The sequence below is a fragment of the Azospirillum sp. TSH100 genome (assembly GCF_004923295.1).
GTDB lineage: Bacteria > Pseudomonadota > Alphaproteobacteria > Azospirillales > Azospirillaceae > Azospirillum.
The window spans coordinates 82501-140171 of sequence record NZ_CP039635.1; the positions used below are offsets into that span (position 1 = coordinate 82501).

The 57671-nt window shown below is 67.5% G+C and carries 45 protein-coding genes (2 of these 45 only partly in view); 22 read left to right on the plus strand and 23 right to left on the minus strand.

Annotation, left to right across the window (positions count from 1 at the left end; all coding sequences use genetic code 11):
• A protein-coding gene (locus E6C72_RS13110; protein WP_109864937.1) for a monovalent cation:proton antiporter-2 (CPA2) family protein crosses the window boundary here: on the plus strand, positions 1–1617 show its 3' portion. Its footprint begins 81 nt before the window's first position; the window shows 1617 of its 1698 coding nt (coding positions 82–1698); its start codon lies off the left edge, out of view; the stop codon is at positions 1615–1617.
• Positions 1618–1623: 6 nt separating this feature from the next.
• Here the strand turns inward: E6C72_RS13110 and E6C72_RS13115 are convergent, their stop codons facing one another.
• From E6C72_RS13115 to E6C72_RS13130, 4 genes are read right to left on the minus strand one after another with little or no spacing between them, the layout of a single operon-like run.
• Entirely contained in the window at positions 1624–2661 is a 1038-nt protein-coding gene (locus E6C72_RS13115; protein WP_109864936.1) for a sulfate/molybdate ABC transporter ATP-binding protein, read from the minus strand.
• Positions 2662–2692: 31 nt separating this feature from the next.
• Positions 2693–3580 carry a sulfate ABC transporter permease subunit CysW gene (gene cysW / locus E6C72_RS13120; RefSeq protein WP_109864935.1) on the minus strand — a complete coding sequence of 296 codons (888 nt, stop codon included), beginning with the start codon at positions 3578–3580 and terminating at the stop codon, positions 2693–2695.
• Positions 3570–4472 (minus strand): sulfate ABC transporter permease subunit CysT, encoded by a 903-nt coding sequence (gene cysT, locus E6C72_RS13125; RefSeq protein ID WP_109864934.1) that lies wholly within the window; start codon positions 4470–4472, stop codon positions 3570–3572. Before cysT ends, cysW begins: the two co-directional genes overlap by 11 nt.
• A gap of 3 nt (positions 4473–4475) precedes the next feature.
• Positions 4476–5483, minus strand: a complete 1008-nt coding sequence (locus tag E6C72_RS13130; protein WP_109864933.1) for a sulfate ABC transporter substrate-binding protein — start codon at positions 5481–5483, stop codon at positions 4476–4478.
• 324 nt (positions 5484–5807) lie between these two features.
• Between E6C72_RS13130 and E6C72_RS31770 the strand changes: the two genes are divergently transcribed.
• The 4 genes from E6C72_RS31770 to E6C72_RS13145 all read left to right on the plus strand — a co-directional run bounded on the left by E6C72_RS31770 (position 5808) and on the right by E6C72_RS13145 (position 10639).
• A complete protein-coding gene (locus tag E6C72_RS31770; RefSeq protein ID WP_158280239.1) occupies positions 5808–5948 on the plus strand; it encodes a hypothetical protein in 141 nt (46 codons plus the stop codon).
• Positions 5949–5963: 15 nt separating this feature from the next.
• Positions 5964–7718: a hypothetical protein gene (locus tag E6C72_RS13135; RefSeq protein ID WP_109864932.1), complete on the plus strand. Its 1755-nt coding sequence runs from the start codon at positions 5964–5966 to the stop codon at positions 7716–7718.
• A gap of 122 nt (positions 7719–7840) precedes the next feature.
• The gene (locus E6C72_RS13140) at positions 7841–9400 is read left to right on the plus strand and encodes a glycosyltransferase (RefSeq protein WP_109864931.1); all 1560 of its coding nucleotides are present in this window, start codon (positions 7841–7843) and stop codon (positions 9398–9400) included.
• Positions 9401–9403: 3 nt separating this feature from the next.
• Entirely contained in the window at positions 9404–10639 is a 1236-nt protein-coding gene (locus tag E6C72_RS13145) for a hypothetical protein (protein WP_109864930.1), read from the plus strand.
• 6 nt (positions 10640–10645) lie between these two features.
• Here the strand turns inward: E6C72_RS13145 and E6C72_RS13150 are convergent, their stop codons facing one another.
• The 11 genes from E6C72_RS13150 to E6C72_RS13200 form a co-directional block, all read right to left on the minus strand.
• The gene (locus E6C72_RS13150; RefSeq protein ID WP_109864929.1) at positions 10646–14059 is read right to left on the minus strand and encodes a DEAD/DEAH box helicase; all 3414 of its coding nucleotides are present in this window, start codon (positions 14057–14059) and stop codon (positions 10646–10648) included.
• Positions 14060–14184: 125 nt separating this feature from the next.
• Positions 14185–14979, minus strand: a complete 795-nt coding sequence (locus E6C72_RS13155) for a hypothetical protein (protein ID WP_109864928.1) — start codon at positions 14977–14979, stop codon at positions 14185–14187.
• A 39-nt stretch (positions 14980–15018) separates the two neighbouring features.
• Positions 15019–16206, minus strand: coding sequence for a polysaccharide pyruvyl transferase family protein (locus E6C72_RS13160; RefSeq protein ID WP_109864927.1), 1188 nt, complete (start codon positions 16204–16206; stop codon positions 15019–15021).
• Between the two features lie 197 nt (positions 16207–16403).
• Positions 16404–17717: a glycosyltransferase family 4 protein gene (locus E6C72_RS13165; RefSeq protein ID WP_109864926.1), complete on the minus strand. Its 1314-nt coding sequence runs from the start codon at positions 17715–17717 to the stop codon at positions 16404–16406.
• Between the two features lie 49 nt (positions 17718–17766).
• Positions 17767–19953 (minus strand): hypothetical protein, encoded by a 2187-nt coding sequence (locus tag E6C72_RS13170; RefSeq protein ID WP_109864925.1) that lies wholly within the window; start codon positions 19951–19953, stop codon positions 17767–17769.
• Positions 19950–21338 (minus strand): glycosyltransferase family 4 protein, encoded by a 1389-nt coding sequence (locus E6C72_RS13175; protein ID WP_109864924.1) that lies wholly within the window; start codon positions 21336–21338, stop codon positions 19950–19952. Before E6C72_RS13175 ends, E6C72_RS13170 begins: the two co-directional genes overlap by 4 nt.
• On the minus strand, positions 21335–22162 hold the full coding sequence (locus tag E6C72_RS13180) for a class I SAM-dependent methyltransferase (protein ID WP_109864923.1): 828 nt from the start codon (positions 22160–22162) through the stop codon (positions 21335–21337). The genes E6C72_RS13175 and E6C72_RS13180 overlap by 4 nt, the downstream gene beginning before the upstream one ends.
• Complete coding sequence (locus E6C72_RS13185; RefSeq protein ID WP_109864922.1) at positions 22159–24438, minus strand: glycosyltransferase; 2280 nt, start codon at positions 24436–24438, stop codon at positions 22159–22161. The genes E6C72_RS13180 and E6C72_RS13185 overlap by 4 nt, the downstream gene beginning before the upstream one ends.
• Before the next feature lie 152 nt (positions 24439–24590).
• Positions 24591–25409, minus strand: coding sequence for a calcium-binding protein (locus E6C72_RS13190; protein WP_109864921.1), 819 nt, complete (start codon positions 25407–25409; stop codon positions 24591–24593).
• Between the two features lie 663 nt (positions 25410–26072).
• The gene (locus tag E6C72_RS13195) at positions 26073–27428 is read right to left on the minus strand and encodes an HlyD family type I secretion periplasmic adaptor subunit (RefSeq protein ID WP_109864920.1); all 1356 of its coding nucleotides are present in this window, start codon (positions 27426–27428) and stop codon (positions 26073–26075) included.
• Positions 27425–29149, minus strand: coding sequence for a type I secretion system permease/ATPase (locus E6C72_RS13200; protein WP_109864919.1), 1725 nt, complete (start codon positions 29147–29149; stop codon positions 27425–27427). Before E6C72_RS13200 ends, E6C72_RS13195 begins: the two co-directional genes overlap by 4 nt.
• A 537-nt stretch (positions 29150–29686) precedes the next feature.
• Between E6C72_RS13200 and galE the strand changes: the two genes are divergently transcribed.
• The 3 genes from galE to E6C72_RS13215 are packed head-to-tail and all read left to right on the plus strand — an operon-like array spanning position 29687 to position 32553.
• A complete protein-coding gene (gene galE, locus E6C72_RS13205; RefSeq protein ID WP_109864918.1) occupies positions 29687–30700 on the plus strand; it encodes a UDP-glucose 4-epimerase GalE in 1014 nt (337 codons plus the stop codon).
• A gap of 16 nt (positions 30701–30716) precedes the next feature.
• Complete coding sequence (locus tag E6C72_RS13210; protein ID WP_247876106.1) at positions 30717–31313, plus strand: winged helix DNA-binding protein; 597 nt, start codon at positions 30717–30719, stop codon at positions 31311–31313.
• A 13-nt stretch (positions 31314–31326) separates the two neighbouring features.
• Positions 31327–32553, plus strand: a complete 1227-nt coding sequence (locus E6C72_RS13215; RefSeq protein WP_109864917.1) for a DUF2336 domain-containing protein — start codon at positions 31327–31329, stop codon at positions 32551–32553.
• 5 nt (positions 32554–32558) lie between these two features.
• On the opposite strand, the gene E6C72_RS13220 is transcribed toward E6C72_RS13215, so the two are convergent.
• Entirely contained in the window at positions 32559–33890 is a 1332-nt protein-coding gene (locus E6C72_RS13220; RefSeq protein WP_109864916.1) for a nitrate regulatory protein, read from the minus strand.
• A 236-nt stretch (positions 33891–34126) separates the two neighbouring features.
• On the opposite strand from E6C72_RS13220, the gene E6C72_RS13225 reads away from it, so the two are divergent.
• Together E6C72_RS13225 and E6C72_RS13230 are read left to right on the plus strand one after the other, a co-directional pair.
• The gene (locus E6C72_RS13225) at positions 34127–34333 is read left to right on the plus strand and encodes a hypothetical protein (RefSeq protein ID WP_109864915.1); all 207 of its coding nucleotides are present in this window, start codon (positions 34127–34129) and stop codon (positions 34331–34333) included.
• 112 nt (positions 34334–34445) lie between these two features.
• Positions 34446–35660: an alpha-hydroxy acid oxidase gene (locus E6C72_RS13230; RefSeq protein WP_282183311.1), complete on the plus strand. Its 1215-nt coding sequence runs from the start codon at positions 34446–34448 to the stop codon at positions 35658–35660.
• 69 nt (positions 35661–35729) lie between these two features.
• Here the strand turns inward: E6C72_RS13230 and E6C72_RS13235 are convergent, their stop codons facing one another.
• Complete coding sequence (locus E6C72_RS13235) at positions 35730–36425, minus strand: hypothetical protein (protein WP_136700757.1); 696 nt, start codon at positions 36423–36425, stop codon at positions 35730–35732.
• 203 nt (positions 36426–36628) lie between these two features.
• Here E6C72_RS13235 and E6C72_RS13240 point away from each other — a divergent pair, with 203 nt between their 5' ends.
• On the plus strand, positions 36629–37417 hold the full coding sequence (locus tag E6C72_RS13240) for a nucleotidyltransferase (protein ID WP_109086850.1): 789 nt from the start codon (positions 36629–36631) through the stop codon (positions 37415–37417).
• Complete coding sequence (locus tag E6C72_RS13245; RefSeq protein WP_109086849.1) at positions 37410–38129, plus strand: metallophosphoesterase; 720 nt, start codon at positions 37410–37412, stop codon at positions 38127–38129. The genes E6C72_RS13240 and E6C72_RS13245 overlap by 8 nt, the downstream gene beginning before the upstream one ends.
• Positions 38130–38249: 120 nt before the next feature.
• Here E6C72_RS13245 and E6C72_RS13255 read toward each other — a convergent pair whose 3' ends face one another.
• The 3 genes from E6C72_RS13255 to E6C72_RS13265 form a co-directional block, all read right to left on the minus strand.
• A complete protein-coding gene (locus E6C72_RS13255) occupies positions 38250–39314 on the minus strand; it encodes an ABC transporter ATP-binding protein (RefSeq protein WP_109086847.1) in 1065 nt (354 codons plus the stop codon).
• A complete protein-coding gene (locus E6C72_RS13260; protein ID WP_109086846.1) occupies positions 39307–40974 on the minus strand; it encodes an iron ABC transporter permease in 1668 nt (555 codons plus the stop codon). The genes E6C72_RS13255 and E6C72_RS13260 overlap by 8 nt, the downstream gene beginning before the upstream one ends.
• Positions 40975–41239: 265 nt before the next feature.
• A complete protein-coding gene (locus tag E6C72_RS13265) occupies positions 41240–42343 on the minus strand; it encodes an ABC transporter substrate-binding protein (protein WP_109086845.1) in 1104 nt (367 codons plus the stop codon).
• Between the two features lie 182 nt (positions 42344–42525).
• Here E6C72_RS13265 and E6C72_RS13270 point away from each other — a divergent pair, with 182 nt between their 5' ends.
• The 3 genes from E6C72_RS13270 to E6C72_RS31775 all read left to right on the plus strand — a co-directional run bounded on the left by E6C72_RS13270 (position 42526) and on the right by E6C72_RS31775 (position 45153).
• Positions 42526–43191 (plus strand): response regulator transcription factor, encoded by a 666-nt coding sequence (locus E6C72_RS13270; protein ID WP_109086844.1) that lies wholly within the window; start codon positions 42526–42528, stop codon positions 43189–43191.
• Positions 43191–44678, plus strand: a complete 1488-nt coding sequence (locus E6C72_RS13275) for a sensor histidine kinase (protein ID WP_109086843.1) — start codon at positions 43191–43193, stop codon at positions 44676–44678. The genes E6C72_RS13270 and E6C72_RS13275 overlap by 1 nt, the downstream gene beginning before the upstream one ends.
• A gap of 328 nt (positions 44679–45006) precedes the next feature.
• Positions 45007–45153 carry a hypothetical protein gene (locus E6C72_RS31775; RefSeq protein ID WP_169055202.1) on the plus strand — a complete coding sequence of 49 codons (147 nt, stop codon included), beginning with the start codon at positions 45007–45009 and terminating at the stop codon, positions 45151–45153.
• Between the two features lie 194 nt (positions 45154–45347).
• Here E6C72_RS31775 and E6C72_RS13280 read toward each other — a convergent pair whose 3' ends face one another.
• The 3 genes from E6C72_RS13280 to E6C72_RS13290 are packed head-to-tail and all read right to left on the minus strand — an operon-like array spanning position 45348 to position 49167.
• The gene (locus tag E6C72_RS13280; protein ID WP_199228794.1) at positions 45348–47618 is read right to left on the minus strand and encodes a xanthine dehydrogenase family protein molybdopterin-binding subunit; all 2271 of its coding nucleotides are present in this window, start codon (positions 47616–47618) and stop codon (positions 45348–45350) included.
• A complete protein-coding gene (locus tag E6C72_RS13285) occupies positions 47615–48625 on the minus strand; it encodes a xanthine dehydrogenase family protein subunit M (RefSeq protein ID WP_109086842.1) in 1011 nt (336 codons plus the stop codon). Before E6C72_RS13285 ends, E6C72_RS13280 begins: the two co-directional genes overlap by 4 nt.
• Positions 48622–49167: a (2Fe-2S)-binding protein gene (locus E6C72_RS13290; RefSeq protein ID WP_109086841.1), complete on the minus strand. Its 546-nt coding sequence runs from the start codon at positions 49165–49167 to the stop codon at positions 48622–48624. The genes E6C72_RS13285 and E6C72_RS13290 overlap by 4 nt, the downstream gene beginning before the upstream one ends.
• Positions 49168–49320: 153 nt before the next feature.
• On the opposite strand from E6C72_RS13290, the gene E6C72_RS13295 reads away from it, so the two are divergent.
• The 7 genes from E6C72_RS13295 to E6C72_RS13330 form a co-directional block, all read left to right on the plus strand.
• Positions 49321–49815, plus strand: coding sequence for a GFA family protein (locus tag E6C72_RS13295; protein ID WP_109086840.1), 495 nt, complete (start codon positions 49321–49323; stop codon positions 49813–49815).
• 15 nt (positions 49816–49830) lie between these two features.
• Positions 49831–50556: an extensin family protein gene (locus tag E6C72_RS13300; protein WP_109086839.1), complete on the plus strand. Its 726-nt coding sequence runs from the start codon at positions 49831–49833 to the stop codon at positions 50554–50556.
• A gap of 111 nt (positions 50557–50667) precedes the next feature.
• On the plus strand, positions 50668–51159 hold the full coding sequence (locus tag E6C72_RS13305) for a BLUF domain-containing protein (protein ID WP_109086838.1): 492 nt from the start codon (positions 50668–50670) through the stop codon (positions 51157–51159).
• 139 nt (positions 51160–51298) lie between these two features.
• On the plus strand, positions 51299–52750 hold the full coding sequence (locus E6C72_RS13310; RefSeq protein WP_109086837.1) for a mechanosensitive ion channel family protein: 1452 nt from the start codon (positions 51299–51301) through the stop codon (positions 52748–52750).
• A 132-nt stretch (positions 52751–52882) separates the two neighbouring features.
• The gene (locus E6C72_RS13315) at positions 52883–54658 is read left to right on the plus strand and encodes an N-acetylglutaminylglutamine amidotransferase (RefSeq protein WP_109086836.1); all 1776 of its coding nucleotides are present in this window, start codon (positions 52883–52885) and stop codon (positions 54656–54658) included.
• A gap of 76 nt (positions 54659–54734) precedes the next feature.
• On the plus strand, positions 54735–56543 hold the full coding sequence (gene ngg, locus E6C72_RS13320; RefSeq protein ID WP_247875826.1) for an N-acetylglutaminylglutamine synthetase: 1809 nt from the start codon (positions 54735–54737) through the stop codon (positions 56541–56543).
• Between the two features lie 246 nt (positions 56544–56789).
• A protein-coding gene (locus tag E6C72_RS13330; protein WP_199228793.1) for an osmoprotectant NAGGN system M42 family peptidase crosses the window boundary here: on the plus strand, positions 56790–57671 show its 5' portion. The gene runs 177 nt beyond the window's last position; only the first 882 of its 1059 coding nucleotides appear in the window; it begins with the start codon at positions 56790–56792; its stop codon lies off the right edge, out of view.

The window sequence follows — 57671 nt, forward strand, 5'->3', positions numbered from 1 at the left end:
CGCATCCCGGCAGTGCTGGGATATCTCGTTGCGGGGGCGATGCTTGGTCCGCACACGCCGGGGCCGGTGGTTGATCTGGCGGTGCCGCAGGTCCTGTCGGAGTTCGGCGTCGTCTTTCTGCTGTTCGCCATCGGGCTGGAACTGCCGGTCTCGCGCCTGCGCGCGATGAGGCATTACATCTTCGGGCTGGGGCTGATGCAGGTCGGGCTGACCAGTGCGGCCATCGGCCTCGCCGCATGGTGGCTCGGCCTGTCGCCGGAAGCGGCGCTGATCGTCGGCGGCATGCTGGCCTTCTCCTCCACCGCCACGGTGCTGAAGCTGCTGGTCGAGCGCGGGGAGACGGTCGCACGTTTCGGCCGGATTTCCGTCGCGGTTCTGATCTTCCAGGATCTGGCGGTGGTACCGTTGCTGACCCTGCTGCCGCTGCTGGCCGATCCCGACGCCAGCATTCCGCTGGCGCTGACGCTCGCCGCGGTGAAGGCGGTGGCGGCGATCCTGGGCATCATGCTGCTCGGCCGCTTCGTCGTGCGGCCGGCTTACCGCTTCATCGCGTCCGCCGGCAATCCCGAGCTGTTCACCGCCACCAACCTGTTCGTCGTCCTGGCTGTCGGCTGGCTGACGGCCGAGGCTGGCATGTCGATGGCGCTGGGTGCCTTTCTGGCCGGCATGCTACTGGCCGATACCGCCTATCGCCATCAGGTAGAGGCCGACATCGAGCCTTTCCGCGGCCTGCTGCTCGGCCTGTTCTTCATGACGGTCGGTATGTCGCTCGACCTGCCAGCAATGGCGGCGGAAGCCCGGACCATCGCGGCACTGACAGCTGCGCTTCTGGTCGGCAAAAGCCTGTTGCTGTTCCTGCTCTGCCGGCTGTCAGGATTGGGGTTTGCGACCTCGCTACGCATCGGACTGCTGCTGTCTCAGGGCGGCGAGTTCGCCTTCGTCCTGATCGGCAAGGCGGTCGGGCTGTCGGTGCTGGACGGCCACACCGGCCTGCTGCTGTCCTCGTCGGTGGCGCTCAGCATGGCGGTGACGCCGGCCATCGGCGCGCTCGCGCAACGTACTGCGCAACTGATCGAAGCGCGGATGGGCGCCGAGGCCTTCGGCATCGAGACAAGCGATTTGAAGAGCCATGTGCTGATCTGCGGCTATGGCCGTGTCGGCAAGGCAGTCGCCAAGCTGCTGACCGAGCACAACATCGCCTATGTGGCCCTGGATTTGGAGCCACGGCGCATCGCCGCGGCCCGCCATGACGGGCTTCCGGTCTATTACGGCGACGCCAGCCAGGGCACGGTGCTGCGTGCCGCCGGGATCGAACGGGCGCGGGCCGCCGTCATCACGCTGAACCGGCCGGACGCCGCCCACAGGGCCGTCGAGGCGATCCATGCGACGGCGCCGACGCTGCCGATCATCGCCCGAGCCCATGATCTGGGGCAAAGCGCCGCCCTGGCGAGTGCCGGCGCCAGCGCCATAGTGCCGGAAACCATGGAGGCCAGCCTGCAACTGGCCGGCCTTGTCCTGCGCAGCGCCGGGGTCGAGGCCGCGGCGGTGGACCTCAGCCTGAAGGCCCACCGCGACGGCAACTACCGGACGCTCGCTGACCAGCAATCGTCAAACTGACGAGGATCAGCGGGCGAACACCCGCGCCCGGTCGATGTGAATGGCGCAGCGGTCACCGGCGGCGATGCCGAGCGTGGCGAGGCGTTCGCGATCCATCTCGGCCTCCAGGGTCAGGCCGGCGAGGTCGATGTCGATCCGAGCGTCCGGCCCGACGACATGGATGCCGGAGATGCGTGCCGGACCGGCCGAGGCCGGGGTCACGCCGAGGTCGTGCGGCCTGACATAGGCGACCGCCGGCCCCTGCACGCCGCCCTGGGTCGGGATCGCCAGGGCGCCGTCGCCGACGCGGGCGATGCCCCCCTCCACCGTGCAGTCGAAACGGTTCACCTGACCTAGGAATTCATAGACGAAGGCGGAGGCCGGATGGTCGTAGACCTCAGCCGGGGTGCCGATCTGCTCGATCCGCCCCTGGTTCATCACCACGACGCGGTCGGCCAGTTCCAGCGCCTCCTCCTGGTCGTGGGTGACGAAGACCGAGGTGATGTGGATGTCGTCATGCAGCTTGCGCAGCCAGCGCCGCAGCTCCTTGCGGACCTTGGCGTCGAGCGCGCCGAAGGGCTCGTCTAGCAGAAGCACCTTCGGCTCGATCGCCAGGGCGCGGGCCAGCGCCACGCGCTGCCTCTGGCCGCCCGACAACTGCGCCGGATAGCGGCCGGCGAAGGGCGAGAGCTGCACCAGTTCGAGCAGCTCGGTCACCCGCCGCTTGATCTCAGCGGCGCCGGGACGCTCGCCGCGCGGCCGAACCTTCAGGCCGAAGGCGACGTTGTCGAACACCGTCATGTGGCGGAACAGGGCGTAATGCTGGAAGACGAAGCCGACCTGCCGGTCGCGCGGCTTCAGCCCCAGCGCCTCCTCCCCATTCAACAGCAGGCCGCCGCCATCGGGGCTTTCCAGCCCGGCCATAATTCGCAGCAGCGTGGTCTTGCCCGAGCCGGAGGGGCCGAGCAGGGCCAGAAGCTCCCCCGACTTCACCTCCAGATCGACGGAATCGAGGGCGGTGAAATCGTTGAAGCGCTTGGTGATGCCTGAAACCTGGATCGCCATTGGTCCCGTTTTCCTCTCCAGAGCCCGGCGATCAGTGCCGGGACGCCGCCAGCTCGTCCCCGAAGCGCCACTCCAGCGCGGTCTTCACGACCAGCGTGACCAGGGCCAGCATGGCCAGGAGCGAGGCGACCGCGAAGGCGGCGACGAAATTGTATTCGTTGTAGAGAATCTCGACATGCAGCGGCATCGTGTTGGTCTCGCCCCGGATATGGCCGGAGACGACCGACACGGCGCCGAACTCGCCCATCGCGCGGGCATTGCACAGCAGCACGCCGTAGAGCAGGCCCCATTTGATGTTGGGAATGGTGACCCGCCAGAAGGTCTGCCAGCCGGACGCGCCCAGCACCAACGCCGCCTCCTCCTCGTCGGAGCCCTGTTCCTGCATCAGCGGGATCAGCTCGCGCGCCACGAAGGGAAAGGTGACGAAGATGGTGGCGAGCACCAGACCCGGCACCGCGAAGATGATCTGCACGCCCATGTCGCGCAGGTATGTGCCGAACAATCCGTTCATGCCGAACAGCAGCACGTAGATCAGGCCGGAGATCACCGGCGACACCGAGAACGGCAGGTCGATCAGCGTGATGAGCAGGTTCTTGCCGCGGAAATCGAACTTGGCGACGCACCAGGAGGCGGCGACGCCGAACAGCAGGTTGGCCGGCACCGAAATGGCGGCGACGATCAGCGTCAGCTCGATCGCGGCCACCGCGTCGGGTTCGGTCAGCGCCGCCCAATAGGCGCCGAAGCCGCGGCGCAGCGCCTCGGCGAACACCGCCACCAGGGGGAGAAGCAGGAACAGCGCCAGGAACAGCAGGGCTCCACCGATCAGGAGGATGCGCACCCAGGCCGGTTCGGTCAGGGCCGACCGGGTCGGCGCAACCGCGACGGAGGCCGAGGCGGTCAAGCTGGTATCAGCGGGCATGGCGCGACCTCATCCACTGCTGAAGGAGGTTGAGGATGAGGAGCATGACGAAGGACACCGCCAGCATGGCCGTGCCGACCGCGGCAGCGCCGGCATAGTCGTACTGTTCCAGCTTGATGACGATCAGCAGCGGCAGGATCTCCGTCAGGCCGGGCATGTTGCCGGCGATGAAGATGACAGAGCCGTATTCGCCGACGCCGCGGGCGAAGGACAGGGCAAAGCCGGTGACCAAGGCCGGCAGGATCGCCGGCAGGATGACGCTGCCGAAGGTCTGGAGACGCGAGGCGCCCAGCGATGCAGCGGCCTCCTCCTCCTCGCGCGGCAGATCCTGAAGAATCGGCTGCACGGTGCGGACGACGAAGGGGAGGCCGATGAAGGTCAGCGCGATGGCGATGCCGAGCGGCGTGAAGGCGACCTTTATGCCGAACAGCTCGCCCAGCGGCTTGCCGAGCCAGCCGTTGGGTGCATAGAGCGCGCTGAGCGCGATGCCGGCCACCGCGGTGGGCAGGGCGAAGGGCAGATCGACCAGCGCATCGACCAGCCGCTTGCCGGGAAAGTCGTAGCGGACCAGCACCCAAGCGACCAGGAAGCCGAACAGCGCGTTGGTCAGCGCGGCGGCGAAGGACAGCCCGAAGCTGACCTCGAAGGCGGCGAGCACCCGGGGCGTCGTCACCGCCGACCAGAAACCGCTCCAGCCGAGGCCGCTGGACCTGACGATCAGGGCCGCCAGCGGGATCAGCACGATGCAGCCGAGATAGCTGAGCGTGAAGCCCAGCGTCAGCCCGAAGCCGGGGAGGACGCTGGGCTTCCGGAAGAGGGGAACGGAGGCGCGGACCGTCACCGCGCCCCCCTTTCCTGCCAGAGCGCTGTCGCTGTCGGCAGCGGCGACCATGGGTCAACGCCCCTTCTGGAAGATCTGGTCGAAGACACCACCGTCCGAGAAGTGCTTCTCCTGTGCGGCACGCCAGCCCCCGAATTGGTCGATGGTGACCAGCTTAACATCGGCGAAGCGTCCCGCATACTGGCTCGCCAGTTCCGGATTGCGCGGGCGGTAGAAGTTCTTGGCGGCGATCTCCTGTCCTTCGCGGGTGTAGAGGAACTGGAGATAAGCCTCCGCCACCTTGCGGGTTCCCTTGCGGTCGACGACCTTGTCGACGACGGCGACCGGCGGTTCGGCCAGGATCGACAGGCTGGGCGTCACGATCTCGAACTTGTCGGCGCCGAATTCCTGCAGCGACAGGTAGGCCTCGTTCTCCCAGGCCAGCAGGACGTCGCCGATCCCGCGCTGGGTGAAGGTCACGGTGGCGCCGCGGGCGCCGCTGTCGAGAACCGGGACGTTCTTCAACAGCTGCGACACGAATTCCTTGGCCTTGGTCTCGTCGCCGCCGTTGGCCTGCTGGGCATAGGCCCAGGCGGCCAGATAGTTCCAGCGGGCGCCGCCCGAGGTCTTCGGGTTCGGGGTGATGACCTCAACGCCCGGCTTCACCAGATCGTTCCAGTCCTTGATCCCCTTCGGATTGCCCTTCTTCACCAGAAACACGATGGTGGAGGTGTAGGGCGAGCTGTTGTTCGGCAGGCGGCCCTGCCAGTCCTTCGGCAGTAGGCCGGCATCGGCAATGGCGTCGATGTCATAGCCCAGCGCCAGGGTCACGATGTCGGCATCCAGCCCGTCGATCACCGATCGCGCCTGCTTGCCGGAGCCGCCGTGCGACTGGCGCACAGTCAGGGCACGGCCGGTTTCGGATTCCCACTTCTTGGCAAACGCCTTGTTGAACTCAACATAGAATTCCCGGGTGGGGTCGTAGGACACGTTCAACAGCGCGTCCTTGGAATCGGCGGCGGCCACGCCCAGCCAGGCCAGCGTCAGGCCGGCGGCGAGAAGGGTCAGGCGACGAAGCGACATGTCAGGGGTCTCCTTCGGTGGCTCCTGAATTGCACGGATTTTTTTCGTGATACCCGCGCCAACTTTTCTATTTCTTGTGTAGAGTTTGCCCATTGGCGGTGCGCTTGGGAAGTGGTTTTTTCGCCGATTACCGCGAGAATTTCGCAAAAGCCGATCAACCCATTGGTCGTAAAGCGGAAAATGTTCTCTGAATGCCGGCGCTCCCTATGACCAGGTGTATGTCGCCGAGCTTGGGCCGAAGGGGGGAGCCTGATCGGAGCCGGCAACTTTACCGGCTTCGCTCTGTTGATTACCGACAGATCGACACTGTCAGGAGCGAACGCAATGGCTGGCCCTTTCTGGAAACCGGGCACCGAACTCCCCAAAGCCGGCACGTCGCGTGGCATGGGACGCCCCGCCATGTGGAGCATTCTGGGCATCTTCGCGGTTCTGGCCCTGCTGCTGCTGTTCTTCCCGACCTGGTGACGGCGGTCGGCGGCGATGCTGGTCTATGGTGACCAGGAGGTTTCCGAGGATCCCCGACGCCGCATCGACCGGCTGAGGCGTGGTTTTGCCGATGCCGACCCTGCCGCGACTGGTCCGGAGCGGCACGGCGCCCTGGTGATGCTGTTCATCGAAGCGTCCGAACTGGCGCAGGGGCTGGCCGATCGCGAGTTTTACAGCGCCGGCATGGATGACCGCACGGCTTTGCAGGATGCCGGCATGAACGTGGTGATGGCGCTTGCCCGGCACGTGGCGGTTTCCTGGCGATCAGCCGGAACATCGGACGGCTTGCCTGATGCTGTGGAATTCCTCGATGCCTTGGAGGGGCTGTCCGCCCTGCCCTTGCCCGAATCGGTGGTCATGCGCCGGGCGGAAGGCCATGCCTTCTACAGCCTCTATCCCGAAGCGTATCTGGAGGCGGCAGCGCGGCTACCGCCGCGCTTCGCCAAATCGCCAGTGATGATCGGCCTGCGCAGCATCGGCTCCGGACTGGCGGCGATGGCGGCGGTGGCGCTGAACGCGCCAGCGCCGGTCAGCTTGCGGCCGGTCGGGCATCCGTTCCAGCGGGAAATCCGGGTATCGGAGCGGCTCAGCCGCATGCTGCTCGCCGATCCGCAGGCAACCTATGTGATCGTGGACGAGGGGCCGGGGCTGTCGGGCAGTTCCTTCGGCACCGTAGCCGACTGGCTTGAGGACAACGGGGTGTCGTCAGACCACATCGCCTTCCTGCCCGGCCATGATGGCGAACTTGGCCCGCAAGCCTCCGACCGGCACCGGCGGCGCTGGGCGGACGCGGTGCGCCCGGTGGTCGGCTTCGACGAACTGTTCCGGTCCGGCGAGCGGCCGTTTCCACCGTTGGAGCGCTGGTTTGCAGACATACCCGGGCCACCGTCCGCTCCGCTGGAGGATTTGTCAGGTGGGAGATGGCGGCGGCTGTGCGGTGCGGGCGGTGGGCTGCCGGCCAATCCGCAGCAGGAGCGCCGCAAATTCCTGCTGCGCTCCGGCACCGGATCATGGCTGCTGAAATTCGCCGGGTTGGGTCGCATTGGAGTGAACGCTCTGCACCGGGCGCGCGTCCTGCATGCCGCCGGCTTCACCACGGAGCCGCTCGCCCTGCGCCATGGCATCATCGCGGAACGCTGGCTGGACGGAGGACAGGCAATGACGCAGGTGACGCCCGACGCCGTGGATCGGCTTGCCCATTATCTGGCTTTCCGCGCACGAAGCTTTCCGGCACAGCCGGGGTCGGGCGCCACCCTGCCCGACCTGCTGACCATGGCGCGCACCAACATTGGCGAGGCGCTGGGGGAGAAAGCGACGAGGGTGCTGGATGGCTGGACGGCTGACCAACTGGCCGACTTGGAAGCGGATATGCACCGGGTCGTCACCGACAACCGGCTGCACCGCTGGGAATGGCTGCGGCTTCCCGACGGGCGCCTTATGAAGACCGATGCGCTGGACCATGCCGCCGCCCATGACCTGATCGGCTGCCAGGACATCGCCTGGGACGTGGCCGGCGGAATTGTGGAGTTCGACCTGACGGATGAATGGGCGGAGATGCTGTACCGGGCGGTCGAGGAGGCGGCGCCATTCGACCGCCGGCTGCTGGCCTTCTGCCTGCCGTGCTACATCGCGTTCCAGATCGGCTATTGGACCTTCGCCGCCGGCAGCGATTCCTCGGCAGCCCGCGAACGCCGCCGATACGAGGCGCACTGGAAACGGTGGTGGCCGGTGGAAGCCGGCACGGGTTGATCGATTGACAGCCGACGGGATCGCTCCTATCGGTTGATGCGGATGCTGGCCCAGTCCCGCCCCGTCGAGGCGCCGCCGGCGGTCACTACACCAAGCCGGCGCCAAACCGGACCGTTCGAACCATGCAAGCCTCCGACTTACACGCCACTGTGCTGACCGACCTGATTGACCGGCTGCTGGGTCCGGCCGGAACAGGAGAGGCGCTGAGGGCGATTTCGGACGGCTGCGAAACCGCAAGGACGGCCGGGCTGGGGCAGGATGCGGCAGCGATGGCGCGGTTGGACGGTGTGACCGCCGGCCTGGACCCCATCCTGCGGGAATCGGCGCTGGCCTACGTGTCCGGCGATCTGCGCCGCTATCTGCACATCCTTGACATGCTGGACAATGTGCTGGACCTGGCGCCGCTGGATGGAATCAACCAGATCTACTGGTCGATGCAACGCCAGCTGTTCCTGATGCGCATGGACATGGGCTCCGTGCCCGATTTCGTCGTCGAACGCCTGTTCCCCTTCTATGAGCGGTTCCTGCGGCAGATGGCGGCGCGGCTTGGACTGGCGCCGGTCGGGAGAAAGGCGGGACAGCCCGACACAGGACGGGTAGTGATCGTCACCAACCAGTTCCTGTCGGCCGAACACCAGCCGTCGCGCGACCTGCTGCTGCTGGCGGTGCGGCTCCAGCGCGATCTTGGCCGGACGGTGCTGGTGCTGAACACCAACATGATGCCGGACCGCTATTACAGCCCCTTCGTTCCCCCCTTCGCCGCCGCGGTCGAAGACAGGCTGTCGGGAGAGCAGACGATCCGCTGCGGCGGCGAGCGCATCCGCATGCTGTCCTCCACAGCACCCGGCGTCACCGCCGACAAGCTGTCCGGCTTCCTGTCGGCGGTGGCGGCGTTCGACCCCGATCTGGTGATCGCCTTCGGTGGTTCGGTGATCGTCGCCGATCTGCTGGAAAGCGCGCATCCGGTGATGTGCGTTCCCACCACCAGCGGGCAGATCATCTCGCTCGCCGACATCGTTCTGGATTTCGGCGGCCACGCACCGCCGGCGGGGAATGGGCGGCTGGCGCGGTCCTGGCGCCCCTCGCGCTTCGGGCTGTCGCTACGCCGCACCGGCGAGACGGCGACACGGGCGGAGTTCGCCTTGCAGGAAGCCGAATTCGTCTGCGTCGTCGTCGGCAACCGCCTGGACGCGGAGACCGATGGGGCGTTCCTGTGCCTGCTGGGTCGGATTCTGGACGCGATCCCGCAGGCGCTGGTGCTGTTCGCCGGCGGGGTGGAGAGCCTGCCCGGCCGGCTGGCCACCGACCGCCATGCCGGACGGCTGCGCAGCCTGGGCCATGTCGACCGCATGGAAGCGCTGATGTCGGTCTGCGATCTGTTCGTGAACCCACGCCGAACCGGCGGTGGGGCGGGAGCGGCACAGGCGATGGCCGGCGGCGTGCCGGTGCTGTCCTTCGACGGCGGCGACGTCGCCAGCGTGGCCGGCCCGTCCTTCCTGGTTGCCGATGAGGCGGCCTTCGTCGCGCGCGCCGTCGCCCTGGCGGATGACCCCACCCTGCTGGCCGACGCCCGGCAGGAGGCCCGCGACCGCATCGCGACGGTGGAGCGGGAAGGCGCCGACAACGGCCAACTCTTCGCCTATATGGCCGAGGCGGCCAGCTTGTTCGCCAAGCGGAGGTAGAGCATGCGCTTCCTGCTTTGCGGACAGGGGACGTCGGAAATCCTGTGGTCGATCCAGGCGGCTCTGGTCGATCTGGGTCATGAGTCGGTGCTGGCACTGCCCGACATCTCGCAGGACGTGCTCGACCGGCGCATCGACGCCCTGTTCGTGCTGAACCTGTTCGAGATCCCCAGGCCGACGGTTGAGATGCTGCGTGGCTATATCGCACAGTTCGGCGGCCAGCCGGGCAAGGGGCCGGCCATCGTCCACATCTGCCTGAAGCATCCGCTGGAAGAGATCGGCGCCGGTACGGCGGAACAGATCCGCGCTGCCGATCGCTGGATGGCCGACAACAGCGTTTCAATGTGGTGCATGTGCCGGGGCTCGGCCGAGCAGGCCGTCCGTCTGGGGCTGAGCCGGGTCTTCCACGAGCCGCTGGGCGTCCATCGCTGGATCTGCACCGCCCCGGCGGCGGACGACTCGGTCGATCTCTACAAGCGCTGGATGGCACCGGACACGCCCGGTCTGCAACGCCACCCCTATGCCGCAATGAAGGGACCGTCCGACCACATGGCCGAAACGTCGGCACGCGATCGCGTCCTCTATCTGGGACAGGGTTGGCCGGATCATCTCGAATCCGGACGCGAGCCGGTTTCTCCAGCCATCCAGCGCGATGCGGAGGCGGTCGCCGCGACCATGATGGAACAGCCGGCGCTTCATCGGGTACAGGCGATGGACAAATGCGGACTGGCGGGTCACTCGGTTGACCCGGCATGGACACTGGAATTCAACCGCGCCTTTACCATCGCCTTTGCGGTGGAGAACCGCCGCCGTTTCGCCATCGCCCTGCGCCATGGCCTGGGCGAGGGATTCGCGCTGTGGGGCAACGGCTGGGAGCGGTTCGGCCTCGACGCCGGCCCGGTGTCGGCGGCGCCGCGCAATGCCTATCACTCGGCCGCCGCCTGTCTGGATTTCGGCAGCCTCGCCTACGACACGGCGATCTTTCCGAGGACCCTGGAGATCGTCAAGCGGAACGGTCTGCTGGTCAGCTGGCGCCACGCCGACACCGCCCAGTTGTTCGGCGCTTGCGAGGATGCACTGACCTTCACCGGCGAGGACGACGCATTGCGCCTGCTCTCCGCCCTGTCCACCGACGCCGACCACCGCGCGCGGCTGCGATCAGCGCATCTGGACCATTGCTTCGACGCCCTGGCGCTGACCGCCATCCTGCCGCGGGTCATCGCGCGCGTCCGAGGCTGAAAAGGCCTATTTCCGCTTGCGCCGCTGCGCCTTGCGGACGATCGCCTCGACGCAATCGAGCAGGCAGGCTGCATTCGCCAGCCGGCCATCGGCGTTCGGCGCCTCCAGCGCGGCGGACAAACGGTCGTCCTGAGCCCGCAGAAAAGCTTTCAACCGTTTCGCCAGCGTCGCCGCCCTGGCCGCCGCGCGCTCGCCGCGCAAGGTGATCGCCACACCTGCCGGACCGCAGCCGAGCGAGGCAACCCCCAACACACGGCAGCGGCAGCGCAGCTCGGCGATGCCCAGCAGTCGCTCCACCGGGTCCGGCAGCGGGCCGAAACGGTCCTCGACCTCCTCGCGCAGGGCGTCCAACTCGCCGGCCTCGCGGGCGCGGGCGATCCGGCGATGCAGACCGATGCGCAGCTCCTCCTCCGGGATGTAGGCGGACGGGATGCTGTACGGCACCGCGACCGTCACCTCCGGATCCCATCGTTCGTCCGGCTGGCGGCGCAGTGCCCGCAGGGCGTCGGCGAGGATGCGCTGATAGAGTTCAGTCCCCACCGCGCGCAGATGGCCGTTCTGGTCCTCGCCCAGTAGGTCGCCGGCCCCCCGCTGGTCGAGGTCGAGCATGCTCAAGACGAAGCCGCCGCCCAGGCTTTCGATCACCTCCAGCGAGCCGAGCCGGCGGGCCGCCCGCTCCTCCAGCGGGTGGTCGGGGTCGGTGAGCAGATAGGCGTAGCCCTGCACCGCCCCACGCCCGACCCGGCCGCGCAGCTGGTGCAGCTGCCCAAGCCCGAACAGGTCGGGACGGAACAGCAGCAGCGTGTTGGCATGCGGGATGTCGATGCCGGATTCGATGATCGGCGTTGCCAGCAGGATGTCGCTCTCACCGTCGACGAAGCCCATCACCGCATCGTCCAGCGCCCCCGCCCCCAGCCGGCCATGCGCCACCGCGATGCGGGCCGACGGCACCAGATCCCGGATCCAGACCTCCAGCTCCGCCAGATCGGCAATGCGAGGGGTGACGCAGAATGCCTGCCCGCCGCGCCCCAGCTCACGCAGCAGGGCGGCGCGGGCGGTGGCGGGATCGCGCGGGGTGACGGCAGTGCGCACCGGCCTGCGGCGGGCCGGCGGGGTATCGATGATGCTGAGGCCACGCAGGCCGGCCAGCGCGCCTTGGAGGGTACTCGGGATCGGCGTGGCGCTGAGCGCCAGACTGTGGAAGCCCTTTTTCCGCCCCTTCAGCGCCTGCTTCTGCGCCGCACCGAAGCGCTGTTCCTCGTCCATCACCATCAGGCCCAGATGCTGGAACCGGACCTCCTTGGACAGCAGGGCATGGGTGCCGACGACGATGTGCACCGATCCGTCGGTCAGCCCGGCGCGCACACGGTCGCCATCCGCCTTGGTCATGGCACCGCTCAGCGGTTCGACCCTCACGCCGAAGCCGGCGAAGCGGCGGCGGAATACCTCCACATGCTGGCGGGCAAGGACGGAGGTCGGGGCCATCACCGCCACCTGATGCCCTGAGAATGCGACCGCCGCCGCAGCGCGCAGGGCGACCTCGGTCTTGCCATATCCGACATCGGCGCAGACCAGATGATCCATCGGACGGCCCTGGCGCATGGCATCGAGAACAGCCTGGACGGCGTGGCGCTGCCCTTCGGTCGGATCGAAGCCGAAGCGCGCGGCGAAGCGGCGCATGCGGTCGGCCGGCGGATCGATGATCGGCGCAACCTCCCGCGCTCGGCGGCGAGCTTCACGCAGGATGCCCTTGGCGGTCTCGCCGATCTCGGCCTCCAGCACGGCGCGGCGTTCCAGCCAATGGGTGTTCTTCAGGCTGTCGAGCCTGGCACCGGTGTCGGCCGAGCCATGGCGCCACAACCGGTCGAAATCGGCGGTCGGCACCAGCAGACGGTCGTCATGGGCATATTCCAGAACCAAGAAGTCGGCGGTTGAATCCTCTCCGTCGCCATCGCCGGACGTGATGGTTTCCAGCCCGATCAGCCGGCCGATGCCATAGTCCAGATGCACGACGAAGTCGCCGGTCGACAGCTCCGACGGGGCCAGCGGAGGTCTGCTCCGCACTTCCCCGCGGTGCTCCCCGGCATGGCGCGGCGCCACAAGGACGGTCATGCCGTCGCAGAGAAAGCCGTCCGCCGTCCGAAGCGTCAGCACGGCACAATCGCCGGCTGCCAGAAGTGGATCTGGCCAGCGCTCCAGCCGACGCACTGGACGGCCCAAGGCCACCGACACCCGCTCGGCCAGCCGATCGGCCTCGCCGGGGCGGGCCGCAAGCAGGACTGAGCCGTGGTTCTCAAGCACAGCCGCCACCCGGCGCAGCAGCGCGCGTTCCGTCCGCACCGGTTCCACGGCATGGCCGGCGCCCACCTCCACCGTCCACAGATCGCGGGCGGCGAGCCTGTCTTCCAACGCGTCGGCGTCGATCAGCCGGCGTTCCAGCGGCGGAATCGGCAAGAGACGGGGATCGTCGCGCCGGAGCCGCCGGTCCAGCCCGGCCTCCGCCAGATCGTCGGACCGCGCCTCGATGCGGTCGTGCGCGCCGGCGTCCAGCACGACCAGCGCATCAGGCAGCAGGTCCAGCAGCAGCGGACAGTCGTCGAAGACATTGGGAAGTTGAAGATCGAAGCCGTAGGGACGCCGACCTTCCTGCAATTCCCGCCGCAGACCGTCCGGCAGGGAATACCCCAATCCCGCAAGGCCGGCGGCGAGGCGGTCGAGCATCGCCGGCCCGAGGATCAGCTCGCTGACCGGACCCAGCGTAAGCTCGTCGATCGACTTCACCGAACGCTGGGACACCGGATCGTAGAGGCGCAGGTCGCGCACCACCCCGTCGGCTATGTCGCAACGGACCGGGCGGTCACAATGACCGGGAAAGACCTCCACCACGGCGCCGCGGATCGCAGCCTCGCCGGGCTCGTCCACCCGATCGTCCAGCACATAGCCGGTGCGGGCAAACCAACCGCGCCACCCCGCCTCATCATAGGCCATGCCACGGCTGAGACGGAACTGACCACCCACCCAGGCCCGCGGCGGCGGCAACCTCTGCAAGGCGAGATCGGCCGAGGCCACCACCAGTCGCCCTCCAGCCGGCTCTCCTCCTTCGGCAAGGCGCATCAGACCGGCGGCGCGGCGCCCCAGCACGGCACGAGACGGCGCGGCGCGGTCGCCCGCCGCCGTCTCGTCGACCGGCAACAGAACGACGTCGATGTCCGGGGACAGGTCGCTTGCCAGCCGCGCCAGCCGGGTGGCGCGCGCATCGCTGCGCACGAGCAACAGGACGCCGCCCGGCCGGCGGGCGAGTGCCGTCAACCGAACGGCAAGTTCTCCCTCGCTCTGGACGGACAGGATGGATGGGGACGACGCCGGGATTGGCGGCGGCATGTCGGGGGTCGGTTCGACGACGGGAACTCCGTCAAGCATAAGGGCAGGCTCCGCTCTATCGCACCGCATGGCCCCCGATCGGAGGGACCGTCAGGGCCGCAGAGGGTGAACACCGCCGGGTCCCCCACAGTTGCCTACCCTTCAGTCTAGCGGAACCTTCCCGGTCAGTGCAGCACCAGCCAGCCGACCAGCACCGCCAGAAAGGCGCCGGCCGTCGATCCCAGCACGGTCAGCAACGGCGACCATCCGGTACTGCCGCCCTTCTCCGCCGATGCGCTGTCCAGTCCACGCAGGCTCTGGTCCATCCGCATCAGGAACACCTCCAGCCCACCGACCCGCTCGGTCAGCTCGCGTAGAGCCTCGGCAAGAGTGTCGGACCGCTCGCCTTGCGCCGTTTCCAGGCGGGAGGCATCGGCCCGCAGCGCCGTCACCCCCTCCCCCGCATCGCGCAACAGGCGGCCGATGGTTTGCTGAGCGGCGGCAAGCTGGCGGTGGTCGCGACGCAACGCGTCGATCCGCTCGCCGATCCGTTGCAGATGCGGCCCCAGGAGGCGATCGAGCCGCTGGTCCTCCGGATTGGGCTGGGCAAAGGTCGTCGTCTCGCCGGTGGAGGGCGACCGCACGACCGCCACCACCTGCGACGGATCGGCACCCTCCGGCAGGATCACCTCCGCCTCGAAGGCATGGGCTCCGTCACCGATGCCACCGCCCGCCAGATCGGGCCGCGGCCGGTCGGCAGCCACCCGTGCCAGGATTTCCGGCGGTCCGCCGTCCCGTTCCAGCCGCAGTTCCACTTCGAGCCGATCGGCCGGATGGTTGCCGTCCCAAGCCCAGCCGAAAACGCGGCCCCCTTGCAAGGCGTCGATATGACCGACGATGGCGGCCACCTGCGGAGCTTCGAGGGGGTCGACCACGGGGGTGGAGTCGCGAAGCTCGACGATCTTGGCAGTGGCGGACATGGGAACGGCTTCCGGTCGCTGGAGAGAGGGCGTCGTCGCTTACGCAGCCTTGCGGTCGGTGGCACGGCGCAGGGTCTGGCTTGGCATGCGGTGGGGGACGTAGTTCTCGTCCAGGAATTCCCGCATATCGCGATAGCGCTGGTAGTAGGTGCGGTTGAACTTCTCGAACAGGCTCTGGTCCCAATATTCCTCAAGGACGAAAGGCTTGTCCGAATAGACGTTGTAGCAGGGGATCGCGAAGGTCTCGGCGAACTCCGCCGTGCGGCTGTCATAGCTGAAGTAAACGGACGGCGTGGCGTTCGACAGTGCCATCAGATTGCCGTGCAGGCGATATCCCAGCACGAGATCCTTCGACCGCACAAGGTTCTCGTAATCGGCAACGACATCCGAATACCACAGGCGCTCACGGTACAGGTCGTCCATCTCGTCATCGAAATACCATTGCTTCAGCCAAGCGCTGTCATGCAGGTGCGCCCAGGCCTCCGCCTTCTGCTCCTCGGTACCCCACAGCAGCTTCTTCTCCTCCACCTCGCCCTGCATCATCAGCACGGTGTCGAAGCGGCGGGAGATGTCCTTCACGAAGTCGCGGTGGCGCTCCAGATATTTCCGCACGTCCGGCGAGTAATGCTTGGAGACCTCGCGGCGCATGGTGATGCCGACCTTCCGCACGCTGTCGAGCGCCGGCAGGTCGATGCGCAGTTCCGGGTCGCGGTTGCGGAAGGCGGTCGGGCAGCCGACGATACGGGTGTTCTTGATGCCGAGGTCCCACAACACTTCGGCGGTGTAGGTGCCGCGCACGCCGAGCGTAGTCGACCTGTCGGCGATCATCCGCCAGATGCGCTTGCTTTCCTCGGTCAGCGTCAGCTTGCCGGTGGCCGGCGCCTGGGCGCCGACGCCGAAGGCGATGACGGGAATGCGCAGCTTCGCCAGCACCTGGATGGTCGCCGCCGGCCAGTCCATCGAATCGTGGATGTAGTTGCTGCCGCGCAGGAAGACATAGTCGTATTCCGCGTTGATCCGGTCGACGACCTCCTGGCGGAACTCGCGGATCTCCAGCACATCCAGCTTGTCGTAGGTCAGCAGCTTCAATGAGGAGTCGAAGACGAAAGCGTCGCCGATGTTGTGGTAGTGGTTGATGCTGCGCTGAATGTCCTGGTAGCTGTACCAACGTACGCAGTCGTGATCATAGACTTCGCCCGACGGAATCATGACGAGGATGTTGGCCACGGCGGCACTCCCTGGGTTTGTCGGAAATAGAGACGGGGTGATTTCCGGACAATATCCGGAGACGCTCAAATATATACACGGAATTTATGTGATAAATCCCGCGATTTTCATTCAAACTCTACAAAATTTTCGACGATCTCAGAAAAGAAATCCCCTATATATTTTAAAATATCACAGTAGTTTCCAATTTCTTTTTATCAAGAGCGCTGCGCCACCGCGCGTTCCGGCATCGCAGACGCCGCACCGCCGGCCGCCAGCAGCGCATCGAACACCTCCGAATGCTGACGGGCGCATTCGGCGCGATCGATCGGACGGCGGATGCGCAGGCGCAGCCGGTCCCACAGGTCGGGCGTGGTCAGCGCCTCGGTCATCCGGTCCACCAGATCCTCGACGCTGCCGTTGCGGAAATGCAGGCCGTCGACGCCATGGGTCACCTTCTCCGCCATGCCGCCGATGTTGCTGGCGATGATCGGGCGGCCATGCAGGAAGGCTTCCTGGATCACGACAGGGGAATTCTCCCACCAGATCGACGGGATGATCATCCAGTCGACGTCCTTCATCAGGCCCGGCAGTTCGGCCGAGCGGTAGCTGCCATAGAATCGCACCCGGTCGCCGGCCTTCTCCACCGCGTCGTTGAAGCGCTTCTGATAGGCATCCGGCTGGCGTTCCAGATTGCCGCCGAAGATCATCAGTGCGCCGTCCTCGCCCCAGGCCTTGTCGGAGATGCGCGACACCGCCTCCACCAACAGGTGCGCACCCTTGAACTCGGTCAGCTGGCCGAAGAAGGCGAAGCGGTTGCGCTTGCCGGCGCGGGTGACCGGACGCGGCGGGGCGATGCCCTCGATGGTCAGGCCATTCTCGATCATGCGAAACTTCTCGCGCGGCAGCCCCCAGTCGACATAGCGGTCGATCAGGAAGTTCGATGGGCTGATGTAGAAGTCGGCCTGCTCCAAGAAGGTCTTCAGGAACAGCTCGCGCTTGAAGAACTCCGCCTCGCCGATATGGGGGAAGCAGCCGGCGCAATCCGCCGGGCTGGCGCGGTAGCACAGCGCGTTGCGGCTGGTCTTCACCATCTGGCCGTGATGGTGGCAGATCGACAGATATTCATGCAGCGTCACCACGATCGGCACGCGCGGCAGCGCTTGACGCACCGCCTGGATGGTCTCGATCCCCAGGCCCAGGAAATGGTGGAAGTTCACCACGTCCGGCTGGAGGTCGCGGACATAACGGACGAAGTCCTTCTCCAGCCCCGGCAGGTTACGGTTCGACAGGCGGAAATGGTCGTAGTCATTGGCGTAATACAGCACCTCCCGCTCCTTTTGGCGCAGCGCCATGAGGGCGGAACCGCGATGCTGGGCGATCGGCGGCGCCACCCGGGCCAGATAGTGGCTTTCCCAGCCCGGCAGGTCGTGCAGGCCGTTGTGCAGGTTGTAGGAGGCGACCTCACCCCCGCCCAGCGAGAAGGAGGGGTGGCCATGGCTGATGATCAGCGCGCGCTTGGTCTTGCTCATCGGGTGACCGTTCGTCGGAGGCGGGGGGATTTGGCAGGCGACAAGAGGATCAGGCGGCGATCGACGCCTTCCAGCGCTCGGCGAAGCTCCATTCGTCGACCAGGGCGCTCATGCGCTCCAGCCGGGGGTCACGGGCGCCGCGGGGCTGTTCGTCGACCGCCACCAGCCGGACCTTGGGCAGCCACAGGCAGGAACCGCCGGCCGCCCGCACCCGCAGGCACAGGTCCAGCCCTTTCGGCTCCAGACCCAGATAGCGGCCGCGGTCGGCCATGGCGCGCACCAGCAGATCGCGCGGCAGCAGCCCGCAGTCGGCGGACGCGGCATCGACCGCCGATGCCTCCTGTTCCTTCAGCCAGTCGCGCGGATAGCCGGCGAAGCGGCGCTCGTAGGTGACGGCGCCGCCCGGCCCTTCCACCGCGACGATGCCGGCGAAGCGGACCGAATGGTCCTCGTACAGCAGGGTCGGGCTGACCATCACCGGCGCCAGGGCGGCGGAGCCGACGGCATTCGGCTTGCGGATCGCCCGCTCCAATGCCGACAGCCAGCCGCGCTCGGTTGGCAGGACCGACGGCGAAAGCAGCAGGACGCGGTCGGCTCTCGCATGCGCCAGCGCCACCGCCACAGCCTCGAACGGATCGGAGGCCGTGGGAGCGGCGACGAAGCCGACCGCCAGCCGATAGAAGCCGGCAGCCTGCCGGACCATGCCGGCCAGACGCTCATGGGTGCCGGCACCGGCGACCACCAAAATCTCCGTTTCGACAAAGTCCGGGTCGTTCGCCATCCGGGCGAGGTTCAGGTCGACATCCTCGCGCCCGTCGCAGACCGGCAGGATCACCGAGACACGCGGGCTCCTCAGCGCGCGCCCCATCGGGTGCAGGACGGAGGACGGGGCTGCCCGCCCCGAGGCGGCGGTGCGCAGCATCGGCCCGAGATGGGCGGAGACGACACGGTCGATGGCCGGGCTGTCGGGATTCACCGCCCCCAGCATGCGGCGCAGCGAATCGCCGGTCGGCGGCTGGCAGGGCAGCGGCAGGAAGGCGATGCCATCGGCCAGCGTCAACTCCAGGTGGAACCCGGCATCGGCGGTGATACCGGCCGGCTCGCGGGCGAAGGCGGTGAAGCCGTGACCGTCGTTGCCGGGCAGCAGACGGCCGGCGAACAAAGGGTCATGGGCGAAGGCGTCCGACACGTCCTTGCGGGCCAGCCGCGACCAGTCGCTGTCCAGCCGCGCCGTCATGCCGCCGCCCTTCACCGCGACCGCGCGGACCGCCTGTGTGGGATCGAGCAGCCAGCCGCAGACGAACAACCCGGCGCCCGGAACGCGCACCGCCATGTCCAGCCCCATGCGCACCGGCGCCTGGATCTGCGACACCGTCTCCACCCCGTTGTAGCGGGCGGCGATGGCGGCGGCGACACCACGGCGGGCGGCATCGCCCTGCAACTGGCCCAGCATGTCGCGGGCATGGGCGGAGGCGACGCCGTCGGCCAGCAGTTGCCGGTGCTCGAAGATCGCCAGATGGCGCCAGCCGTCGGCGGCCCGGAAATGGATGCGGCGGATGGCTTCGGGGGATGCCACCGGTCCTTCCAGAATCGCCAGCAGGCCTGCGGCATCGTCGGGCAGGTCGGGGCGGTGGAATGGAGCGGCGGCGCTGGAATGGGTCCGCAGGTCATCGGCCTCGATCAGCACGGGGGAGGCACCGGCCGGAAAACCGTGCGACCAGCCTTGCACCATCAGCGCGCCGTCTCGAAAGCGGCCCAGCACCTCGGCGAAGCCGTCCGGACGGGAAACCTCATGGGCGAGACCGGTCAGCAGACGGATACGACGATCCGCTTCGCCCTCGCCCGCGTCCAGTCCGGACAGAAGGGTCACGGCGACGTCCAACGCGGTGTCGAGTGCCTGCGGCTGCACCTCGCGCAGTGCGGCGACCAGATGGGCCGGGTTGGTGCGGACATTCGACAGGCGGGGCAGCAGCAGATGCTTGCCCTGGGCATCCTCGATCTCGATGCGGGACGGACGCATGTGCGCCAGTCCGGTGACACGGATGGCGCCCAGGAACCAGCGCTCCCCCGCTGCATCGGTCCAGCAGCCGCCACGGAAACGCCCGTCGATCATGCCGTCCAGCATCACCACGCTGTCGGCCGGCAGAGGCTGGTCAATGGCGCCGAACAGCATCAGCGTGTCTTCGTCCAGCAGGACAGCGGCGGTGATGTCGGCCTTGGTGCTGCGGTCCTTCATCGGTTGCGGTTCCCCTGGATAAGAGCGGTGGGCGTTGGTGAAAGCAGTTCGTCGTAGAGCGCGAGGTGGAGCGACGCGGCCTCCTCCGTGCGGCGGACGGCGGGGATGTTGGCCGACAACCGCTCCCACAGGCCGGGTTCGGTCATGGCACGGGTCATGACGCGGGCGAGATCAGCCGGGTCGTTGGGGCGGACATGCAGGCCGTCGACTCCGTCGCGCACCGCCTCCGCCATGCCACCGATGCCGCTGACGATGACCGGGCGGCGGTGCTGGAAGGCCTCCTGGATCACCAGGGGGGCGTTCTCCCACCAGATCGATGGCATCACCACCCAATCGGCGGCGGCCATCAGTGCCGGCATCTCCTGCGGACGATAGGGACCATGGGCAGTGGCGAGTCCGCGCGTCGCCTCGAAACCGTCGGCCACCCGCTGACGGAACTCCGGCGTCTGATACAGGCTGCCTCCATGGACGGCCAGCGAAGGAAAGAACCCCTGCCGGGCCATGCGGGTGACCGCGTCGAGCGCCACGGTGACGCCCTTGAACGGGTTCAGGTTGCCGAAATAGGCGAAGGCGTCGCGCGCGGCACCGGCGGCGAGATCGCGCGTCGGCGCAGGCTCCACCGCCGGCCGGCTGTTCCCAATCACCTCGATCCGGGCAGGGTCGAGACCCCATGCGACATAACGGTCGCGCAGGAAACGGCTGGGCGCCAGGAAGCGGTCGACCAGCCCGAACATCGCCTTGATGTGCTTCTCGCGCAGCAGGAACTGGTCGGCCGGCCGGTCGGGGAAGCAGCGGTGGCAGGCGTCGGGCGACGCCTTGCTGCACAGGGCGCGCGCGCCACCCTCGCCACGCGGCGGGGTGACCATCTGCCCGTCATTGGCGCAGATCGGGTAGTAGTCGTGCAGAGTGTAGACGATCTTCGCATCCGGGCAGACGCGGCGGATCAGGAACAGCATCTCCACGCCCAGCAACAGCGTGTGATGCACATGCACGATGTCCGGCCGGAAGGCTCGCAGCAGGTTCGACAGGTCGGGGACCAATCCGTGCAGGTCGATCTGGCTCTGATGGAAATGGTCGAAATGGCCTGCCCACAGCAGAACTTCGTCGGCGCTGCGCCCCAAGGTCTGGAATCCGGTGCCGGGGCGCGGCGCCCGGTGGGTGTCATTGGTGCAGGCGAGGAACAGGCACTCCGCCCCGGCCGCCTTCAGGCCGCCGAACAGCTCGTGCGCGAAGATCTCGGTGCCGCCGGGATGCAGGCTCGGGTGGTTGTGCGCGATCAGAAGAACCCGTGGCGGAAGGTCGGCGACCAGCGGACGGGCCGGCTGGCGCGGAGCCGGACGGGCGGCCTGATTGGCCGGAAGCAAAGGAAGGCGGCGGCGGCTCATGGCACGGTTCCCTTCTCCAGAACCAGCAGGTCCTGGAAATTCTCGGCCTCACGCTGGCCGCTCCAATGGCCGCGCATGACGGCGCGGGCAGGACGCAGCCCATACGCGGCGAAGCGACCGAGAAGGAACTCCTCGTCATAGGCGACGGCGGCGTTGGGATGCTCCGGATCGGCCAGCAGTTCCACATCTGGCGCGTCCCGGAAAGGCGGACGGGCGGTGCCCTTGGCGATGCCGGCGCGCGCAGTGGTGTCGGCCAGGAACAAACTGAGGAAGCAGCGCCCGCCCGGCTTCAGCACCCGTGCGATCTCCGCCGCGTAGCGCTCGGTATCGGCGGTGCGCAGGTGGGTGATGACGGAGGTCAGGATGACGAAGTCGTAAACGCCCGCCTTGAAGGGCAGCGTCGCCGTCTCGCCCTCTATCCGGCCATCGGGATTGTAGAGGCCGTTGACGACGTCGAGATGATGGAAGCGGAACTCCGGGTAGGCCTGGGTGATGGTCTCGGCACACCAGCGGATGCCGTCCAACACGATGTCGATGCCGTCATAGGACCCATCCAGATATTGGGTCAGCGGCAGCGCCATGCGGCCGACGCCGCAGCCGATCTCCAACACCTTGTGGTCGGGACGCAGGCCGCCGAGACGGACGAAATGGCGCAGGAACTCCGCCCCGATGGCGCGGAAGTCGCCGTCGCCGATGAAATGCAATTCGGGCGGCGGCACCGGCAGGAAACGGTTGCGCGCGATCTGGGCGCAGAGCCATTCCAGCCGCGGATCGGTCTGACGGCGCAGGACGGCAAGCTGCGGGATCGGCAGAATCGCATTCATCGGGTCACCTGTGCGGTCTTGCGGGTGCCGCCATTGCAGGACGGCGGCAGCTCGTCGTCGGCGTGCCAGTCGAGCGCCATCAGTTCGGCCATGCGATCGGCCCAGCGGCGGCCATGGAGCCAGCGGTTGTATTCGGAGGCGACCCCGCGGGTGTAGCCCTGGTGCCGGCCGATGGACCGGCGCTCCAGATGGTACAGTTCCACCGACGGGGCATAGCGGATGTCCAGCCCCTGCCTGCGGATGCGCAGGCACAGGTCCGAGTCCTCGAAGTCGCCGATGACGTAGTCCTCGCAGAAGCCGCCGACGGCACTGTAGGCGGCGCGCGTGGTCAGCAGACAGGCGCCGGTGACGCCGGGCACCGAGCGCGGCCGGCAGGCAGCGGCGAAGTCGCGCGGCAGGCCCTTGAAGTAATGGTGGTTGTACCAGGCGCCCTGCAGGTCGCGGTCGAAATAGAGCCCGGCATGCTGGAGGCTGTCGTCGTCGAACAGCAGCTTCGGACCCACCGCGCCGATGCCCGGACGTTCCTCCAGCGCTGCGACCAGCTGCGGCAGCCAGCCGGCACGGTCAGGCACCACGTCGGAATTGAGAAACAGCAGGCGGTTGCCGCGAGCCGCCGCGACGCCGGCATTGTTGGCAGCCGAATAGCCGTAATTGGCGCTCTGCACCAGCAGCAGCATCGGCAAGCCATAGAGGCCGTGGAAACCGCGCAGCAGATGCACCACCTCGTCGCGCTGCTCCGGGCTGTCGAGCACGAAGACCAGCTCGGCATCGACCATCGACGGATCGGTGGCGAAACAGGCGATCTGGAAACGCAGGAACTCCAGCGTGCGGTAAAGCGGGATGATGACCGACACCGCGGGCTTGGTCTTGCGCTCGCCATAGACGACCAGTTCCGGCTCGACGCGGCTGGCGAGATGGGCGGCGTGCAGCGAGACGACGGCCGGGCCGATGACGGTCTCCAGCAGCTCCGGCGTGGCGAAGCGCGGCGGCAGGCTGCCCAGCACGGCGGCACGGGCGTCGGCATGGGCGCGCGGGCGCGGCGGCGGGACGAGGCGCAGGGCTCCGCCTGACGCCAGCCGGAGCTCCGCCGTCACCTGGAGCGCCTCCGCTGGTTCGGGAGTGCCCGGCAGATGCAGGACGAAGCCGCTGCTATCGATGCCGGTGCTGCCGTAGAGCTTGGCAACGTCGTCGCGCGGGAAGCGGTTGGCGAAGCGCTCCACCCGGCGCTCGCCGCCGAAGGGGGTGCGCACCACCAGCTCCGCCGCCAGACCATGCGGATCATACAGCCAGCCGGCGAGGAACAGCCCGCCGTCGGCTGTCGGAACCGCGAGGTCGAGCGAGGCGCCGATCGGCCGCTTGGCGTCGGCGGCCTGCCGACGCGGCAACGGGGCCAGTGCCTGCAACTCGCTGACCGCCGAGGCGGCGGACGCGTGGCTGCGGCCACGCTGGGCGAGGCAGGACAGCAGATAATGACGGAGAGCGGCCGGCGTGTCCGGCCGGGCGTTCAGCCGGTCGGTCAGGGTCGGCAGGCCGGCGGGCTCGTCAGGGAAGCGGCGGCAGGCGACGCCGTTGGCGCCCAGCACCACCAGCAGGTTGCCCGGCACGCCCAACCCACGGTCGATCAGCAGGTCGAAGGCGATGCGCCCCTTCCCCGCCGGATCGGGTCCGATGCAGGCGTCGAAGGGCGCCCGTATCACCGCGTTCGGGGACAGCACCACCAGACCGCTGATGGCGCCGAAGCGGCCGGACAGCGCGCCGGCACACAGAAGAAGGTCGCCGCCCGCACTCGCCCGCAGTACCAGCGGCGCCGGTTCCGCCGCACGGTCCAGCACCAACCGGCGACACAGCCCGGCAAAGGCGGCGTCGCAGCGAAGCGCCGGGGTGGAGCAGGCAAAATCGAACAGGAAGCGCAGCACCCGCAGCCGGGCTGCACCGTCCAGGCTGCCCAGCAACCCCGCAGGATCGAGGTCGGCGGCGCCGGTCTCCGTGCGTAGCTCGGCGATCACCCGGTTGTTGGCGATGAAATGGACGGGCATCCGCGGGTCGCGCGGAGCAGCCAGGATCGACAGGACGCGCCGCCCGCCCCAGCCGGTGTCGATGGTCAGCGTGGTGAAGGGGGGACGCACCGGCTCGCCGTCGACGTTCGGCGTGATCGGGCCGATCATCTCGGCCGAACCATCCATCGTCCAGGAGACGAGGAGAAAGCGGCTGCCCAGCGCCAGACGTTGGGCGGGGGCGATCGACACCGAATTCGGCAGGACGGCGATGACGGTCATGGATGGGTTTCCGGCAACGTCGATGGGTTTGAGGAGGGGTTTGAAGGTCGCAGAGGCGGAATTCGGGCAAAGGGGGGCCGGCGGCGGCCTTTACACCACCGGTCCCTCCTTCTCAGGCGTCGCTTGAAGAACGTCGCCCGATCAGTGCCCGGTTAGTGGATGACGAAGAAGTCGTTCGGGTGATTGTGGATGTCCGCAGCCGAGACACCCTTCAGCGTGATGCTATCGCCATGGCCGAGGTCGATCACGGCGTCGCCATGCTGGTCGGTGACGCGGGCGGCCAGATCGGCGGCATCGGTCACTTTCAGACCATTGATGTTGCGGGAGATCTGCAGAACGTCCTCGCCGGCCTTGAAGTCCAGGACCACGTCCTGGCCGCCGCCGCCGGTAAAGATGAAGACGTCGTGGCCGGCTCCGCCGGACAGGATGTCGTCGCCCTTGCCGCCTTCCAGGCGGTCGTTGCCATCGTCGCCGAACAGGGTGTCGTCACCGTCACCGCCGGTCAGGATGTCATTCCCGGTGCCGCCATGCAGGATGTCGTCGCCCTTGCCGCCGTCCAGGATGTCGTCATGGCCGCCCCCGACCAGAATGTCGTCACCCTTGCCGCCGGTCAGCACGTCGTTGCCGTCCCCTCCGGACAGCACGTCGTCGCCATTGCCGCCGTCCAGCACATCGCGACCGGCGCCGCCGATCAGCACATCGTCACCATTCCCCCCCAGGATGATGTCGTCGCCCGAACCGCCATCGATGATGTCGCTGCCGCTGCCCCCTAGCAGCACGTCCGCCGAAGCGCCACCATGGATCACGTCAGCCCCGTTGCCCCCCAACAGAAGGTCGTGCCCATTGCCGCCCAGCAGAGTGTCGTTCCCGTTGCCCCCCAGCGACAGGTCGTTGCCATCTCCGCCAACCAGCAGATCGTCATGATTCGTGCCGACATGCACGTCGTAACTGCCCCCAGGAACCGTAGCCATCGTAGGTGTCTCCTTGCGATGTGATTGGGATTTTTGGGCCTTCTTTCGGCCTCGCTCGAAAGGCCGAGCTCGCCTTTCGGTGTAACCAAATCTATCGAGCGGATAGTGTGATAAAACTCGGGAACATGGAAGAGAAAGTTGAGTCCAAACAGCGAAATCTTACAGAATAACGCATTATCTGTATTTTCAAAATGACAGTTATTTTGATTTATTTCGAATTTCTAAGCAGTTTAGGCTTTGAAAAATGATGGTCTGACCCACATTTTTGGCACTATATGGCCATGGACGGACTCAATTCGCACTCAAAATCCCAAATTGTTAAAAGAAGGTTTTTAAAATCGGGTGATCCATCCAAAGCCACAGAGGATTCGCAGCCGGCAGCGGGACCGCGCGTGCCGGCCTGAGCGGAGCAGTCGTCAGCAAATAAAAATGAAATCAATTTGATCCCCAGCGATCAAAATCACGACAAACTACTCCAGTATGCAAACATCGGCCGAATCGAAGGCAGTGAAATCACATTGCAGCCGCTCCAGCCGTGCAAAAGGGCCGGCGTGGGGGACGCCGGCCCTTTCACGGGGCCGCTTGCCAGGGGATGGAACCCGTGCAACGACCCCAGCCCGCACCGGCCCGAACGGGGGAGGACCGGGGGGATCACGCGTCCGCTCATTTCTCCCGGAAGGCTCTCTGAAGACCGTCGGTCAGCGGCGTCAGGAAATAGTCGATTGCGCGGCGGGCATGCCCGTGGATCATCACCTCGGCCGGCATGCCTGGATGCAACTCGACGTTGGGCAGGGCCTTCAGTTCCGCTACATCCATGCTGACACGGGCCGCGAAGTAATAGGTTCCGGTGCGCTCATCCTCCAGCTGATCGGCGGACAGCGACACCACCTGCCCCGCCACCGGCGGCACGGCGCGCTGGCGGTAGCCGGTCAGCTTCACCATCGCCTTGCTGCCGACTTCGACATTCTGGACGTCGTGGGGCGAGACGCGGGCCTCGACGATCATCGCGTCGTCCTGCGGCACGATGTCGAGGATGCCGGCCCCGGCGGGAATCACGCCGCCGGACGTGAAGAATTTCAGCCCTGTCACCCGCCCGGCCTGCGGTGCGGTGACCGCCTGACGCAGCAGCACGTCGTCGGCGCTGCGCAGCCGTTCCGACAGGTCGGCGACGCTGGCCTGGGCAGCCTGGAGGTCGGTCGACACCTCCGACCTCCGGGTGTTGCCGATGTTGATCATGGTCAGCTCGGCGGCGGCGATGGCCTGTTCCGCCTTGGACTTGTTCGCCATCAGCTCGCCCAGCCGGCCTTCGGAATCAGCGACGTTGCGCTGAAGCTCCAGCAGGCGCGGCTTGCGTTCGTAGCCCTTGGCCAGCAGGCCCTGCACCACCCTCAGTTCATCCTGGGTGTAGCGCAGCCGGTCGGCGGTGGCGACACGCTGCGATTCCAGCGCCACGATCTCGTCGCGCAGTTGGGAGATCTGCCGACGCTGGATGCCCAGCTGCGCCTCGTAGCTGTCGTGGCGCGACCGGAACAGTCCATCCTCCACCGCCATCGCCTCGGCCGCCACCGGATTGTCACGGGCTGCCTTGACCAGTTCGTCGGCGAACAGCGACTTGGGCGCGTCGGACTGCTCGGCGCGCAGCCGGCCCAGCCGGGCCAGTGCCGTCCAGTACTGTCCCTGCAACTGCGCCACGATCGCCTGGCTTTGGGTGGAGTCCATCCGCAGCAGCACCTGACCGGCGCGCACGAGGTCGCCGTCCTTGACGAGCAGGTCGCGCAGGATGCCGCCCTCCAGATGGGAAACGGTCTTGCGGTGGCTCTCAACCATCACCGTGCCGGCGGCGAGTGCTGCGCTGTCCAGGCTGGCGGCAAAGCCCCAGGTCAGGAAGCCGCCAAACCCAGCCAGCACGGCCAGCGCTCCGGCCAGCGCGGTGCCGCGCAGGGACGGCTCGGCCGGAACGGCGTCGATGGGCGCGGTCCAGACGGACTGCGACGACAGAAGGCGCGTATCGCTGCTCATCGCTGTTCTCCGCTGCGGACGAGGCGGGCAACACCGGCAGGGACGCCAGCCGGCTGCACCAGTTTCAGGACGTCGCTTCGGGCGCCGAAATGCTCGACGGCGCCCTCCTTCATCACCACCAGCTTGTCGGCGATGGCAACGATGGAGGGTCGATGGGCGATCATCACCACCGTCGTGCCGTCCGTCTTGGCTTTCTGCACGGCGTTCAGCAGCGCCTGCTCGCCCTCGTGGTCAAGGTTGGAGTTGGGCTCGTCCAGCACCAGCAGGCGGGGACGGCCGAACAGGGCCCGGGCCAGCGCGATGCGCTGCCGCTGGCCGCCCGACAGGGAAAAGGCACTGTCGCCGACCGGCGTATCGTAGCCGAAGGGCAAGCGCCCGATCATTTCATGCACCCCGGCCAGCCGGGCGGCGCGGACGATCTCCGCCGGATTGGCGCTGGCCATGCGGGAGATGTTCTCGCCGATAGTGCCGTCCAGCAGCGCCACCGACTGCGGCACATAGCCGACATATTTGCCGAAGCTCTCACGCTCCCACAGATAGGTGCTGGTGCCGTCCAGATAGATGCCACCGGCCGTCGGCTGCCAGACGCCGACCAGCAGGCGGGCCAGCGTCGATTTGCCGGCACCCGACGGACCGATGACGCCCAGCACCTCGCCCGCCTGAACCGCGAAGGTGACATTGCGCAGCACCGGCCGGTTCAGCCCGGCCGGCACATGGGTGACACGGTCGACGGTCAGCGCCCCTTGCGGCTGCGGCAGCGGCATGGTGGAGCGGGCCGAGGCGCCGTTGTTCAGCAAGTCGCGGATGCGCCGGTGCGCTTCCAGCGCCTTGACCCATTGGCGCCAGCCGTCCACCAATTGCTCGAAGGGATGCAGCAGACGCCCAGTGATCAGGCCGGCGGCCATCATGCTGCCGGGGGTCACCAGATTATCGATCACCAATGTGGCGCCGGCGGCGATCACGCCGACCTGCAAAATCATCCGCAGGGAGCGCGACGCCGCAGCCAGCCCGCGCGACAGGGTGGCGCCGCGGTCGATCATCCCCGCCGATCCGCTCTGCGCCGATTGCCAGCGCCGGGCCAGCGCCGGCAGCATGCCCATCGCCTCGATGGCTTCGGCATGGCGCACGGTGCCGGCGATGTCGGCGAAGACGCGGGCCGAGGCCTCGTTCGCCTGGGCCATCGGCCGCCGGGTCAGCATGTCGGTCAGCACGCCCATCACCAGCAGCACCAACGCCGAGACGATGGCGAGCACGCCATAGACCGGATGCAGCAGGAACAGGATCGCCAGGAAGATCGGCGCCCAGGCCAGTTCCAGCGGGGCGGTCACCGCGCTGCTGGTCATGAAGCTGCGCAGGTCGTTCAGGTCGCGCATGGTCTGCGCCGCATTGCGCGGGCCGCCCGACAGCGCGTCGACGATGGACGCCTCCAGCGCCGGAACGTTGAAGCGGTGGGCAATCACAGCACTGGTCACCAGGAAGGCGCGGGCGCGGATGAAGTCGAGCACGCCATACAGCGCCAGCGCACCAACCGCGATGATCGCCAGCATCGTCAGCGTTTCCAGGCTGCGGCTGCTCATCACCCGGTCATAGACCTGCATGGTGAAGAGCGGCAGCACCAGCATTAGCACATTGACGAACAGGCTGAGAACACCGGCCAGCAGCAGGCCCTGTCCAATCTTCCGGTAGGCTTGGGTCAGCAGGGGCCGATCCACGGAACTCATCTTCGATCCTTCCTGAAGGAGGATTCGCCACCTGATGCGGCGCTGGGAATGAGGGGAAACAGAAAAAGCTGCCGGCGGCGACGGACGCGGGACAGGAAGCCGGCTGGGGGGCGCCGGGTGCGGCAGGCCCGATGAACGGGAGCCGCCTATGAAGGGACGGATCCAGATGCGGGGGGAAGCGTCGGCGGATCCGGCAGGCTTAAGCTATACACCGGAGACATTTTAGAGACGTGTGACAAGTTTTGGGTCGCACCCCTTTCCAGCCTCCGAAAAAGGGGTATGAGAAGGCCGATAAGCCAATGATAGAAAACAGAAAAACTCCACTTCACCGAAGGTCTTAGGCCCTTCGTGGCACAGTGCGCAGCCATCTGGTCAGACGCGGCCGACATCGTGCATGCTGCGCTGCATGAGTTTTTGGCAAGGCGCCGCGATTGCCCCCATCCGGCCCGCCCTGCACTGCCCCCCGCGCTTTCCTTCCACCACGCCGGTCGCCCTGTTCAGGCTGCGGCCCGATCACCGGTTCAAGGAAACCCACTCATGACGACCTCTCAAACCATTCTTGTCACCGGCGGCGCCGGCTATGTCGGCAGCCATTGCGTGGCGGAGCTTCTCGACCGCGGCCACCGGGTCGTGGTGTTCGACAATCTGCGCCAGGGCCATGCCGCCGCCGTGCCGCCCGAGGCGACCTTCGTTCAGGCCGATCTGGCCGACGAGGCGGCGCTGGCCCGCGTGTTCGGGCAATGGCGCTTCGATGCGGTGTTCCATTTCGCGGCCCTGTCGGTGGTTGGCGAATCGATGCGCGACCCGCACGCCTATCTGCATGGCAACACCGTCACCTCGCTGAACCTGATCCGTGCCGCGGTGAAGGCGGGGGTGATGAAGCTGGTCTTCTCCTCCACCGCCAACCTGTTCGGCTCGCCCAAGCGCATTCCGATCGACGAGGACGAGGCGATCGATCCCGGCAGCCCGTATGGCGAATCGAAGTTCATGATCGAGCGCGCCCTGCATTGGGCCGACCGCTGCCATGGCCTGCGTTCCGCCTGCCTGCGCTATTTCAATGCGGCGGGCGCCCATCCCAACGGCAAGCTGGGCGAAGACCACAGCCCTGAGACGCACCTGATCCCGCTGGTGATGGACGCCGCCACCGGCAAGCGTCCTCACATCGAAATCTTCGGCGACGATTACGACACGCGCGACGGCACCTGCATCCGCGACTACATCCATGTCTGCGATCTCGCCGACGCCCATCTGCGGGTGCTCGACGTGCTGGACGAGCGGTCGGTCCGCTACAATCTCGGCAACGGGACCGGTTACAGCGTGCGCGAGGTGATCGCCTCGGTGGAGCGCATCACCGGCCGCAGCGTGCCGGTGAAGGTCGGCCCCCGCCGCCCCGGCGATCTGCCGGTGTTGATCGCCTCGTCGGAACGCATCCGCCGCGATCTCGGCTGGCAGCCGCGCTTCCCCGAACTGGACAGCATCATCGGCAGCGCCTGGGCATGGCGCAGCACGCATCCGCATGGGTTCCGCGGCCTTGCCGCCGCCGCGGAGTGATTTGAGCAGAAAGGACATGGGCAATGAGCGAGCCGGCGGGATCATGGACGCGATGAGCAACCTGAACTGGGACGACGACGACACTCCCGAACCGGGTCCGGACGACCGGTCCGCGAACCATGCGGGCGGCAAGCCGGGCGAGGATCTCGACCTTGCCGACTTCCACGGCATGGCGCGGCTGATCGAGCGGATGCACCGCCGGTACCTCGACGTCGTCCGTGTCGGCCTGTCCAAGCAGGGCGTGGAGGACATCGGCCCGGTGCAGGCGCTGATGGTGATGCTGATCGGCGAGGACGAGCTGTCGGTCCGCGACCTGATGGAGCGCGGCTATTACCTGGGATCCAACGCGTCCTACAGCCTGAAGATCCTGGTCGACGCCGGCTACATCAACCGGGCCGCCAACCAGCGCGACCGCCGCACCGCCCGCCTCCAGCTGACCGACAAGGGGCGGGAGCTGTGGGAGGGGCTGCGGCGGATGGAGCAGGCGCAGGCCGAGGCACTGGTCCGCAACGAGACCGAGGTCCGCGACCTGAAGGCCAGCTATCGCACGCTCCGTCGGCTCGACCGGCTGTGGGGCGACATGGTCCGCTATTCCTGCCTCGATTTCGATTGAAGGTCTTTGTCCGATGCCGCAGCCGGGTGCCACGATGCCACACGCCGCCGCCCACCCCGATATTCCCCACCCAAATGGCCTGTCGTCCAAGGATGTGGAGCGGCTGCTCGTCTCGCCGGACGCGGAAACGCGGATCGAGACGATGAACAAGCTGTTCCATGACCTGGAATCGGGCGCGCTGAGCCCGGCCGAACGGTCGCTGGCGATCGAGGTGGTGCATTGCTTTGCCGGCGATGCCCAGGTGGCGGTGCGCGAAGCGGTGGCTTGGCAGCTGCGCAACAGCCCGCTGCTGACCGAGGATCTGGCCGAGCGGCTGGTGCGCGACGTCGGCCGGGTGGCCTTCCCCATCCTGCGCGATGCCACCGGTCTGACCGACGATCTGCTTCTGGACGTTCTGTCCGATCCCGATTCCGGCAAGCATGTGGCGGTCGCCAGCCGCTCCAGCGTTTCCGCCCGCGTGTCCGGCGCCATAGCCGAACGCGGCAACGTGATCGCGGTGACGGCCTTGCTGCGCAACGATGGCGCCGAGGTCCCGGACAGCGCCATGACCCGCGCGCTCGACCGTTTCGGCCGAGTCCGCATGGTCAGCGAGGCGGCGGCGACCCGTCCCGGCCTGTCTCTGGCGATGGTCGAGCGGGTGGTCGCCTTCGTTTCCGACAGCATGCGCACCACGCTGATGCAGGCACACGGCCTGTCGCGCGAACTGGTCGAGCGGCTGGTCGAGCGCGGGCGTGAGGCGGCGACCATGCGCATGCTGCGCCCGGTGCTGCGCGGCGCCGAGGATATCGATGCGGTGATCCAGTGGCTGCACACCAACCGCCGCCTGACCCCGGTCCTGCTGTTCCGCGCGCTGTGCGCCGGCGACCTGACCCTGTTTGTCGCCGGCATGGCCTTGCGGGCCGGCATCCCGCCCGAGAACGCCCGTAAGCTGGCCTGGGACGATGGCGAACTGGGCATGGCGGCGCTGCTGAAGAAGGCGGCGGTCGCCCCTGGCCTGACCCATCCCTTCCAGATCGCGGTCGGCGTCGCCAAGCGCATGGAGTATGACGGCGACGATACCCGCCGCGAGGATTTCCAGGCGGAGGTCATCAGCGAGCTGTTCACCGCCTGCACCCCGACCAACGACTGGATGGTCGACGATCTGCTGTTGCAGCTGTTCGACCAGAAGTCGGAGGAGGTGATCGACCGCGCGCTCGATCAGGCAGGCCTGCCCTTTTCGCCGGTGCGCACGGTGCAGTAGCCGGGTCAGCCGCCCGCGGTCCCGCCTCCTGCCGTCACGCCGCGGAGGATGTCCGACATGCTGAGGATCGCCTCGGCCACCTCGATGATACGCTTGTTCTGGTTCATCGCCGTCTTGCGGATCAGCTTGTAGGCTTCCTCCTCCGACAGGTTACGGGTGGACATCAGCAGCCCCTTGGCGCGGTCGATCACCTTGCGTTCGTTCAGCGCAGCCTTGGCGGTTTCCAGTTCCAGGCTGACGTCCCGCAGGCGCTGAGACTGCGCCTGCATGACGTCCAGGACCGAACGCATCAGCTTGGGCCGCAGCCCATCGGGGGCGTAGAGGCCGGCGCCCTCCTGGCCGGAAAGCGTCGGATCGGCGTCGACCAGCACCATGGCGACCGGCATCACCGCATCGGGACCGCCGCTGTCCGCCTGTTCGAGGTCGGCGCGGGCCTGGGCGAGCTTCGCTTCGCACAGGCGGCGGAGATCCTCGGTAAGGCGGTCCTCGACCGTCTTCAGCAACTCGATGCGGCGGGTCGCCTGCTCGAACCATGCCTCGGGCGTGATGCCCGTCAAGTCACCGTGGCGCGCATCGTCGCTGAGCGCGACCGCCCGCATGCGCTCCACCTCGGTCACTGCCGGATCAGCCAGAGCGGTGCGGAAAATGGTGGCGTGGACCGGGTCGGCGAACTCCGCGAAGATGCGGAAAGCGCGGTTCTGCGCGTCGATCAGGTGAGCAAGACGCGCGTGCTCCACCCCGTCGAAATGCCCGCGCGAGAAGCCGGCGCTGGCGGTCGCCCGCTCCTGCCCGGCGAATTCCTTGCCCTGGAGCATGTTGAACAGAGCGACGAGCGCACGGGAGATCGCCGGGTCGGCGGCGATGTCCGCCGCCTCGAACACCACGGACAGCAGATGGCTGACGACGTCTGTGAAGGCCTTGACCGAGTCCTGCGGCACCAGCGCCAGCGACGACACCTGCTCGCGCAAGGCCGGCAGACCGTCCAGCGCATGCAACGCCATGGCCACGCGGCGGTAGAACTGCGCACCGGAACTGAGGCGGTCCAACTGCTCGTCCACGAGGTCCAGCCGGTCGCGCAGCACCGCCTCCAACGCCTTGGCGTCGGCCTGCCAGCGGGCGCGGTCGTCGGCGAAGCGGGTACCGCTGGAGCCCAGATAGATGGAGGAAGCACCGCGTTCCTTCTGCAAGGCATGGATCAGGGCACTGAGATCGCGGACCAGGGCGCTGACCGCCAGAAGCTGTTCGACATCGCGGATGCGGCACAGCTTGGCGGTGCGCAGGAACCGCGCGGCGGCGGCACCTGTCCTTTGCTTCGTGGTCTCCCGCTCCGTACCCATGCCGACCGATCCCCTGACGTCGCCCTACCCCTGCGGTTGTGTAAGCAATGGATATGCCAGCGAAAAACAGGGCCCTGGAGACGCAGGACGGCTGCCCGACCGCCGCAAGTCTGCTCAAGAATGCAGCGGCTTCGCCGAAAATTCAGGCAGATGGATGATGCAACGATGTGCAGCGCAACATGGGCGGTTCCGGCGCTGTTGTACCATCGACCGTAAACCGTCCCGGAGTCGCCCCAATGATGACCAAAAACCCCTTCATGAGCGCGTGGTTGTCCTGGGCCAACCGCGCCGCCGGCATGTGGACCACCGCGGCGATGTCGGCGGCCAAACGCAACCAGGCGGCGGCCCAATCGGCGATGATCAAGGCAATGACGACCCCGCCGAAAGCCGGCCGGGGCAACCCCGGCTTGAAACCCAAGCGCAAGTCGAAGCCGACGCGCTGAGTTGCGGAACGATCAAAGGGCAGCGTTGCCGCAGCCATGGCTTGACGGTGCGCGGACGGAGTGGCCAAATCGATCCCCTTCCGTTTCAAGCGCAACCGTTGAGACACGCCCCATGACCTCCGTTCGCATGCCCTCCTCGCGGCCGCCGTCGCGCTGGGCGAACCTGTTCACCAACCAGCCCGTCACCTGCATCGAGGATCTGCGGCAGTTGGCGGAATGGCGCGTGCCACGGATGTTCTACGATTATGCGGACTCCGGCTCCTACACGGAGTCGACCTACCGCGCCAACGAGTCCGACTTCGGCCGGATCAAGCTGCGCCAGCGCGTTGCGGTGGACATGACCAACCGGACGCTGGCCAGCACGATGGTCGGCCAGCCGGTGGCGATGCCGGTGGCGCTGGCCCCGACCGGCCTGACCGGCATGCAGCATGCCGATGGCGAGATCCTGGCCGCCCGCGCCGCCGCCAAGGCCGGCGTCCCCTTCACCCTGTCGACGATGAGCATCTGTTCCATCGAGGACGTGGCGGAGAACACCGACAAGCCCTTCTGGTTCCAGCTCTACGTCATGCGCGACCGTGCCTTCATCGACAAGCTGATCGACCGGGCCAAGGCGGCGCAATGCTCGGCGCTGGTGCTGACGCTGGACCTCCAGATCCTCGGGCAGCGCCACAAGGACATCAAGAACGGGTTGTCCACCCCGCCGAAGCTGACCATCGGCAATATTCTGGACATGGCGACCAAGCCGCGCTGGTCGATCAACATGCTGCGGACCCACCGCCGCACCTTCCGCAACATCGTCGGCCATGCCACCGGGGTCAGCAACCTGTCGTCGCTGTCCTCCTGGACGGCGGAGCAGTTCGACCCGACGCTGAACTGGGACGACGTGCGCCGCATCCGCGACCGCTGGGGCGGCAAGCTGATCCTGAAGGGCATCCTCGACCCGGAGGACGCGGTGATGGCGGCGGACACCGGCGCCGACGCGCTGATCGTCTCCAACCATGGCGGGCGGCAGTTGGACGGCGCGATCTCCTCCATCGCGGCGCTGCCGGCAATCGTCGAGGCGGTCGGCGACCGCATCGAAGTGCTGATGGACGGCGGCATCCGCTCCGGCCAGGACGTGGTGAAGGCTCTGGCGCTGGGCGCCAAGGGCACCTTCATCGGCCGCGCCTTCCTCTACGGGCTGGGGGCCGGCGGCGAGGCCGGCGTGGCCCAGTGCCTGGAGATCATCCGCAAGGAGATGGACGTCACCATGGCGATGTGCGGCCTGCGCGACATCAAGGACGTCACCGCCAACATCCTGGCGGGACAGCCGAACTTCGGGGGATGACCGGGGGGGCGCCTCCGTCCTGGCCGGCGGGATGGAACGGCGTGGAACGGAGTCCGCCGCATGTTCCATCTACCGCCGGCAGAAGGGACCGGCGGCACGGCGGCTCACCGGGCCGGGGTTGAGATTGGGATAGTCCTCGTACTGGTTGACAGTCCAGGGGAAGACGCCCTTCGGCCCCTCGGCCTCAGGCTGGGCAATGACGGCGGCGACCAGTTCCGGACTGGGCGGGCAGCGTTCACGGATGGCGCCGGGCAGGTCGTCGTCGAGTTCGGGGACGGTGACGGCGGGCGGATCCTCCGGGCGGGGCGCCCGCAGCTTTGCCTCCTCCGCCCCCATCTCCTGACTGTCCCGCGAGGGGTTGCGGGCGGTCCCAAGACCGGGGATGAGGCCGAGCCGTTCGGCCAGCCAGCGGACGGTGGCGGGGTCGCCGGAGGTGACCAGCCGCTCGATCTGCTCGGCCACCAGCACCCGCAGCGAGGACAGGCGCAGCTCGGCCTCGCGGTTCAGCGCCTGTCGTTCCCACCAAACCCTGTGACGGAAATCCTTGGAGCCGTAATAGGCCCGCCACAGCGTGGTACGGCTGCACCCCATGGCGCGCGAGACCTGAAGGAAACTGTTACCGCGGGCCAGCATGCCGGCGGCCATGATCCATTGTTCCTCGTGGAACTGCGAACCAGGAACCAGCGAGCCTTCGGACGGGGTCGGCGGCTCTTCGGCCCAGCGGGGGAACTGGTCGTTGGTGAAGCTGCGGCTGTCGAGGGGCATGGCGTGGCTCCGCGGGATGGTGGACCTTCTCGCGGAGAAGTTATAGGATTTTAGTCCGCACTGCGTGCTTTTTTGCTAATTCCAGATCCCCGTGGCCTCTACCGCGTCGGCGTCAGCCTCCCGCAACGCTTGCCTCCCTGCCCTGTTGTACCGGGGCGACGTGCCGCACCGGCACCAATCCGGCGCATCAGGGGGAGTGGTCCATGAGCGAACTCCGTGAGGGCAGCGCCACCGTCACCGCGGAGGCCGAGGCCTTCTATACCGAAAGCCTCAAGCTGCTGACGCAGTCCGGCATTCCGTTCCTGCTGGGCGGGACCTATGCGGTCAGCGCCTATACCGGGATCAACCGGCCGACCAAGGACATCGACGTCTTCTGCTGCGGCGGCGATTTCCCGCGCATCCTCTCCCATTTCCAGGACCATGGTTTCGAAACGGAGATCGAGGACGAACGCTGGATCGGCAAGGTCAAGCATGGCGAGCTGTTCTTCGACGTCATCTTCAATTCCGCCGTCGCCATCAACCCGGTCAATGACCACTGGTTCAAGGAAGAACACCGCGCGGTGATCTGCGGCACCGACGTGCGGCTGGTGGCGCCGACGGAGATGATCTTCTCCAAATCCTTTGTGCAGATGCGCCACAAGTACGACGGGCCGGACGTGGCGCACATGATTCTGAAGCAGCACGACAGGATCGACTGGAAAAGGCTGCTCGCCCATATGGAGCAGTATTGGGAAGTGCTGCTGATCCACCTCCTGAACTTCCGGTTCATCTATCCGACCGAGCGCGACCGCGTGCCCGACTGGCTGGTGGCGGAGCTGCTGGAGCGGATGCAGGAACGCGCCAAGCTGCCGGTCGCCCAGACACGCATCTGCCGCGGGCGGCTGTTCTCGCGCGAGGATTACCTGATCGACGTCACCCAATGGGGCTTTGCCGACGTGGTCGGCGAGGAGGGCACCAAGGAGAAGACTTTGAGGGAGAGTGGGAATGGATGAGCGCAGGCTGACCGTCGCCGCCATCGGCGACATCCATGTCGGCGAGACCACGCAATACCCCTATCGCGAGCTGTTCCAGGAGATCGCCGGCAAGGCCGACGTGCTGGCGCTGTGCGGCGACCTGACCAACCACGGCAAGCCGCGCGAGGCTGAAATCCTGGCCGATGCCCTGCGCTCCATCGGCATCCCGGTGGTCGCGGTGTTCGGCAACCACGATTACGAATGCGGACATCTTGAGGAAATCCAGCATATCCTGACCCAGGCCGGGGTGCGGTTTCTCGACGGAGCGCCGCAGGAGATCGGCGGGGTCGGCTTCGCCGGCGTGAAGGGCTTCGGTGGCGGCTTCGGCAACCGCATGCTCGACAGCTTCGGCGAGCCGGCGATCAAACAGTTCGTCCACGAGGCGGTGAACGAGGCGATGCGGCTGGAAAGCGCCTTGCGGCAGCTCGACACCGAGCGGGTGTTCGTCGTGCTGCACTACGCCCCCATCGCCGCGACGGTGGAGGGGGAGCCGACCGAGATCTTCCCCTTCCTGGGGTCTTCGCGGTTGGCGGAGACCATCGACCGCTTCGATAACGTGCGCGCCGTGGCCCATGGCCATGCGCATCACGGGAGCTATGCCGGGAAAACGCTGCGGGGGACGCCGGTCTACAACGTGGCGCAGACGATCCCCAAGGAGACGGGGCGGCCTTATGCGCTGATCGAGGTTTGAGGGAGAAGGTTGGGATGAGGGGGTTCGGCGCAGCCGAAAAGATCATCGCAATGCGTCCCCCTCACCCTCACCCTCTCCCCGGGGGGGAGAGGGGATGAGAGGTGGGAGAAGGAAGCTTCCTCAGAACACCCAGAGCTGTTCCGGCGGCAGGTGCAGCCAGTGGGTGCCGGCGGACAGCGGACGGCCGAAGGCACGCAGCGTCTGGTCGCCGCAGCGGAACACATGCTCCCACTGGCTGCCGAGATAGACCGAGGTCTCCAGTTGGACCGGAACCCGGTTGTCGCCGTCCCCGTCGCCGGGACCATCCACGACCTCGACCTGCTCCAGGCGGATCACGCCGGTCGCTTCCTCCGACACGCCCTTGCCGGCGCGGTCCTTGCCCCACAGGGCATGGCCGGACAGCTCGATGCGGGCATAGCCGCCGCGCTTGTCCTGCACGCGGCTCTTGATCTGGTTGTTGACGCCCATGAACTCCGACGCGAACAGGTTGACCGGCTCGGTGTAGAGCTGTTCGGGCGTGCCGGCCTGGACGATGCGGCCGCCGTCGAGCAGGACGATGCGGTCGGCGATCGCCATCGCCTCGATCTGGTCGTGGGTGACGAAGACGGCGGTCAGGTTCATCCGCTTGATCAGCGTGCGGATCCAGATGCGGGCCTCCTCGCGCAGCTTGGCGTCGAGGTTCGACAGCGGCTCGTCGAGCAGGATGACCGGCGGGTTGTAGACCAGCGCGCGGGCAAGGGCCACGCGCTGCTGCTGGCCGCCCGACATCTGGTGCGGATAGCGGTCGCCGAGATGGCCGAGACCGACGCCGTCCAGCACCGCGGCGACGCGCTGCTGAATCTCGGCCTTCGAGACGTTGCGCAGGCGCAGGCCGTAGGCGACGTTCTCGAACACCGTCTTGTGCGGCCACAGCGCGTAGGACTGGAAGACCAGCCCGAGGCCGCGCTTCTCCGACGGCACGTTGAGGCCGGCGGCGGCGTCGAACACCGGCTGGTCGCCGATGGAGATGACGCCCTTCTTCGGCTCCTCCAGCCCGGCGATGGAGCGCAGCAGCGTGGTCTTGCCGCTGCCCGACCGGCCGAGCAGGGCGACGATCTCGCCCTGGGCGAAGGTGGCGGTGATGCCCTTCAGGATCTCGTTGCTGCCGTAGGACAGGTGCAGGTCGTCGATGATGAGCTTAGCCATGGGAGCGTTTCCCGAAGAGCGACATCAGCAGCAGGCCGCCGCCGATCATCGCGATGTTGACGGTGGAGAGCGCGGTCACGAGGTCGACGGCGCCGGTGCCCCACAGCGAGACCAGCAGCGAGCCGATCACCTCGGTGCCGGGGGCCAGCAGATAGACGCCCGTGGAGTATTCGCGCATGAAGGTGACGAAGATCAGCAGCCAGCTGGAGAACAGCCCGACCTTGACCAGCGGGATCGTCAGGTCGCGCGACACCCGGCCGGGGCTGGCGCCGACGATGCGGCCGGCCTCCTCCAGTTCGGGGCCGATCTGCAGCAGGGCGCCGCTGACCAGACGCATGCCGTAGGCGAGCCAGACCAGCGTGTAGGCGACCCAGATGGCGATCATGGTCTGGCGCAGCGGCGACAGGAAGGGCGTGAACAGGAAGACCCAGAAGATCGCCAGACCGGCCACCAGACCCGGCATGGCGCGCGGCAGCAGGACCAGATAGTCCATCAGCTTGGTCCAGCCCGACTGCCAGCGGTGGGCGGCGAGGTTCAGCATGGTGTAGACACCGACCGACAGCGCCCCGCCGACCGAGGCGATCAGCAGCGTGTTGACGATGCCGCGGGTCAGGTTGGGGAACTCCATCAGCTCGCGGAAATGCGCCAGCGTCAGCACGTCCAGCAGGTTGACGCCCTCGCCCCAGCTCGACACGAAGGCGCGCAGCACCAGACCGCTGATCGGCACCACCACGGTGAACAGCAGCCACGCGGCGATCATCGCCGCGGCCGGCCAGCGCCAGACGCCGATGGACACCGGCTTCTGCGCCGCGGCCTTGCCCTTGACCGAGACATAACGGTTGGCGGCACGCAGCAGGAAGCGCTGGAGCGCCACCAGCGGCAGGGCGATGCAGATGATCGCCACCACCACCACCGCCATCAGCTGGTAGGACGGCGTGCCCAGCTTGTTGGTCAGCTTGTAGAGGTAGGTCGCCAGCACCAGGATGCCTTCGGGGTCGCCGAGAACCAGCGGCAGGCCGAACAGCTCGAATCCCAGGAAGAAGACCAGCACGGCGGCGTAGAGGATGTTCGGCATCACCATCGGCAGGCTGACTGTCAGCGCCGTGCGCAGCGGGCCGGCGCCGGTCATCCGTGCGGCCTCCTCGACGTCGGAACCCAGGCTGCGGAGCGCCGACGAGGTGTAGAGGAAGACATGCGGGACGTGGGTCAGGCCGGCGATGACGATCAGCGTCGTCTTGGAATAGAGATACCAGGGGACAAAGCCGAAGACGCCCTTGAACCACAGCGTGACGAAGCCCGCCGGGCCGAGGCTGACCACGAAGCCGAAGGCCAGCACCACCGACGACACGAACATCGGCACCAGGATCACCGGCTCGATCCAGCGGCGGCCCGGCAGGTCGGTACGGGTCATCAGGAAGGCCAGCAGAGCGCCGACCGGCACGGCGATGAGGGTCATGCCCAGCGCGATGACGGCCGAGTTGTAGAGGGCGTCGAAGAAATCCTCGTCGTCCAGAACGAACTCGTAGGCATCGAGCGTGAAGGAGATCTTGGGCTGGAAGAACGGGCCGTCGAGGAAGCTCTGGTAGACGACCAGGCCGATCGGGGCCAGCACGGCAATCGCCATGGCGACGATCACCGCGATGCGCGTCGCGCGGTTCATGGGGGGATTCCTTGATTCGGCGGCTTTGGCGCCCTCCCCGGGGGATTCCCCCTCTCCCCCCCGGGGAGAGGGTCGGGGTGAGGGGGAGGCTTGGGGTGGATTTCGGGGGATGCGGGGCGGCTTTTACTTGAAGATCATCGCCATGCGTCCCCCTCACCCTAACCCTCTCCCCGCCTTTCGGCGAAGCTTCGCTTCGCCTGTCGGCAACGCGAGCTTTGCTCGCGTTGGGGGGAGAGGGGACTAAGCACGGGCTTGAGAGCAGCAGTTACTTCCCCTGGAGGGACTTCTGCCAATCCTTCAGGAACTTCAGGCGCTTCACCTGATCGAGGTAGGTCAGCAGTTCCGGGCCGACATGGATCGGGCGCAGCGTGCTTTCCGGAACGCCGGCAGTCGGGTTGGCGCTCGCCAGATCGGTGCGGATCGAGCCCATGTAACGGGCCTGCATCGCCTGCTGGCCCTGCTTCGACAACAGATAGTCAAGGAACAGCTTGGCGGCGTTCGGGTGCTTGGCGCCCTTCGGGATGAAGGCGATGCGCGACATCACGATGGTGTAGTCGGACGGCAGCACGACGCCCAGCGACTCCGGATCCTTGTGCTGGCGCTCGAAGACGTAGGAGCCGATCATGTTGTAACCGATGGTGTGCTCGCCCGAGGTCAGCCGCTCGATCATCGCGCCCGACGAGGTGTAGAGCTTCACCCCGGTCTGGCCCATCGCCTTGACCAGATCCCAGGTGTTCTTGTTCGCCTGGACGTCCTGGGTGATGTAGAGGAAGCCGACGCCGCTGCGCTCCGGATCGTAGGACGTGACCTTGCCCTTGTAGGCGTCCGGCTTCTCGGCAAGCAGCTTGGCGAGGTCGGCGTGGGTCTTCGGCACGTCGGCGGCGGGAACGACGCGCTTGTTGTAGGCGAAGACGATGGGCTCGGCGGTGGTGCCGAAGGCCTCGTTCTTGTAATTGGCCCAGTCGGGGATACTCTTCGATTCGGGCGAGCTGTAGGACTGGGCGTAGCCGTCATTGACCAGCTTCATCTGCAGGTCCATCGCCGACGACCACATCAGGTCGGTGGTGCCGGTGTTGGCCGCCGCCTCGCTGATGAAGCGGTTGTACATCTCGGTGGAGTTCTGGTCGGCGTATTCCAGCTTGATCTTGGGATAGAGCGCCTCGAACCCCTTCAGCAGTTCCGACACGGCGGCCGCGTCGGTGGCGGAATAGATGCTGAGCGCGCCTTCCTGGTTCGCCGCCTCGATGATCTTGGCATAGGCGGGATCGTAGCCGGCGGGGACCGACTGCGCCTGGGCGGTGCCGGCGGTGAAGGCCGGAATGCTGATCGTCAGGGCGGTCGCGACCAGAAGGGCCAGTTTGGTGCGCATCTCTTCCTCTCCTGCGGTTGGTTTCCACGGCGCCGTTGCGGGCCGGGTTGGTTGGGCTTACAAGCAACTTTGCCGTGACTATAGGCAATCAACCTGTCGCCAATCTGTCGCGGATGAAAATTGTTTGTTGAACGGAACAGGCGCGATCGGATGATGGCCCACTCGGATGATAGGCGGCTCCCTTGCGCATCCTGATCGTGGAGGATGATGCCGCCCTGGCGCGCGGGGTGACCGGGGCGCTGAAGCTTGCCGGCTATGCCGTCGACCATGTCGCATCGGGCGAGGACGCGGTGCGGCTGGAGCGGGCGGAGCCTTATGGGCTGGTGGTGCTGGATCTGGGACTGCCCGACCTGTCCGGATTCGAGGTTCTGACCCGCATCCGCCGCCGCGGCTCCACCGTGCCGGTGATGATCCTGACCGCACGGGAAGCGGTGGCAGACCGGGTCAAGGGGCTGGACCTGGGCGCCGACGACTATCTCCTGAAGCCCTTCGACCCGGCGGAGTTCGAGGCGCGGGTGCGCGCTCTGATGCGGCGCGGCCAGGGCACGCCGGTCCCCGAGCTGGTGTGCGGCACCCTGCGTTACGATCGCTCCACCGCGACGGTGACGCTGAACGGCCGGGTGCTGGACTTGCGCAAGCGCGAGCTGGCGGTGCTGGACGGGCTGATCACCCGCGCCGGCAAGGTGGTGCCGAAGGACCGGCTGGCCGGCGAAGTGTTCGGTTTCGACGAGCCGGTGGCGCCCAACGCCATCGAGCTGTATGTCGCCCGACTGCGCAAGAAGCTGGAGCCCGACGGGCCGCAGATCCGCACCATCCGCGGGCTGGGCTATCTGATGGAAGGCGCCTGATGGCGGCATTCACCGGCGGCCGGCGCGAGCGGGTGCCGTCGCTGCGGCGCCGGCTGCTGACCCGTCTGCTGGTGCCGCTGGGGGCGCTGGCGGTGGGGCTGGGGGTCGGCGGGTCGGCGCTGATCCATGGCTTCGTGCAGTCCACCCATGACCGGCTGCTCGCCGGTTCGACGCTGGCCATCGCCGAGCGACTGGCGGTGGGCGATGGCGACGGCGAGGTGACGGTCGACCTGCCCGCCGTCGCCTTCGGCATGCTGGAGAGCCAGGCGCGCGACAACATCTATTACAACGTCGCCCATGAGGGCGGGGTGATCACCGGCTATCTCGACCTGCCGGTGCCGGACATCGCGACGATGCCGACCAACGTCACGGTGTTCCGCGACGCCGCCTATCACGGCCATCCGGTCCGGGTGGCGGCACAGGTCCGCCGGCTCTACGGCGTGCCGCAGCCGGTGCTGGTCCAGGTGGCGGAGACGACCGAGGGGCGGCGCGCGCTGGAGGTCAACCTGCTGCTGTGGCTGACCTTGCTGGAGGTGGCGCTGGTCGGCGGCAGCGGGCTGCTGGTGTGGGGCGCGGTCGGGCGTGGATTGGCGCCGCTCGGCCGGATGCGGCGGGTGATCGACGCCCGCTCGGCACGCGGCAGCATGGCGCTGGTGCCGCTGCCGCTGGCGGTGGTGCCGGCGGAGGTGCTGCCGCTGGTGGTCGCCATCAACGGACTGCTGGCGCGGCTCGACCAGTCCATCGGCACCATGCGGCGCTTCACCGCCGACGCCTCGCACCAGTTGCGCACGCCGCTGGCCGTGCTGCGCACCCATCTGGCGCTGCTGCGCCGCTACGGCACCGACAGCGCAGAGGGACGGGCGGCGCTGGACGATGTGGAAGGCGCGGTGAAACGGCTGGAGCGGCTGCTAGTCCAACTGCTGGCGCTGGCCCGTGCCGACGAGGACGCGCCCGCAGGGCCCACGGCCCCGGAGGTGACCGACCTGTTGCAAGTGGCGATGGAGATCGCCGCGGAGCAGGTGCCGACGGCGCTGGCCCAGGACATCGAGGTGCGCTTCGAGGGTCCGGAAGATGGACCGGCGTTGCGGGTTGCCGGGAACCCGGTGCTGGTCGGGGAACTGCTGGGCAACCTGCTGGACAACGCCATCCGCTACAACCGGCCGGGCGGCACGGTGACGGTGCGGGTCGGACAGACTCCGGAGGCCGGACCGGTGATGGAGGTGGAGGACGACGGCCCCGGCATCCCGGCGGCCGAGCGGGAACGCGTGTTCGAGCGCTTCTATCGTCTCGACCGTCCGGGCGAGCCGCCCCGCACCGGGAGCGGGCTGGGGCTCGCCATCGTCCGCGCCCTGGCCGACCGGCTGGGGGCGTCTGTGCGGCTGGATACCGGGCAGGACAACCGGGGACTGAAGGTAACCGTGACTTTGCGGCCAGCGGAAAGCGATGCCGTTTCAACAGCTTCCAACCTCGGCGGCCATGGGGCGTAACTCCCCTCTCCCCCACTGACCGCTGCCTCGACCGCGTGCCCAACCTCTGCCATGACAATTTTGTTAACCTGAACTGCGCGGAAATAACGCAGCCATCCATTGCCAGTTCGCACTCGCGGAATTATGTCACCGCTCCGCGCAGCCTGTGCCGGCAAGGTGTTGGAAATGAATACAGTCCGAACAACGGACGATTATTTTTCCTCATCTCCGGATGGCTCACGGAAGAAAGAAACGGCTTCCGGCGTCTATTGCACGGAAGACCGCAGAATAAGGGTCTGGCCGCCCATGGCAGGGCGGCCTCAAGAGGTTAGGGAAAGGGTCAGTCACTATGCTTTGCAACATCGTCACCGTCGCCTCGCTGGGCGTCCTTCTGCTGTCGGGTATCGGCTTCACTGTCACCAAGCCGCCGAAGCAGGACCGCCTGCACCAGACCGACATGCCGCGCCGCATGGCGGATGAGAACATCATGGGTTGATGCCTACCGCTTCCGCCACTTGCGCGGGAGCATTGGTTTATTGCCCCCCAAGGGCTTTCAGTGGTTCTTCGATCCGCCCGACCCCAGCCGCACAATCCTTGTTGCGCGCTCGGCAAATAGATTCCGCCTTTGTGTTCCAACCGCCCGCCCTCTCCCCGAGTGGGGGAGAGGGGATGTCTGGACACCGGGGTGTGTCACGCCCCAAGAACCTTATCCACCGTGATCGGCAGATCGCAGATGCGCTTGCCGGTCGCGTGGTGGATGGCGTTGGCGATGGCGGCAGGGACGCCGACGATGCCGATCTCGCCGACTCCCTTGGCGCCCAGCGGGTTGACGACCTCGTCATGCTCCTCGACGAAGATGACCTCGATGTCCCGCACGTCCGCGTTGACCGGGATGTGATACTCGCCGAAGTCATGGTTCATGAAGCGGCCAAGGCGCTGGTCGGTCATGGTTTCCTCCTCCAGCGCCATGCCGATCCCCCAGACCACCGCTCCCAGAACCTGGCTGCGCGCCGTCTTGGGGTTGATGATGCGGCCGGCCGCCACCGCGCTGACCACGCGGGTCACCTGCACGGTGCCGAGATCCTCGTCCACCCGTACCTCCGCGAAAACGGCGGAGTGGGTGCCGAGCGCATGCTGCATCTGCGACTTGTAATCGGGAATCGAGCGCGCCTCGTCCTCCAGCACCAGCAGGTCGCTGGCGCGCATCACCTCGGTGATCGACATGCGCCAGGACGGATCCGCCTTGGCGATCAGGAAGCCGTCGGCAAAGGTCAGGTCGTCGGCCTTCAGCCCCTTCAGCGGGCCGTCGTTGAGGCCGGCCGCCAGCTTGGCGAGCGTCTCGCGCAGCCGGTCGCAGACCGCCTTCACGGCGGAGCCGACCGACGACACCGTCCATGACCCGCCTTGCAGCGGCGCCATCGGCAGGTTGGTGTCGCCGAGTTGGAAGGACACCTTCTCAATCGGCAGGCCCAGGATGTCGGCGGCGATCTGGGTCATCGCCGTGTAGGTGCCGGGGCCGATGTCGGCGGTGGCGCTGCCCACCGTCAGCGTGCCGTCGATGCCGAGCTTGGCCGACGCCACCGCCTGCCCCTGCATGGCGTCCCAGACGCCGGCCGCCATGCCCCAGCCGATCAGTTGGCGACCCTCGCGCATCGACCGCGGGGCGGGGTTGCGCCGGTGCCAGCCGAAGCGTTCCGCGCCCTGCCGGAAAGCGGCGCGCAGCTCCTTGCTGGAGAAGGGCTTGCCGGTGTTGGGATCGACCTCGGTGTAGTTCTTCAGGCGCAGTTCCAGCGGATCCATGCCCAGCCTGGCCGCCAGTTCATCCATGGCGATCTCCAGCGCCGGGACCCCGGTGGCCGCACCGGGCGCACGCTGGTCGAGCGGGGTGTGGGTATCCATGCGCGCCAGCTTGTAGTCCAACCGGACATTGTCGCACTTGTATTGCTGGCCCGACCAGTTGACGACGATTTCGACGTAGTTTTCCGTCTGCGAGGTTTCCTGTACCGCCTCGTGGATGATGGCGGTGAGGGTGCCGTCCGTCTTCGCACCCAGCGCGACACGCTGGAGTGTTTCCGGGCGGTGGCCGAAGCTGAACATCTGGGGGCGGGTCAGCTCCACCCGGACCGAGCGCTTCAGCGCTGTGGCCGCCAGCACCGCCATGAACAGCTGGTGCTGCGGTCGCAGACCCGAACCGAAGGCGCCGCCGACGAAGGGCGAGATCACCCGCACCGCGTCCTTCGGCAGGTTGAAAACGTTGCAGACATAGGTCTGGGTGTTGATCGGACCCTGCGTCTTGTCGTGGATGGTCAGCGTGCCGTCATCATGGTGGATGACGGTGGAGGCGTGCATCTCCATCGGGTTGTGATGCTCGACCGCCTGGGTGAAGCGCAGATCGATGCTGACCTCCGCCTCGGCAAGCGCCTTGTCGGCGTCGCCGCGCGGTTTGGGCGGGGGCTGGAAGCCCCCCTTGTCCTTGCCGGGGGTGAAGGCATCGGCACTGGCCGCATGCAGGTCGGTCCGGTGCTCGTCCGCCTCGTAGGTCACATGGATCAGGCGGGCGGCGTAGCGCGCCAGCTCGAAGCTCTCCGCCACCACCAGGGCGATGGGCTGGAGCGCATGGTGGATCGTCGCATCGTAGAGCGGGCGGAAAGGCGAGCCCTTGGGCGCGTCGTCGTCCTTCCACTTGCGGTCGAACCAGGGCAGGCTCGGCCGGTTCTCGTGGGTGAAGACCTGGAACACGCCGGGAAGCGCCAGCGCCTTCGCGGTGTCGATGGCGAGGATGCGGCCACGGGCGATGGCGCTGGAGACGATATAGCCGTGGGCGAGGCCGGGCGTGTTGAACTCCGCCGCGTATTTGGCGCCGCCGGTCACCTTCAGCCGGCCGTCGACGCGGCTGACGGGCTTGCCGATCTGCGAACCGGGACGGTCGAGCGGAGCGGGGATGGTCGGTTTGGCGATCATGGATGCTCCACTCCGGCGGCTTCGGCCAGCGCCCGGACGATGGCGCGCTCGGCAAGTCCGATCTTGAAGGCGTTGTGGGACTGGCCCCTGGCGCCGCGCAGCAGGACGCGCGCGGCCTCGTGGAAGCTTTCCAGCGATGCGGGCTTGCCGGCCAGCTCGGCTTCGGCCGCCGGGTCGCGCCAGGGCTTGTGGGCGACGCCGCCGAGTGCCAGCCTTGCGGTTTGGATCGTCTGACCCTCCATCTTGAGGGCGGCGGCCACCGACACCAGCGCGAAGGCGTAGGAGGCGCGGTCGCGGACCTTCAGGTAGGTCGAATGGTCGGCGAAGCCCTCGGCCGGCAGGTCGATGGCGGTGATCAGCTCGTCGGCGGCGAGAGTGCTGTCGATGTGCGGGGTGTCGCCGGGCAGGCGATGGAACTCGGAGAAGGGGATGGTCCGCTCGCCCTTCGGCCCGCTGACGCGAACCACGGCCTCCAGTGCCGCCAGCGCCACGCACATGTCCGACGGGTGGACTGCAATGCAGTGGTCGCTCGCGCCCAGGATGGCGTGGATGCGGTTGACCCCGGTCAGGGCACCACAGCCGGTCCCAGGCTCCCGTTTGTTGCAGGGGGTGCCGGTGTCGTAGAAGTAATAGCAGCGCGTGCGTTGCAGCAGGTTGCCGCCGTTGGTCGCCATGTTGCGCAGCTGCGCCGACGCCCCGGCCAGGATCGCCTTCGATAGCATCGGATAGCGCGCCAGCACCCGATCGTCATAAGCGGTGTCGGAATTGCGGGAGAGCGCGCCAAGCCGCAGACCGCCACCGTCGATCTCCTCGATGCGGTCGAGGCCGAGGCGGGAGATGTCGACCAGACGGTCCGGCCGCATCACGTCGGCCTTCATGAGGTCGAGCAGGTTGGTGCCGCCGGCGACGAACTTCACCGCCGCGTCGGTCGTCGTGCCGGACTGGCCGGCCACGCCGCCGATGGCGGCATCGACACTGTCGGGACGGTGGTAGGAAAAGGCTCTCATGGCGTGCCCCCGTCCTTCCGCGAGTCCATCACCTGCCGGATGGCGGCGACGATGTTGGGATAGGCTCCGCAGCGGCACAGATTCCCGCTCATCAATTCGCGGATGTCGTCGTCGCTGCCGGCATGGCCTTCCTCCAGCAGTCCGGCCGCCGAGCAGATCTGACCAGGGGTGCAATAGCCGCACTGGAAGGCGTCATGCTCGATAAAGGCCTCCTGCAACGGGTGGAGCGCATCGCCGCTGGCAAGGCCCTCGATGGTGGTGACGCTCCGTCCTTCCACCATCACCGCCAGGGTCAGGCAGGAGTTGATGCGGCGACCGTCCACCAGAACGGTGCAGGCGCCGCACTGGCCGTGGTCGCAGCCCTTCTTGGTGCCGGTCAGGTCGAGATGCAGGCGCAACGCGTCGAGCAGGCTGGTCCAGGGGGCGACGCGCAAGGTCTTCCGGCTCCCGTTGATGGTCAGCGTCACGTCCATCGCGTCGGGAGGAGGCGCCGGCTGTTTGTGGGCGTGGCCCTGGAAAGCTGGACCTGTTGGCTGGGACATAACCGCTCCGACTGCTGGCAGGTGGGTTCCGCGAAGGGATTGCGGGGGTAACAGCCACCCTTTCGCTGCGTTCCATCGGCGGAGACGATGTCAAACGGCAATTGCGGTCCCATCTGGTGCGGAAGAGCCCATCTGATCGTGGAGCCCCCTGCCATGAAGCTTTCCGGTTCCTGCCGCTGCGGCGCCGTCCGCTTCACGCTGAACTCGCCGACGCCAGTGCCCTACATGCGCTGCTACTGCACCATCTGCCGCAAGAGCGCCGGCGGCGGCGGATACGCCATCAATCTGGGTGGCGATGCCGACACGCTGGAAGTCGAGGGGCGCGAGGCGGTGGCGATGTGGCGGGCGCCGATCGAGGACCCCGACCATCCCGGCCAGACCCACCCCGGCCCGTCGCACCGGCATTTCTGCAAACACTGCGGCACGGCACTGTGGGCGGAGGATCCGGCTTGGCCGGAACTGGTCCATCCCTTCGCCTCGGCCATCGACACGCCGCTGCCGACGCCGCCGGAACTTGTCCACATCATGCTCGACTTCAAGGCGCCGTGGGTGGAGGTGCCCGACGGGCCGAACGACGTGCACTTCGCCCGCTATCCGGAAGAATCGTTGGAGGATTGGCATCGGCGGCACGGACTGCTCGACCGTTAGCGACCGGTCTGCGCGATGGGACGGTTGCTGCCATGGCTGACCCTGCTGATCCTGTTGGCGCTGGCGGGAGCAGCGGCAGGGGTCTGGGCCGGACTGATCGTCGTGCCGCGGCACTTCGACCCCTGGGCACGGCTTGATCTGCGGGCGGAACCGGACTGGCTGACCGGCTTCAGGCTGTCGCGGCTGACCCGCGATCCCGAGGAGTGCCGCGGGGCGCTGGGCGAGACAGGGTTGCGCTTCACCCCGCTGCCCGACCGCCCGTCGGACGAGAACTGCGCGCTCAGTGGCGTGGTGCGGGTGACGCGCTCCGACGTTTCCTTCAGCAGCGGCTTCATCGCCACCTGCGGACTGGCCGCTGCCTGGACCCTGTTCGAGGCGAACGCCCTGCAACCGGCGGCGCAGCGCCATTTCGGGCAGAGGGTGGCACGGGTCGAGCATCTCGGCACCTATGCCTGCCGCAATGTCTATGGCCGGGCGGACGGGCAGCGCAGCGAACATGCGACCGCCAACGCCATCGACCTCGCCGCCTTCGTGCTGGCCGACGGGACGCGGATCGGCGTGCTGAACGACTGGAATGCGAAGCGCGGCAGCGACAGAGCTGGCGAGCGGAAGGCGGCCTTCCTGCGCGACGTGCGCGACGGCGCCTGCCGCTTCTTCGATGTTGTGCTGGGACCGGACTACAACGAGGCGCACAGGAACCATTTCCACATGGACATGGGAGCCTTCCGCAGCTGCCGCTAGACCCTGCCGATTCGGACTATGTCCGCTGGGTGCGACATGGGTTCTACGAAAGAAAGGGTTACGACGCTCCAGCTTTGGCACCACTCTCATAGTAAAAGAGGGAGGAGGCCGATGCTGACTTTGCTCTATCGCAGCGATGCGGTGTCCCTGCTGCCGTTTTCGGCACTGGCGGACATTTGCGTACGAAGCTCTGCAAACAATCGGCGTTTGGGCGTAACCGGTTTCCTTATCGAACATGAGGGTACCTTCCTTCAGGTATTGGAAGGGGAACCTGACGCCGTTAATGGATTGTTCGACCGCATTTCCCATGACGAGCGACACTGCAACATGGCTGTGCTGGGCCGCTGGGAGCGGCCTGGACGATCCTTCGGTTTCTGGGCGATGAATTTCGGCCCGCTGGACGACCCATCCTTCTGGCAGGGGGAGTTCGCGGACTTGCGCGACGGCGCGGCCTTCCGGTGCAAGAGCGGCGATGCCGAGACCGCCTTGGCGGTGCTGTGCCGCGCCTATGTCTTCGCCGGAACGGTCGCGGGGACAGACCCGGTGATCGGTGGTTTCATCCTGGGCTATCCACCGGCGACGACGCGGCCGATGAGCGTCTGAAAGGCCAAGCATCTGAGGGGGCAAGCTCCTGATGTGATTGGGTGGTTTCAATTGACTGCTTGACGGAACGGCGCGTGCTCGTGCCATCGTCGCCCTCGCCCGGTTTCCCCATAGCCGGCCGTCGAGGAGAACCCCGTCGATGACCGCCTTGCGGCGTTTGTCCGCCCCTGCCTTGGTCCTGGCCCTGCTGGCGGCGCTGGTCGCCGCGAAGCCCTGGCTGCACGGCCATCTGGAGCCGATTTTCGGTCCGATGCTGAGCGGTGGCTTCGACATCGCCGTCGCGTCGGCGGCGTGGTTGGTCGCCGCCTGGGGCGGGGCGCGGCTGGTCGATCTGCTGGCGGCCGGTAACGGCGGCCTCGGCCATGACGGCACGCCGCGGCCACCGCGCATCCCGCGGCTGCTGGCCGACCTGCTGCGCTTCTTCGTCTATGGCGTCGCCGTGCTGGCGATCCTGGCCTTCGTGCTGGAACAGCCGGTGACCGGGCTGCTGGCGACCTCCGGCGTCGCCATCGCCGTGCTGGGCTTCGCTCTGCGCAACATGATCGCCGACATCTTCGCCGGCATCGCGCTGAACATCGAACATCCCTATCGGCTGGGCGACTGGCTGGAGCTGTCGCCCGGCGTGGCGGGACGGGTGGACGAGATCAACTGGCGGGCCACCCGGCTGATCGCCAGCGACGGCACCGCCATCGTCGTGCCGAACGGCATCGTCGCCGGCAGCCGCTTCGTCAACTACAGCCGTCCCAACCCGGCTTTCCGCGCCACCGTGCCGATCCTGCTGGACCAGGACGTGCCGGTGGAGCGGGCCAAGCGCATCCTGCTGTCGGCCATGCTGTGCGCGGACGGCGTGCTGCCCACCCCCCGGCCCGACGTGCTCGTCGACGCGGTGACGCCCAACGGCATCTCCTATGTGGCGCGCTTCTGGGCCGACGACGGCGCCCGGCTGTCGCAGGTGCGCGATGCCGTGCTGACCGCGGTGCTGGGTAACCTCGCCCGTGCCGGGATCGAGCCGGCACGGCCCAAGCAGGAAGTGCGCCGGCGCCAGCCGGCATTGCCCGACACCGACACGTTGCGCCGTGGCCTGCTGCGCCAGACCGACCTGTTCGACGCCTTCGACGATGACGAGGTGGATGCGCTGGCCCTGGCGATGCGGCAGATCCATGTGCCGGCCGGCTCCGCCGCCGTCCGCCAGGGCGATGCGGGAGAGTCGCTGTTCGTCATCGCCGAAGGCGTGTTCGATGTGCAGATCGCCGCACCGGCCGAGGCGGGGGACGGGCAGCGGCCGGGTGTGCTGCACCTGACGCGGCTGCGGCCGGGCGACCTGTTCGGCGAGATGTCGCTGCTGACCGGGCAGCCCCGCAGCGCCTCTGTCGTCGCCTGCACCGACGCGGTGGTGTTCGAGCTGGCCCGCAGCCACCTGGACCCGGTGCTGCGCCGCCGGCCGGAACTGGCGGAACGGCTGGCGGAACTGATGGCCGAGCGCCAGAGCCGCAACACCGCCGAAACCGCCCGCCAGCAGGGTGCCGCCCCGTCGCCGCCGGTGGAACCGCAGGCGCTGCTGACCCGGCTGCGCGGATTCTTCGGGCTCTGAGCAGAGCCCTGCACAGGGAACCTTGAGCCCTGCCAAGCGTTGGTCCAGGCGGGTAATGGCGGTGCAGTTTGGCCCTTTTTGCGGGTCGAGCGCGCTCCTTCGTCCTGAACCAACGAGGAGGCTCGACAGCCGATGTGCGGACTGAGTGGTGAGATTCGTTTCAAATCCGGCGAGGCGGCGAGCACGGCCGCCGTCCAGGCCATGTGCGAAAAGCTCGCGCCGCGCGGGCCGGACGGCCATGGCCTGTTCGCCCACGGGCGCATCGCCTTCGGCCATCGCCGGCTGAAGATCATCGACCTCAGCGAGGCATCGCAGCAGCCGATGGTCGATTCCGCCCTGGGCCTCGCCATCGTCTTCAACGGCTGCATCTACAACCACCGGGAGTTGCGCGAGGAGCTGGCCGGGCTCGGCTACAGCTTCTTCTCCGACGGCGACACCGAGGTGCTGATCAAGGCCTATCACGCCTGGGGGCCGGAGTTCGTCACGCACATGAACGGCATGTTCGCCTTCGCCATCCATGAGCGCGACAGCGGCCGGGTGGTGCTGGGCCGCGACCGGCTGGGCATCAAGCCGCTGTATCTGGCCGATATTCCGGGGGGCCTGCGCTTCGCCTCCTCCCTGCCGGCGCTGGTCGCCTCCGGTGGCATCGACACCGACGTCGATCCGGTGGCGCTGCACCATTACATGAGCTTCCACGCCGTCGTCCCGGCGCCCCACACCATCCTGAAGGGCGTGCGGAAGCTGCCGCCCGCCACCGTTCTGGTGGTCGAGCCGGACGGTACGCGGCGTGAGCATACCTACTGGTCGCTGACCTTCGGTCCGCAGGCCGGCGACGAGGGGCGCGACTTCGCCGAGTGGCGCGAACTGGTGCTGGAGACGCTGACCCGCGCGGTGCGCCGCCGGCTGGTCGCGGATGTGCCGGTCGGCGTTCTGCTGTCGGGCGGGCTGGACAGTTCGCTGATCACCGCGCTGCTGGCCGAGAACGGACAGAGCGGGCTGAAGACCTTCTCCATCGGCTTCGAGACGGTGGGTGACGAGCGCGGCGACGAGTTCCAGTATTCCGACATCGTCGCCAGGCATTTCGGCACCGACCACCACCGCATCTTCGTCGACAGCGCCCGCGCCCTGCCGGAGCTGACCGACTGCGTGCGTGCGATGTCGGAACCGATGGTCAGCCACGACAACATCGGCTTCTTCCTGCTGTCGCAGGAGGTGGCGAAGCAGGTGAAGGTGGTGCAGTCGGGCCAGGGCGCCGACGAGGTGTTCGGCGGCTATCACTGGTATCCGCCGCTGCTGGAGAGCCGCGACGCCGTCGGCGACTACGCCCGCGTCTTCTTCGACCGCGACCATGCGGAGATGGCCGAGGCGCTCGATCCGAGATTCATCGGCGAGGACCATTCCCGCCGCTGGCTGGAGCAGCGCTTCGCCATGCCGGGCGCCGGGCGGCCGGTGGACAAGGCGCTGCGGCTCGACACCACGGTGATGCTGGTCGACGATCCGGTGAAGCGGGTCGACAACATGACCATGGCCGCCGGGCTGGAAGCGCGCGTGCCCTTCCTCGACCATGAGCTGGTGGAACTGGCCGCCCGCATCCCGGCGGAGATGAAGCTGCCGGACGGCGGCAAATATGTGCTGAAGGAAGCGGCGCGGCGGGTGGTGCCGGCGGCGGTGATCGACCGGCCGAAGGGCTATTTCCCGGTGCCGGCGCTGAAATACCTGCGCGGCCCCTTCCTGGAGCGGGTGCGCGACGTGCTGAACGCCCCGTCGGCGCGCCAGCGCGGGCTGTTCCGCCGCGACCATCTCGACCGGCTGCTGGCCGATCCGGAACGCCACATCACGCCGCTCAGGGGATCGAAGCTGTGGCAGGTGGCCCTGCTGGAATTCTGGTTCCAGGAACAGGGCCTGTAAGCAGGCCACTCAAAACGACCGATGCTCCGCCGGCACATCCGGATGCGCGACCGATCCGCGTTCCCGGATGTTGCCAATGCGTGGAGCCGCATCCGACGAGCAGGCCGACCATCAGGGGGATCCCATGAGCTACGCCCGCGTGAAACCGCACCGGCTGGAACGCGCCGCCAGCGCCACCCTGCGCCACACCCGCCGCTACACCGGCCGGCCGCCGGCGGGGGAGACCGGGGCCGACGCGCCGCGCGCCGACGTGGTTGTGGATTGCGGCTGGGGACGGCTGATCTTCGCCCACACCTTCGACGATCTCGACCGCATGATCGAGACGCTGCGGCAGGAGGCGCCGGGCACCCGCGACATCGTCTTCTATCTGCAGGACCCGCATGTCGCCCTGTCGCGGGCGCCGCAGGAGCTGTTCCTCGACCCCTCCCACACCTTCCGCCTGTGGCTGACCGACTACCGGCCGTCGCGGCGCCGGCCCAAGGGCTACAGCGTCCGCCGGCTGCGCACGCGCGAGGATGCCGAGGGGGTGCAGCGCATCTATGCCCGGCGGCGGATGGTGCCGGTCTCCGCCTCCTTCCTGGTGGCCTCGCGCAACAGCCGGGTGCTGACCCATTTCGTCGCCTGCGACGATGCCACCGGCGAGATCATCGGCTCGGTCACGGCGGTGGACCATGCCCATGCCTATGGCGATCCGGAGAATGGCAGCTCGCTCTGGTGCCTGGCGGTCGATCCGCAGGCCTCGTTTCCGGGGATCGGCGAGACGCTGGTCCGCACCGTGGCGGAGCATGTGCAGGCGCGCGGCCGCGCCTTCCTCGATTTGTCGGTCCTGCACGACAACGAGAACGCCATCGCGCTCTATGAGAAGCTGAATTTCCGCCGGATCCCGGCCTTCGCCCTGAAGACCAGGAACCCGATCAACGAGCGGCTGTTCACCGGCCCGCAGCCGGGCGAGCAGTTGAACCCCTATGCCACCATCATCGTCAACGAGGCGCGGCGGCGCGGCATCGGCGTCGATGTGCTTGATGCCGAGGCCGGCTATTTCGCCCTGACCTGGGGCGGGCGCAGCGTGGTCTGCCGCGAATCCCTCAGCGAGCTGACCAGCGCCGTCGCCATGAGCCGCTGCGACGACAAGGCGGTGACGCGGCGCGTTCTGGAGCGGGCCAGCCTGAAGGTCCCGGCCCAGATGATTGCCGGCGAGGCGGAGGAGAATGCGGCGTTCCTGGCGACCCATGGCCGCATCGTGGTCAAGCCGGCGCGCGGCGAGCAGGGGCGCGGCATCACGGTGGACGTGCGCGACGCCGGGACGATGGAGCGCGCCGTCGCATCGGCCCGCCAACATTGCGACACGGTGCTGCTGGAGCAGTTTTATGAGGGGCAGGATCTGCGGATCATCGTCATCGACAAGAAGGTGGTGGCCGCCGCGGTGCGCCGCCCGGCCGAGGTGACCGGCGACGGCAGCCACAGCGTGCGCGAACTGATCGAGGCGCAGAGCCGCCGCCGCGCCGCCGCCACCGGCGGGGAAAGCCATATTCCGCTGGACGCGGAGACCGACCGCTGCCTCGCCGCCGCCGGGAAGAGTTTGGACGACGTGCTGGCGGCGGGCGAGGTGCTGCCGGTGCGCAAGACGGCGAACCTGCACACCGGCGGGACGATCCACGATGTGACCGACAGCCTGCACCCGGAACTGGTGGAGGTGGCGACGGTGGCCGCCCGGGCGCTGGACATCCCGGTGGTGGGCTTCGACCTGCTGGTGGAGTCGCCCGACCGGCCCGGCCATGTCTTCATCGAGGCGAACGAGCGGCCGGGCCTTGCCAACCACGAACCGCAGCCGACGGCGGAACGTTTCGTCGATCTGCTGTTTCCGCAGACGCGGGGGGTGCTTTAGCGAATTCGCCCTCTCTCCCCCGCTCTCGCGCAAACTCTGTTTGCGCTGACGCGACAGGCGGACCCTTGGTCCGCCGAAAGCGGGGAGAGGGAGGGGCCCCACGAAGTGGGGAGGGTGAGGGGGATGCACCGCGTGTGCTTCACAAGAATCCACGCCACGCGTCCCCCTCACCCTAACCCTCTCCCCGGGGGGGAGAGGGGATCCTCAGCAAGGCGGGAGAAGTTTCAGCAGGAGGAAGATCCAACCATGGCCGTGCCGCTGCCCATCGACATGGGCTATGTCACCGACATCCTCTACCGGCTGCTGACCACGCCCAGCCCGACCGGATACACCACGGACGTGGTGCGGCTGTGCTGTGCCGAGCTGGAGCGGATGGGAATCCCCTATGAACTGACGCGGCGCGGCGCCATCCGCGCCGACCTCAAGGGGGTGCGCTCCACTCCCGACCGGGCGCTGGTCGCCCATGTCGACACGCTGGGCGCCCAGGTGAAGATGTTGAAGGACAATGGCCGGATGGAACTGGTGCCCATCGGCCACTGGTCGTCCCGCTTCGCCGAAGGGGGGCGCTGCACCGTGCTGACCGACCGCGGCCCCTGGCGCGGCACCATCCTGCCGCTGAAGGCGTCGGGCCACACCTTCAACAAGGAGGTCGACAGTCAGCCGGTCACGTGGCAGCAGGTGGAGCTGCGCGTCGACGCCCCGGTCGCCAACCGGCGGGATCTTGAGGAGCGCGGTTTCAACATCGGCGACATCGTCGCCATCGATCCGCAGCCGGAATTCCTGGAGAACGGCTACATCGTCTCGCGCCATCTCGACGACAAGGCGGGGGTGGCGGTGATGCTGGGCGCGGCGAAGGCTGTGGTCGATGCCGGGGCGGCCCTGCCGGTGGACTGCCACCTGCTGTTCACGATCTCCGAAGAGGTCGGATCCGGCGCGTCATCCATCCTGCACCAGGACGTGGCGGAGATGGTGACCATCGACAACGGCACCACCGCCCCCGGCCAGAACAGCAGCGAATATGGCGTCACCATCGCCATGGCCGACAGCACCGGTCCCTTCGACTTGGCGCTGACCCATTCGCTGATCGCGCTGTGCCAGGCGCAGAACATCCCACACCAGCGTGACGTC

Coding starts and splice junctions, on each gene's coding strand:
- E6C72_RS13115 (WP_109864936.1), bottom strand. CDS start 2,661: ATGGCGATCCAGGTTTCAGGCATCACCAAGCGCTTCAACGATTTCACC.
- cysW (WP_109864935.1), bottom strand. CDS start 3,580: ATGCCCGCTGATACCAGCTTGACCGCCTCGGCCTCCGTCGCGGTTGCG.
- cysT (WP_109864934.1), bottom strand. CDS start 4,472: ATGGTCGCCGCTGCCGACAGCGACAGCGCTCTGGCAGGAAAGGGGGGC.
- E6C72_RS13130 (WP_109864933.1), bottom strand. CDS start 5,483: ATGTCGCTTCGTCGCCTGACCCTTCTCGCCGCCGGCCTGACGCTGGCC.
- E6C72_RS31770 (WP_158280239.1), top strand. CDS start 5,808: ATGGCTGGCCCTTTCTGGAAACCGGGCACCGAACTCCCCAAAGCCGGC.
- E6C72_RS13135 (WP_109864932.1), top strand. CDS start 5,964: ATGCTGGTCTATGGTGACCAGGAGGTTTCCGAGGATCCCCGACGCCGC.
- E6C72_RS13140 (WP_109864931.1), top strand. CDS start 7,841: ATGCAAGCCTCCGACTTACACGCCACTGTGCTGACCGACCTGATTGAC.
- E6C72_RS13145 (WP_109864930.1), top strand. CDS start 9,404: ATGCGCTTCCTGCTTTGCGGACAGGGGACGTCGGAAATCCTGTGGTCG.
- E6C72_RS13150 (WP_109864929.1), bottom strand. CDS start 14,059: ATGCTTGACGGAGTTCCCGTCGTCGAACCGACCCCCGACATGCCGCCG.
- E6C72_RS13155 (WP_109864928.1), bottom strand. CDS start 14,979: ATGTCCGCCACTGCCAAGATCGTCGAGCTTCGCGACTCCACCCCCGTG.
- E6C72_RS13165 (WP_109864926.1), bottom strand. CDS start 17,717: ATGAGCAAGACCAAGCGCGCGCTGATCATCAGCCATGGCCACCCCTCC.
- E6C72_RS13170 (WP_109864925.1), bottom strand. CDS start 19,953: ATGAAGGACCGCAGCACCAAGGCCGACATCACCGCCGCTGTCCTGCTG.
- E6C72_RS13175 (WP_109864924.1), bottom strand. CDS start 21,338: ATGAGCCGCCGCCGCCTTCCTTTGCTTCCGGCCAATCAGGCCGCCCGT.
- E6C72_RS13180 (WP_109864923.1), bottom strand. CDS start 22,162: ATGAATGCGATTCTGCCGATCCCGCAGCTTGCCGTCCTGCGCCGTCAG.
- E6C72_RS13185 (WP_109864922.1), bottom strand. CDS start 24,438: ATGACCGTCATCGCCGTCCTGCCGAATTCGGTGTCGATCGCCCCCGCC.
- E6C72_RS13190 (WP_109864921.1), bottom strand. CDS start 25,409: ATGGCTACGGTTCCTGGGGGCAGTTACGACGTGCATGTCGGCACGAAT.
- E6C72_RS13195 (WP_109864920.1), bottom strand. CDS start 27,428: ATGAGCAGCGATACGCGCCTTCTGTCGTCGCAGTCCGTCTGGACCGCG.
- E6C72_RS13200 (WP_109864919.1), bottom strand. CDS start 29,149: ATGAGTTCCGTGGATCGGCCCCTGCTGACCCAAGCCTACCGGAAGATT.
- galE (WP_109864918.1), top strand. CDS start 29,687: ATGACGACCTCTCAAACCATTCTTGTCACCGGCGGCGCCGGCTATGTC.
- E6C72_RS13210 (WP_247876106.1), top strand. CDS start 30,717: ATGGGCAATGAGCGAGCCGGCGGGATCATGGACGCGATGAGCAACCTG.
- E6C72_RS13215 (WP_109864917.1), top strand. CDS start 31,327: ATGCCGCAGCCGGGTGCCACGATGCCACACGCCGCCGCCCACCCCGAT.
- E6C72_RS13220 (WP_109864916.1), bottom strand. CDS start 33,890: ATGGGTACGGAGCGGGAGACCACGAAGCAAAGGACAGGTGCCGCCGCC.
- E6C72_RS13225 (WP_109864915.1), top strand. CDS start 34,127: ATGATGACCAAAAACCCCTTCATGAGCGCGTGGTTGTCCTGGGCCAAC.
- E6C72_RS13230 (WP_282183311.1), top strand. CDS start 34,446: ATGACCTCCGTTCGCATGCCCTCCTCGCGGCCGCCGTCGCGCTGGGCG.
- E6C72_RS13235 (WP_136700757.1), bottom strand. CDS start 36,425: ATGCCCCTCGACAGCCGCAGCTTCACCAACGACCAGTTCCCCCGCTGG.
- E6C72_RS13240 (WP_109086850.1), top strand. CDS start 36,629: ATGAGCGAACTCCGTGAGGGCAGCGCCACCGTCACCGCGGAGGCCGAG.
- E6C72_RS13245 (WP_109086849.1), top strand. CDS start 37,410: ATGGATGAGCGCAGGCTGACCGTCGCCGCCATCGGCGACATCCATGTC.
- E6C72_RS13255 (WP_109086847.1), bottom strand. CDS start 39,314: ATGGCTAAGCTCATCATCGACGACCTGCACCTGTCCTACGGCAGCAAC.
- E6C72_RS13260 (WP_109086846.1), bottom strand. CDS start 40,974: ATGAACCGCGCGACGCGCATCGCGGTGATCGTCGCCATGGCGATTGCC.
- E6C72_RS13265 (WP_109086845.1), bottom strand. CDS start 42,343: ATGCGCACCAAACTGGCCCTTCTGGTCGCGACCGCCCTGACGATCAGC.
- E6C72_RS13275 (WP_109086843.1), top strand. CDS start 43,191: ATGGCGGCATTCACCGGCGGCCGGCGCGAGCGGGTGCCGTCGCTGCGG.
- E6C72_RS31775 (WP_169055202.1), top strand. CDS start 45,007: ATGCTTTGCAACATCGTCACCGTCGCCTCGCTGGGCGTCCTTCTGCTG.
- E6C72_RS13280 (WP_199228794.1), bottom strand. CDS start 47,618: ATGATCGCCAAACCGACCATCCCCGCTCCGCTCGACCGTCCCGGTTCG.
- E6C72_RS13285 (WP_109086842.1), bottom strand. CDS start 48,625: ATGAGAGCCTTTTCCTACCACCGTCCCGACAGTGTCGATGCCGCCATC.
- E6C72_RS13290 (WP_109086841.1), bottom strand. CDS start 49,167: ATGTCCCAGCCAACAGGTCCAGCTTTCCAGGGCCACGCCCACAAACAG.
- E6C72_RS13295 (WP_109086840.1), top strand. CDS start 49,321: ATGAAGCTTTCCGGTTCCTGCCGCTGCGGCGCCGTCCGCTTCACGCTG.
- E6C72_RS13300 (WP_109086839.1), top strand. CDS start 49,831: ATGGGACGGTTGCTGCCATGGCTGACCCTGCTGATCCTGTTGGCGCTG.
- E6C72_RS13305 (WP_109086838.1), top strand. CDS start 50,668: ATGCTGACTTTGCTCTATCGCAGCGATGCGGTGTCCCTGCTGCCGTTT.
- E6C72_RS13310 (WP_109086837.1), top strand. CDS start 51,299: ATGACCGCCTTGCGGCGTTTGTCCGCCCCTGCCTTGGTCCTGGCCCTG.
- E6C72_RS13315 (WP_109086836.1), top strand. CDS start 52,883: ATGTGCGGACTGAGTGGTGAGATTCGTTTCAAATCCGGCGAGGCGGCG.
- ngg (WP_247875826.1), top strand. CDS start 54,735: ATGCGTGGAGCCGCATCCGACGAGCAGGCCGACCATCAGGGGGATCCC.